This window comes from Streptomyces sp. NPDC021019 (genome assembly GCF_044333295.1).
In the GTDB taxonomy this organism is placed as follows: domain Bacteria; phylum Actinomycetota; class Actinomycetes; order Streptomycetales; family Streptomycetaceae; genus Streptomyces.
On sequence record NZ_JBIRQR010000001.1, the window covers coordinates 512,572 to 566,968 of the forward strand.

59 protein-coding genes (2 of these 59 running past the window's edge) are annotated in these 54,397 nt (G+C 71.6%); 33 read left to right on the forward strand and 26 right to left on the reverse strand.

Features of this window, described 5'->3' with window-relative positions:
- Positions 1-8: the 3' portion of a hypothetical protein gene (locus tag ACH4RG_RS02335; protein WP_003967571.1), read on the forward strand. It extends 313 nt beyond the left edge of the window; the window shows 8 of its 321 coding nt (coding positions 314-321); its start codon lies off the left edge, out of view; the stop codon is at positions 6-8.
- Positions 9-131: 123 nt separating this feature from the next.
- Here ACH4RG_RS02335 and ACH4RG_RS02340 read toward each other — a convergent pair whose 3' ends face one another.
- On the reverse strand, positions 132-533 hold the full coding sequence (locus ACH4RG_RS02340; RefSeq protein WP_397918433.1) for a TIGR03618 family F420-dependent PPOX class oxidoreductase: 402 nt from the start codon (positions 531-533) through the stop codon (positions 132-134).
- A gap of 143 nt (positions 534-676) precedes the next feature.
- Here ACH4RG_RS02340 and clpB point away from each other — a divergent pair, with 143 nt between their 5' ends.
- On the forward strand, positions 677-3,262 hold the full coding sequence (clpB, locus tag ACH4RG_RS02345; protein WP_397927458.1) for an ATP-dependent chaperone ClpB: 2,586 nt from the start codon (positions 677-679) through the stop codon (positions 3,260-3,262).
- Positions 3,263-3,453: 191 nt separating this feature from the next.
- Positions 3,454-3,999 carry a YbjN domain-containing protein gene (locus ACH4RG_RS02350; RefSeq protein WP_352239794.1) on the forward strand — a complete coding sequence of 182 codons (546 nt, stop codon included), beginning with the start codon at positions 3,454-3,456 and terminating at the stop codon, positions 3,997-3,999.
- Between the two features lie 66 nt (positions 4,000-4,065).
- Here ACH4RG_RS02350 and ACH4RG_RS02355 read toward each other — a convergent pair whose 3' ends face one another.
- Positions 4,066-5,262, reverse strand: coding sequence for a pyridoxal phosphate-dependent aminotransferase (locus tag ACH4RG_RS02355; protein WP_398538984.1), 1,197 nt, complete (start codon positions 5,260-5,262; stop codon positions 4,066-4,068).
- A 137-nt stretch (positions 5,263-5,399) separates the two neighbouring features.
- Between ACH4RG_RS02355 and ACH4RG_RS02360 the strand changes: the two genes are divergently transcribed.
- From ACH4RG_RS02360 to ACH4RG_RS02440, 17 genes are all read left to right on the forward strand, one after another.
- Positions 5,400-5,666, forward strand: a complete 267-nt coding sequence (locus ACH4RG_RS02360; RefSeq protein WP_397918430.1) for a hypothetical protein — start codon at positions 5,400-5,402, stop codon at positions 5,664-5,666.
- A gap of 318 nt (positions 5,667-5,984) precedes the next feature.
- Positions 5,985-6,506 carry a DUF2617 family protein gene (locus ACH4RG_RS02365; protein ID WP_397918429.1) on the forward strand — a complete coding sequence of 174 codons (522 nt, stop codon included), beginning with the start codon at positions 5,985-5,987 and terminating at the stop codon, positions 6,504-6,506.
- Between the two features lie 104 nt (positions 6,507-6,610).
- Positions 6,611-8,242 carry a polyamine aminopropyltransferase gene (locus ACH4RG_RS02370; protein ID WP_398538985.1) on the forward strand — a complete coding sequence of 544 codons (1,632 nt, stop codon included), beginning with the start codon at positions 6,611-6,613 and terminating at the stop codon, positions 8,240-8,242.
- 33 nt (positions 8,243-8,275) lie between these two features.
- Entirely contained in the window at positions 8,276-9,241 is a 966-nt protein-coding gene (locus ACH4RG_RS02375) for an SRPBCC domain-containing protein (RefSeq protein WP_398538986.1), read from the forward strand.
- A 103-nt stretch (positions 9,242-9,344) separates the two neighbouring features.
- Complete coding sequence (locus ACH4RG_RS02380) at positions 9,345-10,151, forward strand: aldose 1-epimerase (protein ID WP_397927462.1); 807 nt, start codon at positions 9,345-9,347, stop codon at positions 10,149-10,151.
- A gap of 48 nt (positions 10,152-10,199) precedes the next feature.
- A complete protein-coding gene (gene pyrE / locus ACH4RG_RS02385) occupies positions 10,200-10,739 on the forward strand; it encodes an orotate phosphoribosyltransferase (RefSeq protein WP_003967561.1) in 540 nt (179 codons plus the stop codon).
- Positions 10,740-10,904: 165 nt separating this feature from the next.
- Entirely contained in the window at positions 10,905-11,936 is a 1,032-nt protein-coding gene (fbaA, locus tag ACH4RG_RS02390) for a class II fructose-bisphosphate aldolase (protein ID WP_397918424.1), read from the forward strand.
- A 92-nt stretch (positions 11,937-12,028) separates the two neighbouring features.
- Positions 12,029-13,192 carry a MalY/PatB family protein gene (locus ACH4RG_RS02395; protein WP_397918423.1) on the forward strand — a complete coding sequence of 388 codons (1,164 nt, stop codon included), beginning with the start codon at positions 12,029-12,031 and terminating at the stop codon, positions 13,190-13,192.
- Between the two features lie 142 nt (positions 13,193-13,334).
- Positions 13,335-14,834, forward strand: a complete 1,500-nt coding sequence (locus ACH4RG_RS02400) for a DHA2 family efflux MFS transporter permease subunit (RefSeq protein WP_398538987.1) — start codon at positions 13,335-13,337, stop codon at positions 14,832-14,834.
- 86 nt (positions 14,835-14,920) lie between these two features.
- Positions 14,921-15,334, forward strand: coding sequence for a DUF3151 domain-containing protein (locus ACH4RG_RS02405; RefSeq protein ID WP_007452918.1), 414 nt, complete (start codon positions 14,921-14,923; stop codon positions 15,332-15,334).
- A gap of 137 nt (positions 15,335-15,471) precedes the next feature.
- On the forward strand, positions 15,472-16,320 hold the full coding sequence (locus tag ACH4RG_RS02410; protein WP_397918421.1) for a tryptophan 2,3-dioxygenase family protein: 849 nt from the start codon (positions 15,472-15,474) through the stop codon (positions 16,318-16,320).
- A complete protein-coding gene (kynU, locus tag ACH4RG_RS02415; protein WP_398538988.1) occupies positions 16,313-17,578 on the forward strand; it encodes a kynureninase in 1,266 nt (421 codons plus the stop codon). The genes ACH4RG_RS02410 and kynU overlap by 8 nt, the downstream gene beginning before the upstream one ends.
- Positions 17,579-17,700: 122 nt before the next feature.
- The gene (locus ACH4RG_RS02420) at positions 17,701-18,609 is read left to right on the forward strand and encodes an alpha/beta hydrolase (RefSeq protein ID WP_397918419.1); all 909 of its coding nucleotides are present in this window, start codon (positions 17,701-17,703) and stop codon (positions 18,607-18,609) included.
- A gap of 106 nt (positions 18,610-18,715) precedes the next feature.
- On the forward strand, positions 18,716-19,543 hold the full coding sequence (locus ACH4RG_RS02425) for an NAD(P)H-binding protein (RefSeq protein ID WP_397918418.1): 828 nt from the start codon (positions 18,716-18,718) through the stop codon (positions 19,541-19,543).
- 129 nt (positions 19,544-19,672) lie between these two features.
- Positions 19,673-21,019 carry a sensor histidine kinase gene (locus tag ACH4RG_RS02430; protein ID WP_397918417.1) on the forward strand — a complete coding sequence of 449 codons (1,347 nt, stop codon included), beginning with the start codon at positions 19,673-19,675 and terminating at the stop codon, positions 21,017-21,019.
- Positions 21,016-21,684: a response regulator transcription factor gene (locus ACH4RG_RS02435; protein WP_018961803.1), complete on the forward strand. Its 669-nt coding sequence runs from the start codon at positions 21,016-21,018 to the stop codon at positions 21,682-21,684. The genes ACH4RG_RS02430 and ACH4RG_RS02435 overlap by 4 nt, the downstream gene beginning before the upstream one ends.
- A gap of 187 nt (positions 21,685-21,871) precedes the next feature.
- A complete protein-coding gene (locus ACH4RG_RS02440) occupies positions 21,872-23,077 on the forward strand; it encodes a cytochrome P450 (protein ID WP_397927470.1) in 1,206 nt (401 codons plus the stop codon).
- A gap of 76 nt (positions 23,078-23,153) precedes the next feature.
- On the opposite strand, the gene ACH4RG_RS02445 is transcribed toward ACH4RG_RS02440, so the two are convergent.
- The 3 genes from ACH4RG_RS02445 to ACH4RG_RS02455 form a co-directional block, all read right to left on the reverse strand.
- On the reverse strand, positions 23,154-23,495 hold the full coding sequence (locus ACH4RG_RS02445; protein WP_398538989.1) for a hypothetical protein: 342 nt from the start codon (positions 23,493-23,495) through the stop codon (positions 23,154-23,156).
- A gap of 92 nt (positions 23,496-23,587) precedes the next feature.
- Positions 23,588-23,860, reverse strand: a complete 273-nt coding sequence (locus tag ACH4RG_RS02450) for a DUF1876 domain-containing protein (RefSeq protein WP_397918414.1) — start codon at positions 23,858-23,860, stop codon at positions 23,588-23,590.
- A 33-nt stretch (positions 23,861-23,893) separates the two neighbouring features.
- Positions 23,894-24,775: a diacylglycerol kinase gene (locus tag ACH4RG_RS02455; RefSeq protein ID WP_398538990.1), complete on the reverse strand. Its 882-nt coding sequence runs from the start codon at positions 24,773-24,775 to the stop codon at positions 23,894-23,896.
- A 186-nt stretch (positions 24,776-24,961) separates the two neighbouring features.
- Between ACH4RG_RS02455 and ACH4RG_RS02460 the strand changes: the two genes are divergently transcribed.
- The gene (locus ACH4RG_RS02460) at positions 24,962-26,245 is read left to right on the forward strand and encodes an adenylosuccinate synthase (protein ID WP_384329106.1); all 1,284 of its coding nucleotides are present in this window, start codon (positions 24,962-24,964) and stop codon (positions 26,243-26,245) included.
- Between the two features lie 78 nt (positions 26,246-26,323).
- Here ACH4RG_RS02460 and ACH4RG_RS02465 read toward each other — a convergent pair whose 3' ends face one another.
- The gene (locus tag ACH4RG_RS02465; RefSeq protein WP_398538991.1) at positions 26,324-27,775 is read right to left on the reverse strand and encodes an MFS transporter; all 1,452 of its coding nucleotides are present in this window, start codon (positions 27,773-27,775) and stop codon (positions 26,324-26,326) included.
- A gap of 230 nt (positions 27,776-28,005) precedes the next feature.
- Here ACH4RG_RS02465 and ACH4RG_RS02470 point away from each other — a divergent pair, with 230 nt between their 5' ends.
- Positions 28,006-28,890: a glycoside hydrolase family 19 protein gene (locus tag ACH4RG_RS02470; RefSeq protein WP_398539383.1), complete on the forward strand. Its 885-nt coding sequence runs from the start codon at positions 28,006-28,008 to the stop codon at positions 28,888-28,890.
- 292 nt (positions 28,891-29,182) lie between these two features.
- Complete coding sequence (locus ACH4RG_RS02475; RefSeq protein WP_397918411.1) at positions 29,183-30,064, forward strand: glycoside hydrolase family 19 protein; 882 nt, start codon at positions 29,183-29,185, stop codon at positions 30,062-30,064.
- A 117-nt stretch (positions 30,065-30,181) separates the two neighbouring features.
- Here ACH4RG_RS02475 and ACH4RG_RS02480 read toward each other — a convergent pair whose 3' ends face one another.
- Both ACH4RG_RS02480 and dnaN read right to left on the reverse strand, forming a co-directional pair.
- Complete coding sequence (locus ACH4RG_RS02480; protein WP_398538992.1) at positions 30,182-30,919, reverse strand: hypothetical protein; 738 nt, start codon at positions 30,917-30,919, stop codon at positions 30,182-30,184.
- Positions 30,920-31,000: 81 nt separating this feature from the next.
- Positions 31,001-32,140, reverse strand: a complete 1,140-nt coding sequence (gene dnaN / locus ACH4RG_RS02485; RefSeq protein ID WP_398538993.1) for a DNA polymerase III subunit beta — start codon at positions 32,138-32,140, stop codon at positions 31,001-31,003.
- Between the two features lie 393 nt (positions 32,141-32,533).
- Between dnaN and ACH4RG_RS02490 the strand changes: the two genes are divergently transcribed.
- On the forward strand, positions 32,534-33,994 hold the full coding sequence (locus tag ACH4RG_RS02490; RefSeq protein ID WP_398162362.1) for a helix-turn-helix domain-containing protein: 1,461 nt from the start codon (positions 32,534-32,536) through the stop codon (positions 33,992-33,994).
- A 30-nt stretch (positions 33,995-34,024) separates the two neighbouring features.
- Here ACH4RG_RS02490 and ACH4RG_RS02495 read toward each other — a convergent pair whose 3' ends face one another.
- On the reverse strand, positions 34,025-34,543 hold the full coding sequence (locus ACH4RG_RS02495) for a DUF1203 domain-containing protein (RefSeq protein WP_398538994.1): 519 nt from the start codon (positions 34,541-34,543) through the stop codon (positions 34,025-34,027).
- Between the two features lie 87 nt (positions 34,544-34,630).
- Complete coding sequence (locus tag ACH4RG_RS02500; RefSeq protein WP_397918407.1) at positions 34,631-35,629, reverse strand: transcriptional regulator; 999 nt, start codon at positions 35,627-35,629, stop codon at positions 34,631-34,633.
- A 140-nt stretch (positions 35,630-35,769) separates the two neighbouring features.
- Between ACH4RG_RS02500 and ACH4RG_RS02505 the strand changes: the two genes are divergently transcribed.
- Positions 35,770-36,150, forward strand: a complete 381-nt coding sequence (locus ACH4RG_RS02505; protein WP_398161925.1) for a hypothetical protein — start codon at positions 35,770-35,772, stop codon at positions 36,148-36,150.
- Positions 36,151-36,240: 90 nt separating this feature from the next.
- Here ACH4RG_RS02505 and ACH4RG_RS02510 read toward each other — a convergent pair whose 3' ends face one another.
- Together ACH4RG_RS02510 and ACH4RG_RS02515 are read right to left on the reverse strand one after the other, a co-directional pair.
- Positions 36,241-36,477, reverse strand: coding sequence for a DUF397 domain-containing protein (locus tag ACH4RG_RS02510; RefSeq protein WP_398538995.1), 237 nt, complete (start codon positions 36,475-36,477; stop codon positions 36,241-36,243).
- Positions 36,474-37,310, reverse strand: coding sequence for a helix-turn-helix domain-containing protein (locus tag ACH4RG_RS02515; RefSeq protein ID WP_398538996.1), 837 nt, complete (start codon positions 37,308-37,310; stop codon positions 36,474-36,476). Before ACH4RG_RS02515 ends, ACH4RG_RS02510 begins: the two co-directional genes overlap by 4 nt.
- A gap of 156 nt (positions 37,311-37,466) precedes the next feature.
- Here ACH4RG_RS02515 and ACH4RG_RS02520 point away from each other — a divergent pair, with 156 nt between their 5' ends.
- Positions 37,467-37,874 carry a hypothetical protein gene (locus ACH4RG_RS02520; protein ID WP_397918403.1) on the forward strand — a complete coding sequence of 136 codons (408 nt, stop codon included), beginning with the start codon at positions 37,467-37,469 and terminating at the stop codon, positions 37,872-37,874.
- Here ACH4RG_RS02520 and ACH4RG_RS02525 read toward each other — a convergent pair.
- Entirely contained in the window at positions 37,863-38,480 is a 618-nt protein-coding gene (locus ACH4RG_RS02525) for a GNAT family N-acetyltransferase (protein WP_397927476.1), read from the reverse strand. The two genes, ACH4RG_RS02520 and ACH4RG_RS02525, sit on opposite strands and share 12 nt — an antisense overlap.
- 246 nt (positions 38,481-38,726) lie before the next feature.
- Here ACH4RG_RS02525 and ACH4RG_RS02530 point away from each other — a divergent pair, with 246 nt between their 5' ends.
- From ACH4RG_RS02530 to ACH4RG_RS02550, 5 genes are all read left to right on the forward strand, one after another.
- Positions 38,727-39,383, forward strand: a complete 657-nt coding sequence (locus ACH4RG_RS02530; protein ID WP_398538997.1) for a DsbA family protein — start codon at positions 38,727-38,729, stop codon at positions 39,381-39,383.
- A gap of 1 nt (position 39,384) precedes the next feature.
- Positions 39,385-40,503 (forward strand): tRNA-dihydrouridine synthase, encoded by a 1,119-nt coding sequence (locus tag ACH4RG_RS02535; protein ID WP_398538998.1) that lies wholly within the window; start codon positions 39,385-39,387, stop codon positions 40,501-40,503.
- 140 nt (positions 40,504-40,643) lie between these two features.
- On the forward strand, positions 40,644-41,123 hold the full coding sequence (locus ACH4RG_RS02540; protein WP_397918399.1) for a nucleoside deaminase: 480 nt from the start codon (positions 40,644-40,646) through the stop codon (positions 41,121-41,123).
- A gap of 135 nt (positions 41,124-41,258) precedes the next feature.
- On the forward strand, positions 41,259-41,579 hold the full coding sequence (locus ACH4RG_RS02545; protein WP_397918398.1) for a DMT family transporter: 321 nt from the start codon (positions 41,259-41,261) through the stop codon (positions 41,577-41,579).
- 122 nt (positions 41,580-41,701) lie between these two features.
- Complete coding sequence (locus ACH4RG_RS02550; protein WP_397918397.1) at positions 41,702-42,115, forward strand: DMT family transporter; 414 nt, start codon at positions 41,702-41,704, stop codon at positions 42,113-42,115.
- A 70-nt stretch (positions 42,116-42,185) separates the two neighbouring features.
- Here the strand turns inward: ACH4RG_RS02550 and ACH4RG_RS02555 are convergent, their stop codons facing one another.
- The 3 genes from ACH4RG_RS02555 to ACH4RG_RS02565 form a co-directional block, all read right to left on the reverse strand.
- Positions 42,186-42,956 (reverse strand): SDR family NAD(P)-dependent oxidoreductase, encoded by a 771-nt coding sequence (locus ACH4RG_RS02555; protein WP_397918396.1) that lies wholly within the window; start codon positions 42,954-42,956, stop codon positions 42,186-42,188.
- Positions 42,953-43,672, reverse strand: coding sequence for an HAD family phosphatase (locus ACH4RG_RS02560; RefSeq protein WP_397918395.1), 720 nt, complete (start codon positions 43,670-43,672; stop codon positions 42,953-42,955). The genes ACH4RG_RS02555 and ACH4RG_RS02560 overlap by 4 nt, the downstream gene beginning before the upstream one ends.
- A 125-nt stretch (positions 43,673-43,797) precedes the next feature.
- Positions 43,798-44,427 (reverse strand): ScbR family autoregulator-binding transcription factor, encoded by a 630-nt coding sequence (locus ACH4RG_RS02565; protein WP_397918394.1) that lies wholly within the window; start codon positions 44,425-44,427, stop codon positions 43,798-43,800.
- Positions 44,428-44,721: 294 nt separating this feature from the next.
- Between ACH4RG_RS02565 and ACH4RG_RS02570 the strand changes: the two genes are divergently transcribed.
- Positions 44,722-45,612, forward strand: a complete 891-nt coding sequence (locus ACH4RG_RS02570; RefSeq protein ID WP_397918393.1) for a ScbA/BarX family gamma-butyrolactone biosynthesis protein — start codon at positions 44,722-44,724, stop codon at positions 45,610-45,612.
- A gap of 105 nt (positions 45,613-45,717) precedes the next feature.
- On the opposite strand, the gene ACH4RG_RS02575 is transcribed toward ACH4RG_RS02570, so the two are convergent.
- From ACH4RG_RS02575 to ACH4RG_RS02620, 10 genes are all read right to left on the reverse strand, one after another.
- Positions 45,718-46,482, reverse strand: coding sequence for a 4'-phosphopantetheinyl transferase family protein (locus ACH4RG_RS02575; RefSeq protein ID WP_397918392.1), 765 nt, complete (start codon positions 46,480-46,482; stop codon positions 45,718-45,720).
- Between the two features lie 55 nt (positions 46,483-46,537).
- Positions 46,538-46,780 carry a DUF6253 family protein gene (locus tag ACH4RG_RS02580; RefSeq protein ID WP_050362454.1) on the reverse strand — a complete coding sequence of 81 codons (243 nt, stop codon included), beginning with the start codon at positions 46,778-46,780 and terminating at the stop codon, positions 46,538-46,540.
- Positions 46,777-47,634: a maleate cis-trans isomerase gene (locus tag ACH4RG_RS02585; RefSeq protein ID WP_397918391.1), complete on the reverse strand. Its 858-nt coding sequence runs from the start codon at positions 47,632-47,634 to the stop codon at positions 46,777-46,779. Before ACH4RG_RS02585 ends, ACH4RG_RS02580 begins: the two co-directional genes overlap by 4 nt.
- A gap of 106 nt (positions 47,635-47,740) precedes the next feature.
- On the reverse strand, positions 47,741-48,487 hold the full coding sequence (locus tag ACH4RG_RS02590; protein ID WP_397918390.1) for a transglutaminase family protein: 747 nt from the start codon (positions 48,485-48,487) through the stop codon (positions 47,741-47,743).
- Between the two features lie 14 nt (positions 48,488-48,501).
- Positions 48,502-49,632, reverse strand: coding sequence for an acyl-CoA dehydrogenase family protein (locus tag ACH4RG_RS02595; protein WP_397918389.1), 1,131 nt, complete (start codon positions 49,630-49,632; stop codon positions 48,502-48,504).
- 83 nt (positions 49,633-49,715) lie between these two features.
- Positions 49,716-50,090 (reverse strand): ectoine synthase, encoded by a 375-nt coding sequence (locus ACH4RG_RS02600; RefSeq protein WP_265600325.1) that lies wholly within the window; start codon positions 50,088-50,090, stop codon positions 49,716-49,718.
- A 146-nt stretch (positions 50,091-50,236) separates the two neighbouring features.
- Complete coding sequence (locus ACH4RG_RS02605) at positions 50,237-50,497, reverse strand: acyl carrier protein (RefSeq protein WP_397918388.1); 261 nt, start codon at positions 50,495-50,497, stop codon at positions 50,237-50,239.
- Entirely contained in the window at positions 50,497-51,942 is a 1,446-nt protein-coding gene (locus ACH4RG_RS02610) for an AMP-binding protein (protein ID WP_397918387.1), read from the reverse strand. The genes ACH4RG_RS02605 and ACH4RG_RS02610 overlap by 1 nt, the downstream gene beginning before the upstream one ends.
- A gap of 235 nt (positions 51,943-52,177) precedes the next feature.
- Positions 52,178-52,621, reverse strand: coding sequence for a MarR family winged helix-turn-helix transcriptional regulator (locus tag ACH4RG_RS02615; RefSeq protein ID WP_007452970.1), 444 nt, complete (start codon positions 52,619-52,621; stop codon positions 52,178-52,180).
- A 122-nt stretch (positions 52,622-52,743) separates the two neighbouring features.
- Complete coding sequence (locus ACH4RG_RS02620) at positions 52,744-53,862, reverse strand: IS701 family transposase (protein WP_397918386.1); 1,119 nt, start codon at positions 53,860-53,862, stop codon at positions 52,744-52,746.
- Between the two features lie 112 nt (positions 53,863-53,974).
- Between ACH4RG_RS02620 and ACH4RG_RS02625 the strand changes: the two genes are divergently transcribed.
- Positions 53,975-54,397: the 5' portion of a TetR family transcriptional regulator gene (locus tag ACH4RG_RS02625; protein ID WP_397918385.1), read on the forward strand. It continues 219 nt past the right edge of the window; 423 of the gene's 642 nt are visible here — the first part of the coding sequence; the start codon lies at positions 53,975-53,977; the stop codon falls past the right edge of the window.

Here is a 54,397-nt window from a genome sequence, read left to right on the forward strand (position 1 = left end):
GTGCCTGAGCGATTCCCCCGTCGTCACCTATCGCTCCGGCGCTTCCCCCACACAGCGGCGCCACCGTGACCTGAACACGGTGGCGCCGTTGTGCTGTTCCCGTACGGGGGCGGCGTCAGGGAAGCCGTGGGTCAGGCCTTGCCGAGCGCCCGGTCGAGGGTGATCTCGATGACGACCCGGGTCGGGTTGACCCGCGGGGCGCGGCCGTAGCGCGCCTCGTGACGGGCTTCCGCGTCCGCGACGGCCTCCGGCTCCGTGCGGATGACCGCGAGGCCCTCCAGGGTCGCCCAGCGGGCCCTGTCGATCTGACAGACGGCCACGCGTGCCCCGCCGGGGCCGGCGGCCCGGATGTTGGCGACCTTGCGGCTGCCCCCGTCGGTGATCACGCGCGCCACCCCGGCCTCCGGGTCGTACGTCACGCACACCGGCACCACGTGCGGCGTGCCGTCCGGGCGGGGAGTCGTCAGGGTGGAGAGGTGGCTCTCGCGCCAGAAGGCGACATATGAGGGAGTGGGGTGGTGTACGTCTGCCATGGGGGCAGCGTACGAGGGTCACCGCCGAGGGCCCGCAGCGCGTGCGCACAACGCCTTGAGTGGAATAGACTCAACTTTGTGCAGGTTGACTAAGTCAAGACAGAAGCAATGCAGGAACCGGGCGCGAGGAGGAGTGACCACACGTGGACGCCGAGCTGACGAACAAGAGCCGGGACGCCATCAACGCGGCCACCAGCAGGGCCGTGAAGGACGGGCACGCCGATCTGACCCCGGGGCACCTGCTCCTCGCGCTGCTGGAGGGCCAGGACAACGAGAACGTCATCGACCTGCTCGCCGCCGTCGAGGCCGACCAGGCCGCGGTGCGGGGCGGGACCGAGCGGCTGCTCGGGGGCCTGCCCAGCGTCACCGGCTCCACCGTCGCCCCGCCGTCGCCCAACCGCGAGCTGCTGGCCGTCATCCAGGACGCGGCCCAGCGGGCCGAGGAGCTGGGCGACGACTACATCTCCACCGAGCACCTGCTGATCGGCATCGCGGCGAAGGGCGGCCGTGCCGGTGAGATCCTCGACGGGCAGGGCGCCAGTGCGAAGAAGCTGCTGGCCGCATTCGAGACGAGCAGGGGAGGGCGCCGGGTGACCACACCCGACCCGGAGGGCCAGTACAAGGCCCTGGAGAAGTTCGGCACCGACTTCACGGCCGCCGCGCGCGAGGGCAAGCTGGATCCGGTCATCGGCCGTGACCAGGAGATCCGCCGCGTCGTGCAGGTGCTGTCGCGCCGGACGAAGAACAACCCCGTGCTGATCGGCGAGCCCGGCGTCGGAAAGACCGCCGTCGTCGAGGGTCTCGCCCAGCGCATCGTCAAGGGCGACGTTCCCGAGAGCCTGAAGAACAAGCGGCTCGTCTCGCTCGACCTCGGCGCGATGGTCGCCGGCGCGAAGTACCGCGGCGAGTTCGAGGAGCGCCTGAAGACCGTCCTCTCCGAGATCAAGGAGAGCGACGGCCGGATCATCACGTTCATCGACGAACTGCACACCGTCGTCGGCGCGGGCGCCGGCGGCGACTCCGCCATGGACGCGGGCAACATGCTCAAGCCGATGCTGGCCCGCGGCGAGCTGCGCATGGTCGGCGCGACGACGCTCGACGAGTACCGCGAGCGCATCGAGAAGGACCCCGCCCTGGAGCGGCGCTTCCAGCAGGTGCTGGTCGCCGAGCCCTCCGTCGAGGACACCATCGCGATCCTGCGCGGGCTCAAGGGCCGCTACGAGGCCCACCACAAGGTGCAGATCGCGGACTCGGCACTGGTGGCCGCCGCCACCCTCTCCGACCGTTACATCACCTCGCGCTTCCTCCCCGACAAGGCCATCGACCTGGTCGACGAGGCAGCCTCCCGGCTCCGTATGGAGATCGACTCCTCACCGCTGGAGATCGACGAACTCCAGCGATCCGTCGACCGGTTGCGCATGGAGGAACTGGCCCTCAAGAACGAGTCCGACCCCGCCTCCAAGCAGCGGCTGGAGAAGCTGCGCCGTGACCTCGCCGACAAGGAGGAGGAGCTGCGCGGCCTGAACGCCCGCTGGGAGAAGGAGAAGCAGGGCCTCAACCGGGTCGGTGAGCTGAAGGAGCGCCTCGACGAGCTGCGGGGCCAGGCGGAACGCGCCCAGCGCGACGGTGACTTCGACGCCGCCTCCAAGCTGCTGTACGGGGAGATCCCGGGCCTGGAGCGGGAGCTGGAGGAGGCCGCCGAGGCGGAGCAGGAGGCATCCAAGGACACCATGGTCAAGGAGGAGGTCGGCCCGGACGACATCGCGGACGTCGTCGGCGCCTGGACCGGCATTCCGGCCGGACGGCTGCTGGAGGGCGAGACGCGGAAGCTGCTGCGGATGGAGTCCGAGCTGGGCAAGCGGCTGATCGGGCAGAGCGAGGCCGTGCAGGCCGTCTCCGACGCCGTACGTCGTACGCGCGCGGGGATCGCGGATCCCGACCGGCCCACCGGGTCGTTCCTCTTCCTCGGGCCCACCGGCGTCGGCAAGACCGAGCTGGCCAAGGCGCTGGCGGACTTCCTGTTCGACGACGAGCGGGCCATGATCCGCATCGACATGAGCGAGTACGGCGAGAAGCACAGCGTCGCCCGCCTCGTCGGGGCCCCGCCCGGTTACGTCGGTTACGAGGAGGGCGGCCAGCTCACCGAGGCCGTCCGCCGCCGCCCGTACAGCGTCGTGCTGCTGGACGAGGTCGAGAAGGCCCACCCGGAGGTCTTCGACGTCCTGCTCCAGGTCCTCGACGACGGCCGGCTCACCGACGGCCAGGGCCGCACGGTCGACTTCCGCAACACCATCCTCGTCCTCACCTCCAACCTCGGCTCCCAGTTCCTGATGGACCCCCTGGTCAAGCCCGAGGTCAAGAAGCAGCAGGTGCTGGAGGTGGTGCGGGCCTCCTTCAAGCCGGAGTTCATCAACCGGCTCGACGACCTGGTGGTCTTCTCCGCCCTGTCCGGCGACGAGCTCGCGCACATCGCCGGGCTCCAGATCGACCGGCTGGCGAAGCGCCTGGCCGACCGCAGGCTCACCCTGGAGGTATCGCCGGAGGCGCTGGCCTGGCTCGCCGAGGAGGGCAACGACCCGGCGTACGGGGCGCGGCCGCTGCGCCGGCTCATCCAGACGGCGATCGGCGACCGGCTCGCCAAGGAGATCCTGTCCGGCGAGGTCCGCGACGGCGACACCGTACGGGTGGAGCGGGCCGAGGACGGGCTGATCGTCGGCCCCGCCGCGTAACGCCCCGCCCGAGACCGTGACCGCCGGTCACCGGGCGTCGCAGTCCGTCGGCGCGTGCCCGGCCGACGCCGGGCGGACCCCGCCCACCACGCGCTGTCTGTCAGCTCGTGGCGGATCGGGGCCGCCCGGGCTTGCCATGCCCCGCCCGCCATGGGAGAGGATGGCCGTACTCGTCACGAAGGGAAATAACGGTGAGCATCGATCCGTCCTCGATTCCTAATTTCGGGGGCCAGCCCGAACCGCAGGCGGCAGGACCGGAGGGCCCCGTCGTCCCTGACCAGGACCTCGTCAAGCAGCTCCTCGACCAGATGGAGCTGAAGTACGTCGTCGACGACGAGGGCGACCTCGCGGCGCCGTGGGAAGAGTTCCGGACGTACTTCATGTTCCGGGGCGAGGACGAGCAGCAGGTCTTCTCGGTCCGCACGTTCTACGACCGCCCCCACGACCTCGACCAGCGTCCCGTCCTGCTGGACGCCATCGACGACTGGAACCGCCGCACCCTGTGGCCCAAGGTCTACACCCACGCCCACGAGGGCGAGGAGGGCGAGGCGGGTTCCGTCCGGCTGATCGGTGAGGCGCAGATGCTCATCGGCACCGGCGTCAGCCTGGAGCACTTCGTCTCCTCGACGGTGAGCTGGGTCCGCGCCTCGATCGAGTTCGACAAGTGGCTCGTCGAGCGTCTCGGCATCCAGCCCGCCGAGGGCAAGCCGGAGGGCGAGGAGCCCGCGGGCGCCTGAACCACGGCCCGCGGCAGCGGCCCGGGCGGGCGGTCACCATGACCGCCGCCCGGGCCGTCTCCGTGCTCAGCCCAGCCGGGCCAGGCGCTCCACCGCCTCCTCCAGGACCTCGTCCTTCTTGCAGAAGGTGAAGCGGACCTGGCTGCGGCCCGCCTCCGGATCGTCGTAGAAGACCGAGACCGGCACGGCCGCCACCCCGCAGCGCTCCGGGAGCGCGCGGCAGAAGGCGCCCGCGTCCTCGTCGCCGAACGGGGAGATGTCGGTGGTGATGAAGTACGTCCCCTCCGGTTCGTACACCCGGAAGCCCGCGGCGCGCAGCCCCTTCGCCAGCAGATCCCGCTTGCGGCGCATGCCCTCCCGGAAGTCGGTGAAGAAGGCGTCGGGCAGGGCGAGCGCCTCGGCGATCGCGTACTGGAACGGGCCGCCGCTGACGAAGGTCAGATACTGCTTCGCCGCGCGGACGGCGGCCACCAGCGGCGCGTCCCCGGTGACCCAGCCGATCTTCCAGCCGGTGTACGAGAACGTCTTGCCCGAGGAGGAGATCGACACCGTGCGCCCGCGCATCCCGGGGAGCGCGGCGATCGGGTGGTGCGCCCCCGCGAAGACCAGGTGCTCGTACACCTCGTCGGTGACCACCAGCAGATCGTGCTCCACCGCGAGGGCCGCGATCCCTGCCAGCTCGTCGGGGGTGAGCACCGCGCCGGTCGGGTTGTGCGGGGTGTTCAGGAGCAGGAGACGGGTGCGCGGGGTGATCAGGGTCCGCAGTTCGTCGAGGTCCGGGCGGAACTCCGGGGCGCGCAGGGTGAGCGGTACGCGCTTCGCGCCCGCCATGGCGACGCAGGCGGCGTACGAGTCGTAGTACGGCTCGAACGCGATGACCTCGTCGCCCGGTTCGAGGAGGGCGAGCAGCGAGGCCGCGATCGCCTCGGTGGCGCCGGTCGTCACCAGGACCTCCGTCTCCGGGGACCAGGTCAGGCCGTAGAAGCGTTCCTGGTGGGCGGCGACGGCGGTGCGCAGCTCCGGGACGCCGGGGCCCGGCGGGTACTGGTTGCCGTGCCCGGCGCGCAGCGCCCGGACCGCCGCCTCCCGGATCTCCTCGGGTCCGTCGGTGTCGGGGAAGCCCTGGCCGAGGTTGATGGAGCCGGTCCGTACGGCCAGCGCGGACATCTCCGCGAAGATCGTCGTGCCGAACGCGGCGAGGCGGCGGTTGAGCAGTGGCCGCCCCTCCGCCAGGGTTCCCTGGGTCGCTCGTCCCTGTGTCATGGGCGCCATCCTGGGCCGAAGCTCTGGAGTTGCTCAAGTCCGCTTTGGCGCGTGGGGGGCCGGGGAATCCCCCTGTCACAACAACGGGGAAGCGGTGGGGGACCTCGCTTCGGGGGAAGGAAAGGCGGGTGGGGCGCATGAGCGTCTTCATCGCTGTGCTGGTTTCCGTGGTCGTCATCGGAGCACTGCTGGCCGGTCTGCGGGTCACCGGCGGGCGCGGGCCGTCGAAGCCACGCGCCGGGCGCCGGCGCTCCGCGAGCGGAGCCTCCGCCGACGGCGGAGGCGGCTCCGGCGGCTGGTGGTCGGGGGGCGACTCCGGCGGCGACGGCTCCGGCGGGCACTCCTGCGGCGGCGGTTCGTCGTGCGGGGGCGGCGGTGGCGGCTGCGGTGGGGGCGGCAGCTGACCGGCCGCCGGTGGACGGTCACCGAAGGTGACATGACGTCGGGCGTCCGGAGGGTGAACTCCCTCCGGACGCTCTTTTGTTGAGCGACGCGGACGTTTGGGGTTGAACAAGTGAACCGGTGGGCCCCCGGGGGGATGGAAACCACGGCAAGTTGGGCGAAAGCGCTGTGAGTGGGCGTACTTCGTGATTCCCTCGTTGAAGAGAACAATCAGCCCTCGGACCCCAGTCGGACCAGATCGGGCGCCCCCCACCTCCCACGTGCTGCAACCCGGGGCGTCCTGCTGTCCATGTGTCCATGTGTGTTTGCGGAGCCCACCCATGCTCACCACCCTCCAGACGGCCTATTCCGATACCCGCGCCGCCGACCTGGCCTGGATGCTGGGGCGGGAGCCGCTGCCAGCCCTGGCGGTCCTCGATCTCCAGCTCGGCGGCGCCGAACTCCAGTTGAGGCTGCTCGGCGCCTCCCACCAGGTCCTCCTCCAGGAGGACCGCGGCGTCTGCTCCGAGACCGTGGCCTGTATGCCCGGCAGCAGCACCCCCCTGCCCCTCGGCGTCGCGAAGCGGCTCGGGGACTGGGAGTACGCCTTCGCGGCGCGTGTCGAGACCCTGACGCAGGGTCAGTTCGCCGGACGGGCGCAGGAGTTGCTCGCCCTGGTGAGCGACCACCCGCACGGCCTGGCGGGCACCTTCCCCGGCAGTCCGCACGCCTTCACCGCGATGCTCGCCCAGCGCACCGAGGGCCAGGTGCGGTGGCGCACCTGGCACGCGTACCCACAGGAAGGGCAGTTGGTGGTCACCCGGACCAGGGTGGGGGTGAGGATTCCCGCGCCCGCGGGCTGACCGGCGGGGGCGCGGGGCTCCGGCGCCCGCGGCCGGACCGGCAGCGGCACTTACACCCGTGTGGGTGACAGGCTGCGCCGGTGCGGTGACGTAGCGTTCGCAGCATGATCCACCAGCGGATATCGCCGCGAGGGGGCGCGGCGCGGCTTCCCGTGCGGCCGAGGACCGGCCGGTTCCTCGTGCTGGCCGCGGTCTTCGTCTGCGCCGCCTGCGGTCTCGTCTACGAGCTCGAACTGGTCGCCCTCGCCTCCTACTTGATCGGCGATTCGGTCACCCAGGCCTCCGTCGTGCTCTCCGTGATGGTGTTCGCGATGGGCATCGGCTCCCTTCTCGCGAAACGTTTGCGCTGCCGCGCCGCCGTCGGTTTCGGGATGGTCGAGGCGGCCCTCGCGCTGATCGGCGGCTCCTCCGCGCTGGTGCTCTACGCCTCGTTCGCCTGGCTCGGCGACTCGCAGTACGCGCTGGTCGGGTTCTCGCTGGCGATCGGGGTGCTGATCGGCGCGGAGATCCCGCTGCTGATGACGTTGATCCAGCGCGTCGACCGGCAGGACGCGGGCGGTGCTGTCGCCGATCTCTTCGCCGCCGACTACGTGGGCGCGCTGGTCGGCGGGCTCGCGTTCCCCTTCCTGCTGCTGCCGGTGCTGGGGCAGTTGACCGGTGCGCTGTTCACCGGCGCGGTCAACGCGGCGGCGGGCGGCGCGCTGGTCCTGTGGGTGTTCCGGCGCGATCTCACCTCCCGTTCCCGGTGGCTCCTCGTCCTGGTCAACGGCGCGGTGATCGCGGTGCTGGCCACGGCCACGGTCCTGGTCGACGACTTCGAGCGGGCGGCGCGGCGCGCGGTGTACGGGGATGAGGTGCGCGTCGCCGTGCGGACCGGGGTGCAGGAGGTCGTCCTGACCGGAACCGACCGCGACTCCCTCGGCCTCTACCTGGACGGCCGGCTGCGGGTCAGCGCCCGCGACGAGTACCGCTACCACGAGGCGCTGGTGCACCCCGCGATGAACGGGCCCCGTGCCCGCGTGCTCATCCTGGGCGGCGGCGACGGTCTGGCCGCCCGCGAGACGCTGCGTTACGAGGATGTCCGCTCGGTCACCGTCGTCGAGCTGGACCCGGCCGTCACCCGACTGGCCCGTACGGACCCCGCACTCTCCGAGCTGAACGACCACGCCTTCCGCGATCCCCGCGTCTCGGTGGTCGGGGCGGACGCGTTCACCTGGCTCCGGGCCGACCGGGGACGCTACGACGTGGTGGTCTCCGACCTTCCGGACCCGGGCATCACCGCCAGTACGAAGCTGTACTCCGCCGAGTTCTACGGGCTGGTCGCGGAGGCCCTGGCCCCGGACGGGCGGTTCGTGGTGCACGCCGGGCCGCTGGGCGCCCGGCCGGGGACCTTCTGGACGGTGGAGGCCTCGATGCGCGCGGGCGGCCTCGCGACCCGCCCGTACCGCGTCACCGGCCGGTACACGGGCCTCGCCGCGAGCCCGGACCGGGGCGGCGGCGAGGCCCGGAAGCGGGAGGCCTGGGGGTTCCTCCTCGCCGGACCGGGCGTGGCTCCGCGGCTGGCCATGCCCGTCGGGGGGCCCGTACCGCGGTCGCTGGGCGTCCGGGAGCTGCGCGAGGGGGCGCGGGCGGCGGACGACACCCGGCTTCCCGGGCTGCTTCCGTCGACGCTGGTCCATCCGCGGTACTGGGAAGACGTGCGAGCGCGCCCGGCTTCCGGCGGGCGGAAGCGCTGACGTCCGGGCCGGGGCCGATTAGGCTCGGTTTCCATGGAGCATGAGGTGTTCGTTCCGGTCCCCGTCCCGACCCTGCTGCGCACGCTGAGCGATCCCGCCCGGGTCGCCCGCTGCGTCCCCGGCCTCCAGCAGGACGCCGACGCGTCGGCGTCGCCCCTGGCGGGCCGGCTGAAGCTGCGGGCCGGTGGCCACACCATCACCTACCGGGGTGAGCTGCGGCTCACCGGCCCGGAGGAGCCCGGCGGTTCGGGCGGGCAGCGTTTCTCGGTGACCGGGCGGGGTGTCGAGGCCCGGGGTACCGGCGCGGTCGAGCTGGCCCTGACCATCGGCCTCACGGAGGCGGACGGCGGGACGGCGCTCGCCTACAGCGGCACCGCGAGCGGGGACGGCCGGCTGGTGGAGCTGGCGGAGGGTGCCGCGCTCGCGGCCGCCCACCGGCTCCTGGACCGTTTCACCCAGCAGCTGGTGACGGAGTCGCTGGCGGCGCGGGACGCGGACGTGGCTGAGGCCGGAGGTGCGGGCCTGGACGGCGACGGCGGCGCCGGGGACGGCGCGGTGGCCGCGGAGGGGCTCTCGGGCGATGAGGACGCGGCCGAGGGCGTCGGGAACGAAGGCGTCGGGAGCGAAGCCGGTTCTCCTCGGGCAGGGGCAGGGGCAGGGGCAGGGGCAGGGGCGGAGGTCGAGGTCGGTGAGCCCGGGGCGGAGGAGTCCGGGTCCGTGTTCGACTCGCCCGTGCCGCCGCCCTCGCTCGACCCCGTCGCCGGCGTGGAGTTCACCGTGCCGGACGAACCGCCCGCCGAGGCCGCACACGCCCGGCGCACCATGATCGGGCGCAGCGCCGAGGAGGTCGACCACGCGCCCCCGCGGGGCCGTTACGCCCCCGTGCCCTCCCCGGAGGCGGGCGGTGCGAGCACCACCCTGCGGTGGGTAGCCCCCGCCGCCGCCCTCGCGCTCGCCTCCGCCGTGGTGCTGAGCCGGGCGCTGCGACGCCGGAGGTAGCGGGAGCTGGAGGCGGTGGTCACCGGAGGCGGTGTGCGACGGAGGCGAGAGTCACCGGTGGCAAGGTGTGCCCGAGGCGGGGACGGGCCAGTAGGGTCGTCGGGTGAGCAGGAGCGAAGAGAACGTCAGGCTGACCGTCGGCGAAGCCGAGTTGACCGTCGACCCCCGGCACGGCTGCCGGATCAGCAGCCTGCGGATCGGGGGCGCCGAACTGCTCCGCCAGGGCGAGCGGTACGGCTGCTTCCCGATGGTGCCCTGGTGCGGGCGGACCGGGAACGGGGAGTTCCGCAACGGTGACGAGCTCCACCGGCTGCCGCTGAACTCCCCGCCGCACGCCATCCACGGCACCGGCCGCGACACCTCCTGGGAGCCGGCGTTCACGGCCGCCGACCTGGAGGAGGGGCGGGCCGCGTTCTACTACGACCTCGCCGAGCCCTGGCCGTACCGGGGCCGGGTGACGCAGACCTTCGAGCTGACCGAGGAGGCGCTGACGCTGGGCCTCGCCACCGAGACGTACGGCGACTCCTTCCCGGCCCAGGCCGGCTGGCACCCCTGGTTCCGCCGCACCCTCGACGGCGTGGCCGCCGAGCTCTCCTTCGACGCCGCCTGGCAGGAGGAACGCGGCGCGGACCATCTGCCCACCGGCCGTCGCATCGACCCCCTGCCCGGGCCGTGGGACGACTGCTTCGGCATGCCCGACGGCGTGGACGTGAAGCTCACCTGGCCGGAGCGGCTGGAGCTGACGGTGAAGAGCCGCAGCGAGTGGGTGGTCGTCTATGACGAGCAGGACGAGGCCGTCTGCGTCGAGCCGCAGTCCGGGCCGCCGAACGGGCTGAACACCGCGCCCCGGCTGGTGACCCCGATCGACCCGCTGGAGATGACGACGACCTGGAGCTGGAGGCGGCTCTGAGCCGGTGCCCGGCGGTGGGCCGGTGCGGTACCGCTTACCCTCGTGGTCATGACTGACGTACGCGCTGACCTGCTCCAGCAGATCAAGGACAAGGCCGTGGTGCACGGCAAGGTGACCCTCTCCTCGGGGCTGGAAGCCGACTGGTACATCGACCTGCGCCGGATCACGCTGGACGGCAGGGCCGCGCCGCTGGTCGGCCAGGTCATGCTCGACGCCACCGCCGAGCTGGACTACGACTGCGTCGGCGGGCTGACCCTGGGCGCCGACCCGGTCGCCACCTCGATGCTGCACGCCTCCGCCGCCCGCGGCGAGAGCCTGGACGCCTTCGTCGTCCGCAAGGCGCAGAAGGCGCACGGGATGCAGCGCCGCATCGAGGGCACCGACGTGAAGGGCCGCCGCTGCCTGGTCGTCGAGGACACCTCGACGACGGGCGGCTCACCGCTGACCGCCGTCGAGGCGGTGCGCGAGGCGGGCGGCGAGGTCGTCGCCGTCGCCGTGATCGTCGAGCGCGGTGCCGCCCCGGCCATCGCCGAGGCCGGCCTGCCGTACGTCCACGTCTACTCGGTGGCCGACCTCGACCTGGGCTGAGCGGCCACCCGGCAGCCTCTGAGCCCGTGGCGGACGGTTTCACGTGAAACAGGGTCCGCCGAGTGGAGCCGGATGAGGAGTCTGGGAAGATGGGGGCGACGATGACGTCGCCCCCAGGTCAGGGACTCACAGCCTGCACACCCGCACATCCCAAGGAGCGGTCAGATGCCCATCGCAACCCCCGAGGCGTACGCCGAGATGCTCGACCGGGCAAAGGCGGGCAAGTTCGCCTACCCGGCCATCAACGTCACCTCGACCCAGACCCTGCACGCCGCCCTGCGCGGTTTCGCGGAGGCCGAGAGCGACGGCATCGTCCAGATCTCCACCGGCGGTGCGGAGTTCCTGGGCGGCCAGTACAACAAGGACATGGTCACGGGCGCGGTCGCGCTGGCGGAGTTCGCGCACATCGTCGCCGCGAAGTACGACGTCACCATCGCGCTGCACACCGACCACTGCCCCAAGGACAAGCTGGACGGTTACGTACGTCCGCTGCTCGACGTCTCCGCGGAGCGCGTCGCCAAGGGTCTGAACCCGCTGTTCCAGTCCCACATGTGGGACGGTTCGGCCGAGACCCTCGCCGACAACCTGGCCATCGGCCAGGAGCTGCTGGCCAAGGCCGCCGCCGCCAAGATCATCCTTGAGGTCGAGATCACCCCGACCGGCGGTGAGGAGGACGGCGTCACGCACGAGATCAACGACGAGCTGTACACGACCGTCGACGACGCGCTGCGCACCGCCGAGGCGCTCGGGCTGGGCGAGAAGGGCCGCTACCTGCTGGCCGCCTCCTTCGGCAACGTCCACGGCGTCTACAAGCCGGGCAACGTCGTGCTCCGTCCCGAGCTGCTGAAGGACCTTCAGGCGGGCGTCTCCGAGAAGTACGGCAAGCCGGCCGGCAGCCAGCCGTTCGACTTCGTCTTCCACGGCGGCTCGGGCTCCACCGCCGAGGAGATCGCCACCGCGCTGGAGAACGGCGTCGTGAAGATGAACCTCGACACCGACACCCAGTACGCCTTCACCCGACCGGTCGTGGACCACGTGTTCCGCAACTACGACGGTGTCCTGAAGGTCGACGGCGAGGTCGGCAACAAGAAGACCTACGACCCCCGTACCTGGGGCAAGGCCGCCGAGGCGGGCATGGCCAAGCGCGTCACCGAGGCGTGCGGCCACCTGCGCTCCACGGGTACGAAGCTGAAGTAATCACCCGTCCGCACGGACGTACGGTGTCGGGCCCGGTCCTCCTTCAGGGGACCGGGCCCGTTGCCGTACCAGGAGAGAGAAGAGGCCCCGCTGTGGGTGCGACTTACGATTTCGACACCGTCGTCGACCGCCGGGGCACCTGGTGCGTCCAGTGGGACGGGGTCGCTGACCGGTTCGGGGTCGACGGGCTGCTGCCGTTCACCATCTCCGACATGGACTTCGCCACGGCACCCGAGGTCCTGGCCGCGCTCCGGGACCGCCTGGAACACGGGGTGTTCGGCTACACCACCTGGCAGCAGGACGACTTCCGCTCGGCGATAGCCCACTGGTACGCGACCCGGTACGACACCACGATCGACACCGGACAGCTGGTCTACGGCCCGTCCGTGCTCAACCAGCTCTCCCAGCTGCTCCGCATGTGGACGGGAGAAGGGGACGGCGTCGTCGTCCACACCCCCACGTACGACGGCTTCCGCAAGGCGATCACCGGGCTCGGGCGCGAGCTGCGGGGGGTGCCGGTGGGGGACGAGGAGGCGCTGGAGCGCGAGCTGGCGCGGGCGGACGCGAAGGTGCTGGTCCTGTGCTCGCCGCACAACCCGACGGGGCGGGTGTGGACGGCCGACGAGCTGGCCCGGACGGCCGCGCTGGCCGAGCGGTACGGGGTCGCGGTGATCAGCGACGAGATCCACGCGGACTTCGTGCACGAGGGGGACGTGGGGCGCGTCCATGTGCCGTGGACGCGGGTGGCGGGCGCCGGGCGCTGGGCGATCGTCTCCTCCGGGTCGAAGGCGTTCAACTTTCCGGCGCTGACCGGTTCGTACGGGCTGATCGGCGATCCGGCGGACCGGGCGGAGTACGTGCGCCGGATGGAGACGGGGGAGGGGCTGGCGTCGCCGGCCGTTCTGTCGTTGACCGCGCACATCGCGGCGTACCGGAAGGGGGCGGCGTGGCTGGACGCGGTACGGGCGTATGTGGCGGGAAACCTCGGGTACGTCGCGGAGCGGCTGGGAGAGGCCTTCCCCGAGCTGGGGTGGGAGCCGCCGCAGGCGGGGTACCTGGCCTGGATCGACCTGCGGCCGCTGGGAGTGGACGACGAGGCGTTGCAGCGGGTGCTGGTGGAGCGGGAGGGGGTGGCGATCATGGGGGGTGCCGTTTACGGGGCGCCCGGGTTCGTCCGGCTGAACGTGGGGTGTCCTCGGGAGAAGGTGGTGCGGGGAGTTTCGGCATTGGTGCGGGCGGTGGGGGCCGTGCGGTAGGGGTGGTTTCGGGGGCGCTGCCCCCGGGCCCCGGTTGCGAGGGCTCCGCCCCCGCGCCCCCGCTCCTCAATCGCCGGAGGGGCTGAGCGCACCCGGAGGGGCTGGACGTGCCCGTAGGGGCGAGTCGGGGCAAGCTGCTTCCATGGCTGATGCCCCCGCGCCCGGAGAGATTCGGGTCGCCTCGTCCGTCGGGCGGTGGGTCGTCCTGACCACCGTGCTCGGCTCCAGCATGGCGATGCTGGACTCCACAGTCATCAACGTGGCCCTGCCCCGTATCGGCGAGGACCTCGGCACCGACATGGCCGCGCTTCAGTGGACCGTCAACGCGTACATGCTCACGCTCGCCGGGCTGATCCTCCTCGGCGGGGCGCTCGGGGACCGGTACGGGCGGCGGCGGGTGTTCGTGGTGGGGGTGGTGTGGTTCGCTGCGGCCTCCCTGCTCTGCGGGATCGCGCCGAACGCGGGGGTGCTCGTCGCCGCGCGGGCCCTGCAAGGGGTTGGCGGGGCGTTGCTCACGCCGGGGTCCCTCGCGATCATCCAGGCGAGTTTCCATCCGGACGACCGGGCCCGGGCCGTGGGGCTCTGGTCCGGGTTCGGCGGGGTCGGGGCGGCTGTCGGGCCGTTCGTGGGCGGGTGGCTCGTCGACGGGCCCGGGTGGCGGTGGGTGTTCCTGCTCAATCTGCCGCTCGCCGCGCTCTGCGTGCCCGTCGCGCTCCGGCACGTACCGGAGTCGCGGGATCCGGCGGCGCACGGCCGGTTCGACGTGCTGGGGGCCGTCCTCGGGGCGCTGGCGCTCGCCGGGGTGACGTACGCCCTGATCGAGGCCCCGGGGCGGGGCGCGTCGCCGTCGGTGATCGGGTCGGCCCTCGGCGGGCTGGCCCTCGGAGCGGCGTTCGTCCTGGTCGAGCGGCGGCGGGCGGATCCCATGCTGCCGCCGTCGATCTTCCGCTCCCGGCTGTTCACCTCGGTCAACCTGGTGACCTTCTGCGTCTACGCGGCCCTCGGCGGCTTCTTCTTCCTCTCCGCGATCCAGCTCCAGGTGGTGGCCGGATATTCGGCGCTGGGGGCCGGTACAGCGCTGCTGCCGACCACGATCCTCATGCTGCTGTTCTCCGCCTGGTCGGGGGAGCTGGGACGGCGGATCGGACCCCGCATCCCCCTCACAGTGGGGCCGCTGCTGGCCGCCGCCGGGATGCTCCTGATGCTGCGGGTGGGGCCCGGCACCCCGTCCGTCGGCTCGTACGTCAGTGAGGTGCTGCCCGCCGTCCTGGTGCTCGGCGCCGGGCTCGTCGTGGTCGTCGCGCCGCTCACCGCGACCGTCCTGGCCGCCGTGGACGCCGGGCGGGCGGGGCTGGCCAGCGGCATCAACAACGCCGCCGCGCGGGCCGCTGGGCTCATCGCGGTGGCGGCCCTGCCGCTGCTCGCCGGCATGGGGCCCGAGGCGTACCGGGACGCGGGCGAGTTCGCCGCGACCTTCCGGCGGGCCATGCCGATGTGCGCCGGGCTGCTGGTGGCGGGCGCGGTCGTCGCCTGGTGGACGGTGCGCACCCCGGCCGCCGCCGTCCGCGGGGAGCGGCCCGAATGCGCGGTGCACTGCGGGGTCGTCGCCCCGCCGCTGGAGCCGGAGCGCCGCGAGGGATGACGTACGCCCGCGGGGCAGGCCCCCGGGCACGGGCGGCCGGTCGGGGCGCGGTGCCGCCGGACCGTCGCGGCAGGCACACTTGAGCCATGTCCATCCACGAGAACCTGCTCGGGGGCCCCGCCCCGACCCACCTCCCCGACGACCCGGAGCCGCGCGAGCTGCTCGCCGCCGGCACCCCGCCCGCCGAGGTCGCCGCGAAGTACCCCACCTCCTCGCTCGCCTGGGCGCAGCTCGCCGACGAGGCCTTCGAGGGCGGCCGGGTCGTCGAGTCGTACGCGTACGCCCGTACCGGCTACCACCGCGGCCTCGACTCCCTGCGCCGGGCCGGCTGGAAGGGCCACGGCCCCGTCCCGTTCGAGCACGAGCCGAACCGCGGCTTCCTGCGCGCCCTGCACGCCCTGGCGCGGGCCGCCGGGTCGATCGGGGAGACCGAGGAGCACGAGCGCTGCTCGACGTTCCTGCGGGACTCATCGCCGACCGCCGCCGACATCCTGAGCTGAGCAGTCTTCCCCCGAGCCGCTCCCTGCCCAAGCACCTCGGGCAGGGAGCGGCTTAGTATGCGAGCAGGGGACCGGAGCTCCATCACCTCACGGAAGGGGCGGACCGCTACCCGGAAGCTCGTGTCGAGGAGACAGAAATGTCGACGAATCACCCCGACCCCGAAGCCACCGGTGCGGACAACCCGCACCTGGACTTCGCGGGAACGACTCCGTACGAGGACTATGTCCAGGCGGATGTCCTGACCCACCTCCAGCAGCTGCGCTCGGACGATCCCGGCGAGATGGTCTTCCTGGTCACGACCCAGGTCATGGAGCTGTGGTTCACGGTCATCGTCCATGAGTGGGAGACCGCGACCCGCGCCCTGCGCGAGGACCGCATACCCGTCGCGCGCGACGCGCTGAAGCGTTCGCTGCGCGAGCTGGAGGCGCTCAACGAGTCCTGGCGGCCGCTGGCCGGACTCACCCCCGCCCAGTTCAACTCCTACCGGGGGTCCCTCGGAGAGGGCTCCGGGTTCCAGTCGGCGATGTACCGGCGGATGGAGTTCCTGCTCGGCGACAAGTCCGCTTCCATGCTGGTGCCGCACCGGGGCGCGCCCCGCGTGTACGCCGAGCTGGAGAAGGCGCTCGGGGAGCCCAGTCTGTACGACGAGACCCTCGCCCTGCTGGCCCGGCGCGGCTACGCGATCCCCGAGGCGGTGACCGGCCGGGACCTGACCCAGCGGTACGAGCCGTCGCCCGAGGTCGAGGCCGTGTGGGCGGAGATCTACGCATCCGACGACCAGAACGACGAGCTGGTGCGCCTCGGCGAGCTGCTCACCGACGTCGGCGAGCTCGTCTGGCGCTGGCGCAACGACCACCTCGTCGCCACCCGGCGCGCGATGGGCTCCAAGACCGGCACCGGCGGTTCCGCCGGAGTGGCCTGGCTGGAGAAGCGCGCCACGAAGAACGTGTTCCCCGAGCTGTGGACGGCGCGCAGCCATGTCTGAGGCCTCCCGCACCGCCCCGGGTACGGACCTCCGTGAGCGGGCGCTCGTCCTCGACGCCGCCGACCCGCTGGCCGCGCGGCGCAAGCTGTTCGCCCTCGACGACGACGGCGTCTACCTCGACGGCAACTCGCTGGGCGCGCTGCCCGTCCACGTTCCCGCCCGCGTCCAGGACGTTCTCACCCGCCAGTGGGGCGAGCTGCGCATCCGGTCCTGGGACGAGAGCGGCTGGTGGACCGCGCCCGAGCGGATCGGCGACCGGATCGCCCCGCTCGTCGGGGCCGCCGCCGGGCAGATCGTCGTCGGTGACTCGACCAGCGTGAACGTCTTCAAGGCCGTCGTCGCCGCGAGCCGGCTCGCGGGGGAGGGACGCGACGAGATCCTGGTTGACGCGACGACCTTTCCCACGGACGGGTACATCGCCTCGTCCGCCGCCCGGCTCACCGGCCACCGGATCGTGCCCGTCGCTCCCGCCGACGTCCCGGCCGCGCTCGGGCCGCGTACCGCCGCCGTGCTGCTCAACCACGTCGACTACCGTTCCGGCCGGCTGCACGACCTGCCGGGGCTGACCGCCGCCGTCCACGCGGCGGGGGCGGTCGTGGTGTGGGACCTCTGCCACAGCGCCGGCGCGCTGCCCGTCGGGCTGGACGAGCACGGGGTGGACCTCGCGGTCGGCTGCACCTACAAGTACCTGAACGGCGGCCCCGGTTCGCCCGCGTACCTGTATGTCGCCGAGCGCCACCAGGCCGCCTTCGACTCGCCGCTGCCGGGCTGGAACTCGCACGCCGACCCGTTCGGCATGACCCCGGGCTACGCCCCCGCGGACGGTTCCGTACGGGGCCGGGTCGGCACGCCCGACATCGTCTCCATGCTGACGCTGGAGGCGGCGCTGGACGTGTGGGACGGGGTCTCCGTCGACGTGGTGCGGGCCAAGTCCCTCGCCCTGACGGACTTCTTCCTGGAGTGCGTCGAGTCGTACGTCCCCGCGGGCCGGGTCACCTCCGTCACCCCGGCCGCGCACGCCGAACGCGGCAGCCAGGTCGCCCTGCGCTGCGACGGGGCCGAGCCCGTGATGCGCCGGCTGATCGAACGGGGCGTCGTCGGCGATCTGCGGCGGCCGGACGTGCTGCGGTTCGGCTTCACCCCGCTGTACGTGGGGTTCGCCGACGCGGAACGGGCGGCGCGGATTCTCGCCGAGGTGCTTGCCGAGGTGGACGCCGATGTGGTCGCCGATGTGCTCGTCGACGACACCGTCGGCTGACGGGCCGTCACTGTCTGTCCGACCGGGCGGGGACGGTGCCGAGTGCTGGTACCGTCCCCGCAGGTCAGCCCAGTTGGGCGAGAACACAGGCACGGGACACAGGCATAGGACGGTTGAGCAGCATGTCGGATTCTGCCGCGCGTGATCGGGACGTCGCCGAGACGGAGTCGGCGCTCGCGCATCCGGAGGTCGCGCCCGACCGGTCCGCCGCCTACGGGGACCACCCCGACCAGGTCGTCGACTTCTACGCGCCGCGCGACGGCCGCACCGGCGCCCCGCTCGTCGTCCTCCTGCACGGCGGCGCCTGGCGGGCCCCGTACGACCGGGCCCATGTCTCCCCGTTCGCGGACTTCCTGGCCCGCCGGGGCTTCGCCGTGGCGAGCGTCGAGTACCGGCGCGGCGGCGACGACATCCCGCAGCAGCGCGACGGCGGCGGGGGCGGCTTCCGGCCGGGCGGCGCCGACCCGGTCGCGGGGCGCTGGCCGGAGACCTTCGACGACGTGGCCGCCGCGATGGACGCGATGCCCGTGCTGGCCGCCCGCGAGCTGCCCGGGGCCGATGTGCGGCGGATCGTGGTCACCGGGCACTCGGCGGGCGGGCACCTCGCCCTGTGGGCGGCGGCGCGGCACGTCCTGCCTGAGGGGTCGCCGTGGCGGCTGCCCGCCCCGCCGCCGCTGCGCGGGGTCGTCGCCCTGGCCCCGATCGCGGACTTCACGGCGGCGGTCGAACTGGGGGTGTGCGGCGGTGCGGTCTCCCAATTCCTGGGCGGGGAGGCCGACTTCGAAGAGCGGGTGGCGCAGGCCGACCCCGGGGTGCTGCTGCCGACCGGGATCGCCACCGCGATCGTGCAGGGCGTCGAGGACATCGTCGTCCCGCAGGCCGTCTCCGAGGCGTACGTCGACGCGGCGGCCAGGTCCGGCGAGATGGTGGGGCTGACGCTGCTCGGCGGCGTCGGGCACTTCCCGCTGGTCGATCCGGCCGCCGACGCCTGCGCCGTCGTGGCCGAGGAGATCACCCAGCTCGCCTGGTGAGCCGGTCGGCCGGGGAACCGAGTTGCGGACCGAAGGTGTCCGCAAGGACCTCTACGTTGGTTCTGTTGCCGCTCGGACGGAGCCGGTACCGACGAAGGGGAACCTCATGACGATCCTGGTGACCGGAGCCACGGGAACGGTCGGCCGCCGCGTGGTCGAGCAGCTGCTGGAGCGCGGCGAGCACGTCCGGGCCCTGACCCGCGACCCGGCGCGGGCGGAGTTCCCGGACGGGGTCGACGTCGTCGCCGGCGACCTCACGGACCCGGCGTCGCTGGGCCCCGCACTGGACGGGGTGAGCGGGCTGCACCTCATCACCTTCGGCGGCGAGCTCTTCGCCCCGCTGGAGACCGGTGAGGAGATCCTCGCCCTGGCCCGGAAGGCCGGCGTGCGCCGGGTGACCGTGCTCCACGGTGGCGGGGAGACCCCGATGGAGGCGGCGGTGCGGGCGAGCGACTTCGCCTGGGCCGTCGTGATGCCGGTGGAGTTCATGGCGAACGCCCTGGAGTGGGCGCCCGGCATCAGGAGCGAGGGCGTGGTGCGCGAGCCCTTCGTGAGCCGGCTGAGCGCGATGGTCCACGAGGCGGACATCGGGGCGGTGGCGGCGGCGGCCCTCACGGAGGACGGCCACGGCGGCCAGGAGTACCTGATCACCGGGCCGCAGGCGCTGACCGTCGCCGACAAGACGGCGGCCGTCGCGGCGGCTCGGGGCGCGGACGTGGAGCTGGTCGAGCTGACCGAGGAGCAGGCGCTGGAGACCTGGCGGGGCCAGGGCATGGCGGAGGACGTGATCGCGTTCCTGATCGACGTCTACCGGGACACCCCGCCGGAGGGCCGGACGGTGACCGACACGGTGGAGAAGGTCACCGGTCGGCCGGCCCGGACCTTCGCGCAGTGGGCCGAGGAGCACGCGGACCACTTTCGCGCGGGGGTCTGACAAGGCTGCCACCAGGGGTTTTCCGGCCCTCGGTGCGGTACGGCGGAGGCGGGTAGTCCTTGAGACGGACGCCCCGGAATCCGTAGCGATGGTGACGACCCGCCGTCCGCCGCCGCCTACCGTGGAAGCGTGACCGAGACCCAGACGAAGACCAGTGGCCCGGAGTTCCGGGCGGCCGCAGGGGCCATCGACGGCCTGCGGAACGATCTGATGCGTGATGTGCTCGCCTACCGTCCGCTGCCGCCGCTGAACCCCGACGGCCGGCTGATACGGCGGCTGCCCGAGGGCCTGCGGAAGGCCACCGTCTGGACCCCGCACGCGCTGGTGCTGTTCGCCGCCTTCCTGGTGATGATGGCCGGGTTCGCGGAGTGGGACTACCGCTTCCTGATGGGCGTGGTGCCCGCGATCCCGGTCGCGATGACCCTTATCAGGCCGGTCGCCGCCTTCTGGGCCTCGATGCTGGCGACCGTCTTCTGCGGGATCCTGGGCAGCGAGCTGTGGGGGCCGAGCACCTTCGCGGCGCAAGTGGTGGTCCTGGTGGTCGTGGCCGCCCGGACCCGGCCCCGTACGGCCGCCTTGATGTGGCTGCTGACCCTGCTGTTCGGGGTACTGGTGGAGGGCGGCGACCCGTCGATCACCGCGCCCCTGGCGACGCTGTCCGCCTTCGCACTGCTCGTCGTCGCCGTGGTCCAGATCCGGCGCGACGCCGAGCGCGAGGTCACCGTGCAGCGCACCGTCACCGCCGTCGAGCGCGACCGGCGCACCCTGCTGGAGGAGCGCACCACCATCGCCCGGGAGCTGCACGACGTGGTGGCCCACCACATGTCGGTCGTCGCGATCCAGGCCGAGGCCGCCCCCTACCGGGTCGAGAACCCGCCGCCGGAGCTGGAGCAGGCCTTCGTCACCATCCGGGAGAACGCGGTGGCCGCCCTCACCGAGCTGCGCCGCGTCCTCGGGGTCGTCCGGGCGGAGGACTACGAGGCCCCCGACGCCCCGCAGCCCACCCTCGCCGCGCTCGACGGGCTCCTGGACAACGTCCGCGAGACGGGCCTGGAGACGGAGAAGGTGATCACCGGGGCCGTCCGCGAGCTGCCGCAGGGCGTCGAGCTGTCGGCGTACCGGATCGTCCAGGAGGCCCTGAGCAACAGCCTTCGGCACGCGCCGGGCGCCTCCGCCCGGGTCGAGCTCGGCTATGTCCTCGGCGGGCTCGGGCTGCGCGTGGTCAACGGGCCCCCGCGCGGCCTGGTCAAGCCCTCGCCGGGGGCCGGGCACGGGATCACCGGGATGCGGGAGCGGGTCGCGATGCTCAACGGCGAGATGACGGCCGGGGCGACGGAGGACGGCGGGTACGAGATCGCCGTGTTCCTCCCCGTACCGCTGTCGGACGGGCCGGAGCCACGGGAGACGGCCGGCTCCACGGCGGACGCGACGGGCGCCGGGGACACGGTCGTCGTCGAGAGGGACGGCGGCGCATGAGCGACACCGACATCCGGGTCCTGATCGTCGACGACCAGATGATGGTCCGCGAGGGTTTCTCGGTCCTGCTCAACGCGATGCCGGGGATCACCGTCGTCGGCGAGGCGGTCGACGGGCGCCAGGCCCTCGCCCAGGTCGCCGCCCTCCGCCCGGACGTGGTCCTGATGGACATCCGCATGCCGGAGATGAACGGCATCGAGGCGACCCGCGAGATCGTCGCGCGGGACGCCGACGCGAAGGTGCTGGTGCTGACGACCTTCGACCTCGACGAGTACGTCTACCAGGCGCTGCGGGCCGGGGCCTCGGGCTTCCTCCTCAAGGACGCGTCCGCCCGGCAGCTCGCCGACGGGGTACGGGTGGTGGCCTCGGGTGAGGCGCTGCTCGCCCCGACGGTGACCCGGCGGCTGATCACCGAGTTCTCCAAGCTCGCGGAGACCCCGCGCCCGCCCGCCCTGGCCCGGATCGGCGATCTCACCGAACGCGAGACGGAGGTGCTCGTCCTGATCGCGCAGGGGCTCTCCAACGCGGAGATCGCCTCGCATCTGATCGTCGCCGAGTCCACGATCAAGACGCACGTCAGCCGCATCCTGGTGAAGCTGGGGCTGCGCGACCGGACCCAGGCGGCGGTGTTCGCTTACGAGGCGCGGCTGGTGACGCCGGGTTAGCCCCCGCTCCCTGCTCCGGCCCGCTCCCTGCTCCGGCTCCCTGTCCGGGCGGACCCGGGGAGGCCCGGCCCGGCGCGCCTGTCGCGACGGCGGCGGGCGGTGCGGGGGAGGCCCGGGGAGTCCTGGGGAGGGCGGCCGGGCAGGGATCACCCCTTGCGGTGGCGGCGGGCGCGGGTAGCGTCGGGTCATGCACGTGTCCTTCGATCCCTGGTCGCCCGCGTTCGTCGCCGATCCCTACCCCGCCTACACCGCGCTGCGCGCCGCCGGCCGGGCGCACTGGTTCGAGCCGACGGGGCAGTGGCTGATCCCGCACCACTCCGACGTGTCGGCCCTGCTGCGCGACCGCCGCCTCGGCCGGACGTATCTGCACCGCTTCAGCCACGAGGAGTTCGGCCGGACCCCGCCGCCCGCCGCGCACGAGCCGTTCACCACGCTCAACGGGCAGGGCATCCTCGATCTGGAGGCCCCCGACCATCCCCGGATCCGGCGGCTGATCTCCAAGGCGTTCACCCCGCGTACGGTCGAGAACCTCGCCCCGACCGTACGGCGGCTGGCGGCCGAGCTGGTCGACGCCTTCGTGGCCAAGGGCGGCGGGGACCTTCTCGCGGAGGTCGCGGAGCCGCTGCCGGTCGCCGTGATCGCGGAGATGCTGGGCGTTCCGGAGGCGGACCGGGGGCTGCTGCGGCCGTGGTCGGCGGCGATCTGCGGGATGTTCGAGCTGCATCCGTCCGAGGAGACGGCCGAGGCCGCCGTCCGGGCCTCCGTCGACTTCTCCGCGTATCTGCGCGGGCTCATCGCCGAGCGGCGCGCCGACCCCGGGGAGGACCTGATCTCGGCGCTCATCGCCGCCCACGACGAGGGCGAGCGGCTGACCGAGCAGGAGATGATCTCGACCTGCGTGCTCCTGCTGAACGCGGGCCACGAGGCGACGGTGAACTCCACCGTCAACGGCTGGCGCACGCTCTTCCACCACCCGGAGCAGCTGGCCGCCCTGCGCGCCGACCCCACGCTGCTGCCCACCGCTGTCGAGGAACTGCTGCGCTACGACACCCCGTTGCAGATGTTCGAGCGCTGGGTGCTCGACGACATCGAGATCGACGGCCAGGTGATCGGGCGGGGCGCGGAGGTTGCGCTGCTGTTCGGCTCGGCCAACCGGGACCCGGAGCGGTTCGCGCGCCCGGACACGCTGGACCTGTCCCGGGAGGACAACCCGCACATCACCTTCGGCGCGGGCATCCACTTCTGCCTGGGCGCCCCGCTGGCCCGAATTGAGCTGGCCGCCTCCTTCGGGGAGCTGCTCCGCAAGGCACCGGCCCTGCGGATGACGGCCGAGCCCGAATGGCAGCCGGGGTATGTGATCCGGGGGCTGAAGGAGCTGCGGGCGGAGGTGTAGCGCGTTTCTGCGGCTCCTGCGGCTCCTGCGGCTCCTGCGGCTCCTGCGGCTCCTGCGGCTCCTGCGGCTCCCGCCCTCAGCAGGGGTCGTAGCACTCCGGCCTCGGCGCTCCGGCCAGCGCGTCCACGCCGACGCCGACCGCGAAGAGGGCGGCGATGGCCGCGACGAGGCCGATCGCCCGCTTCCAGTCACCCCGGACCAGGAAGAACACGGCCAGGGCCGCCGCGATCCCGCCGAGGATCATGAGGGGCAGCCCGACCCAGAGCACGTTCCAGTTGGAGGTGCCCTCGAAGCCGTCGAGGAGGCCGCCCTTGCCGTGCGGGGCCCAGAGCACGATGCCCACGAGCGCTCCGGCGAAGGCGGTCAGACAGCCGGCGGTTCCGACGAGGGCTTCCCGCCGCGAGTTCTGGATCTCCATGCCCGGGGGGACGCGCCGGGGCGCGGGCGCGGTTCCGGCGGCCTCAGCCGCTCCGGCGATCGAGGAGCGGGGGCCCGGGCGGAGCCCCGGTATCAGGTCAGCGGGTACGACGACCTGCCCGACGCCTCGTCGATCTCGTCGTGCGCCTTGGTCAGCAGTTTCATCGCCAGTTCGTTGAGCGCTCTGGCCCCCGCGATCTCCTCGCCGACCCGCTGCTGGTCGGCGTCCGAGGGATGGCGGCTGGCGTAGCCGTGGGCGCGTACCTCTGTTCCGTCGGAGAGGCGGACGAGCGCCGCCGCGCGGGTGCGGTGGGTGTCCTCCTCGAATGCGAGGTCGATGTGCCATCCGACAGCGATCCTGGTCATGACGGTCACCTCCGGGACGTCTCGGGCCGTCTTCTACCAGCGTGCGCCCGCTGCCCCGGCCGCGCTCGCCGGGCCCGGCAGCATCAGCCCCCAGGCGCCCGCCCGGACCGTCCAGGTCCGGGTGCGCACCGGCCCCCCGGTCCGTATGTCCGCCCGGTAGCGGAAGTCCGCGCCGGAGACCGTGACCGCCTTGGCCTCCGCCGCGACGTCCTCGCCCGAGGCTGCGCGGACGACGACGTCGGCCAGGCCCCCGCCGCCCTGGGAGGTCACCTGGACGCCCCGTACCGGCGTGTCCAGGTCGCTCAGCAGCACCCCGTCCGCCTCGACGCGCAGCCGGTGCGTGCCCGGGTGCGTGCCGGCGGCGACCGGGGCCGGGCGGACCAGGGACGTCATCAGCGAGCGGCAGGTGTCCCAGACGGCCGTGACGCCCGTGTGCGGGCCCGTCGGGCCGGGCGGCGGCGCCGGGGCGGGGATGCGGAGGCGGCCGAGGACGACGCCGTCGCTGTCGTCGACCAGGAGGTCCAGGCGTCGCACCGCGCCGTCCAGCGCGGTCCGTGCGGCCGCCACGGCGCCCCGGGGGACGCCGAGGGCGTGGGCCACCTCCAGGGCGTGCGCCGCGCCGACGGGGATCAGGGAGAGGACGCCGTCGGCCAGCTCCCGTTCGCGGTGGAGCTGGGCCACCGCGCGCAGCAGCGCGTGATCGTCGCCGACCACCACGGGCCTGCGCGAACCCCGCCGGGACAGGGCCCGCGCGAACTCCTCCGGGGTGTCCGGAAGGCAGATCTTGGCGTGCGATCCGGCGCTCAGCACGTCCTTGGCGATACGGACGGACTCGCCGTCGGTCCGGCGGGCGACCGGGTCGATGACCACCAGGAGCTGGTCGTCGCCGTCGCCGGGGGGCTCTGCAGCCGACACCTCGGTCCTTCCTCGGGTAGCATCTTGGTGCAAGAGCCCCTTGCGCTATTGCGCCAGGGGCTTCGTCTATTCCGGGGCACCCGGTTCGACGGCTCAGGCTTTGCCGCACATCGTCGTGCGGCAGGTACGACCTTTACGTACGCCCCCTGACCTTGGACATGCCCCGCCCGGAAGGGGTGTACGCCTGTGCCCGCACTTGTGCTGCTCGGTGCTCAGTGGGGTGACGAGGGCAAGGGGAAGGCCACCGACCTCCTCGGTGGATCCGTGGACTATGTCGTGCGATACCAAGGCGGTAACAACGCCGGTCACACGGTCGTCGTGGGCGACCAGAAGTACGCACTGCATCTCCTCCCCTCCGGAATCCTGTCGCCGGGGTGTACCCCGGTCATCGGGAACGGTGTCGTGGTCGACCCGGCGGTCCTGCTCTCCGAGCTGAGCGGTCTGAACGAGCGAGGCGTCGACACGTCCAAGCTTCTGATCAGCGGCAACGCTCATTTGATCACTCCGTACAACGTCACGCTCGACAAGGTGACCGAGCGCTTCCTGGGGAAGCGCAAGATCGGCACCACGGGCCGGGGGATCGGTCCGACGTACGCCGACAAGATCAACCGGGTGGGGATCCGCGTCCAGGACCTCTACGACGAGTCGATCCTGGAGCAGAAGGTGGAGGCGGCCCTGGAGCAGAAGAACCAGCTCCTGGCCAAGGTCTTCAACCGCCGGGCCATCGAGGCCGGCAAGGTCGTCGAGGACATGCTCCAGTACGCGGAGCAGATCAAGCCGTTCGTCGCCGACACGACCCTGATCCTGAACGACGCCATCGACGAGGGCAAGGTCGTCCTCTTCGAGGGCGGCCAGGGCACCCTGCTCGACGTCGACCACGGCACGTACCCCTTCGTCACCTCGTCGAACCCGACGGCGGGCGGTGCCTGCACCGGCGCCGGCGTGGGCCCGACGAAGATCAGCCGCGTCATCGGCATCCTCAAGGCCTATACGACGCGGGTCGGGGCCGGTCCGTTCCCGACGGAGCTGCACGACGAGGACGGCGAGGCGCTGCGGCGCATCGGCGGCGAGCGCGGTGTCACCACCGGCCGTGACCGCCGCTGCGGCTGGTTCGACGCCCCGATCGCGCGGTATGCGACCCGGGTCAACGGCCTGACCGACTTCTTCCTCACCAAGCTGGACGTCCTCACCGGCTGGGAGCAGATCCCGGTCTGCGTGGCGTACGAGATCGACGGCAAGCGCGTCGAGGAACTCCCGTACAACCAGACCGACTTCCACCACGCGAAGCCGATCTACGAGAACCTGCCGGGTTGGTCCGAGGACATCACGAAGGCCAAGACCTTCGCCGACCTGCCGAAGAACGCGCAGGGTTACGTGAAGGCCCTGGAGGAGATGTCGGGCGCTCCGATCTCCGCGATCGGCGTCGGTCCCGGCCGGACCGAGACCATCGAGATCAACTCGTTCCTGTAGGGAACGGGCGAGTAACACCGCGGCGGGGGGGGGGGGGGGGGCCCCCCCCCCCCCCCCCCCGCCGTTCGCGTTCACGCGCTACCCCGCTCTGTGCTGCCCCGGTTCCGGTGCCGGCTCCCGCGCGGCGGACTCCGGCTGTGCCGCGCGGTCCTTGGCGAGCAGTACGGCGATGAGCGCGGCGCCGAGAACGAGCAGCCCGGCGGCGATGGTGAGCGTCAGGGAGAACCCCTCCGTCGCCGCGCGCAGCGGACCGACGGAACCGGTCAGCTCCTCGCTGCGCCGGGTGGCGACGGAGACCAGGACGGCCAGTCCCACGGCGCCGCCGATCTGCTGCACCGAGCTGAGGACCGCCGAGCCGAGGCCGGCGTTCTCCTCGTCGGTGCCGGAGACCCCGGCGATGGCGAGGGCGGGGAACCCGAGGCCGGAGCCGAAGCTCACGACCAGCATGCCGGGCAGTACGCCGATCGCGTAGCTGTCGTTCGGCGACACCCCGGAGAGCAGCAGGAGTCCGCCCGCGCTGATCAGGAACGCCAGCGCCAGCGCCCACCGCAGGCCGAGCCCGACCACCACCCGGGAGGAACACCAGACGCCGGTGAGGATGCCCGCGCCGTAGGGCAGAAAGCCGAAGCCGGCCTTGAGCGGTCCGTATCCCAGCACCGTCTGCAGATGCAGCATCAGCAGGAAGGAGAGGGAGAAGAAGGCGGCGGCGAAGAGCAGGCCCGCGGCGTTGGAGACCGCGCGGATCCGGACGGAGAGGAAGGACAGCGGGATGAGCGGATCCGTCGTGCGCGCCTCGACCAGGAGGAAGAGGGCTCCCAGGGCGATGCCGAGCAGCAGCGGCGACACGACCGTCGGGTCGCTCCAGCCCCCCTGCTCGGTCTGGAGCAGGGCGTAGACCAGGGAGACGACGGCGCCGGTGCCCAGCAGCGCGCCCGGGACGTCCAGCCGGGTGGGGCGGTCGGTGCGGCTCTCGCCGACCAGGCGGGGCAGGAGCGCCAGGGCCAGGGCGGCGACGGGCAGATTGATCAGGAAGATCCAGCGCCAGGACGCCAGCCCGGTGAGCGCCCCGGAGATCACCACCCCGGTGGTGCCGCCCAGACCGGCGATGGCACCCCAGATGCCGAGAGCCTTGGCGCGCTCCTCGCGGCCGGGGAAGAGCAGGGTGATCAGCGCCAGGGCCGCCGGGCTGGCCATGGCCGCGCCCGCCCCCTGGGCGAACCGTCCGGCCACGAGCTGCCAGGGTTCCTGGGCGAGTCCGCAGAGCAGGCTCGCGGCGCCGAACAGGGTCACGCCCCAGAGGAAGACCCGGCGGCGGCCGATCAGGTCGCCGAGGCGGCCGAAGAGCAGCAGCAGTCCGCCGAAGGCGAGGAAGTACGCGTTGGCGACCCAGGTCAGGTCCGTGGTGCTGAAGCCGAGGTCGCTCCTGATGCTGGGGAGGGCGACGTTCACGACGGTGTCGTCCAGCACCAGCATGAACTGGACGAAGCAGAGAACGACGAGTGCGGCCTGTCGGCGGGGGTGTGCGGTCATCACCCTGTGACGCTACGGAGGGGGCTTCAGTCGCCGCAATGGGTCGACCGGCCATATACCCGGGGCGGGTATTCAGCCCGCGCCGGGGCGGGCGCGGTCCCCGCCCGCCTGGTCCAGACCTTGACAGGTCCAGACCAGGCGGGCTTGGGTGGTGGCCCGTCATGTCGGCCTGCCGGGGCGCTCGGTGTGCCGCGCCGAAGGAGTGAGCAGTCCTGAACCGCATCGATCGCATCGTTCGTGCCAAGAGGCTCCTGACCGTCCCGGCGGCCCTGGTCGCCCTCGCCGCCGCTCTCGTGACGGCGGCCCCCGCCGCGTCGGCCGCCACCCCCGCCGACGGTTCCTGCGCGCCGCTCCACAGCGCCTCGGCCGACTACCGTGCCGGGGACACCGTCTCCCATCACGGGCGCAACTGGAGCGCCAAGTGGTGGACGCGGGGCGAGAACCCGGGGGCCGGGTCCGCCTGGTCGGACCGGGGCGCCTGTACGGGAGGGGTGTCCGACTTCGTCATCAGCGAGCAGCGGTTCGACGCGATCTTCCCGGACCGCGACCCCTTCTACACGTACCAGGGCCTGATCGACGCGCTGCACGCCTATCCGCGCTTCGCCAACGTCGGTACGCCGCAGACGCGGGCCCGGGAGGCGGCGGCGTTCCTGACGCACGCGGACTTCGAGTCGGTGGGGCTGAAGTACGTCAAGGAGATCAACGAGGCCAACTACTGGCGCAAGTGCGACGACACCCAGCCCTTCGGCTGCCCGGCGGGGCGCGAGGCGTACTACGGGCGCGGGCCGATCATGTTCAGCTGGAACTTCAACTACAAGGCCGCCGGGGACGCCCTCGGGCTCGACCTGCTGAACGATCCCTGGCTGGTCGAGCGGGACCCGTCCGTCGCCTGGGCCACCGCCCTCTGGTACTGGAACACCCAGAACGGCCCCGGCACCATGACGTCCCACGACGCGATGGTCGGCGGCGCCGGCTTCGGTGAGACGATCCGCTCGCTCAACGGGGCCCTGGAGTGCGACGGCGGCAACCCGGGGTCGGTGGCCGCACGGGTGGAGCGGTACGAGCGCGTCACCGGCATCGTCGGAGTGGCCCCGGGGGCCGGGCTCACCTGCTGAGCCCCTCGGGACTGTCGTCCGGAACCGTCCGCATGCTGGGCGGGCCGGAAGATTTTACCTTCGGTTCCGTTCCCGTTCGCGGGGGCTCCGGACGGACTCCTCCCGCAATAGCGGCTGTTGAGGGCACTCTTGACGCGATCGCCGCGTGCTGCGGCGGCCGAAACCGGTGGGACCGGCACCTTCTTCGAGGATGGTCTAGACCTTGACAGGTCCAGACCATCCTCGCTTGAGTGTCGGCACCCCCACTGCGGCGCAGGCCGGACGTCGCGCCGCGTCCAAGGAGTGTGATCACGTGATCCGACGTGTCATGAGTCTGCTGGTCGCGCTCGCCGCGATCGTCGCGGCGCTCGTCGTTCTTCCCGCCACCACCGCGCAGGCCGCCACCTGCGCCACGGCCTGGAGCTCCTCCTCCGTCTACACGAACGGCGGCGCGGTCTCGTACAACGGCCGCAACTACACCGCGAAGTGGTGGACCCAGAACGAGCGTCCGGGCACGTCGGACGTCTGGGCCGACAAGGGCGCCTGCGGCACCGGCGGCGAGAACCCGGGCGAGAACGGCTTCGTCGTCAGCGAGGCCCAGTTCAACCAGATGTTCCCGAACCGGAACGCCTTCTACACGTACAAGGGCCTCACCGACGCCCTGAGCGCCTTCCCGGCCTTCGCCAACACCGGCAGCGACGAGGTGAAGAAGCGCGAGGCCGCGGCCTTCCTCGCCAACGTCAGCCACGAGACCGGCGGGCTGTTCTACATCAAGGAAGTCAACGAGGCGAACTACCCGCACTACTGCGACACCACGCAGTCGTACGGCTGCCCGGCCGGCCAGGCCGCCTACTACGGCCGCGGCCCGATCCAGCTGAGCTGGAACTTCAACTACAAGGCCGCCGGTGACGCCCTGGGCATCAACCTGCTGGCCAACCCGTACCTGGTGGAGCAGGACCCGGCCGTGGCGTGGAAGACCGGCCTCTGGTACTGGAACACCCAGAACGGCCCCGGCACCATGACCCCGCACAACGCCATCGTCAACAACGCCGGCTTCGGCGAGACGATCCGCTCGATCAACGGCGCCCTGGAGTGCAACGGCGGCAACCCGGCGCAGGTCCAGAGCCGCATCAACAAGTTCACGCAGTTCACCCAGATCCTCGGCACCACCACCGGTCCGAACCTGAGCTGCTGACCGCTCCCACCGCCCCTCACCCGCCCGTGCGGGCTGCGGAGGGACCCCTGAGGACCCCACCCGGAACGGGGGTGCGTCCGGCTCACGCCGGGTGCACCCCCGTTCCGGCGTCCGGATTCAGGTGCGGTTCAGCGCCGTCCGGAGCGTGACCCCGTGGTGCAGGCGCAGTTGGCGCAGCTCCGCGTAGGACAGTGCGGTGACGGAGAGCGGCGGGCCGACGAGGAAGAGGATGCGGAGCAGCACCGGGATGCCGGACATCGGCGGATCGGCGAGCTGGATGACGAAGAGCGTCCACACCAGGAACGGCGAGACCAGCGGGGGCAGTGTCTCGTGGACGTCGGAGAGGCGGAAGACGGTCACGACCGCGAACGCCGTGCCGATGATCAGGAACAGGGCGGCCACGCCGTAGGACGGCAGGAGCACCAGCATGGTCAGCAGCATCGGCACGATGTCGAAGTCCTCGACGGCGGTGCGCCCGATGGCGGGGCTGACCACGAAGGCCAGGTAGTAGACGCCCGCCAGGGTGCCCACGGCCATGAGCGGGCCCGCGATCCGGCTCAGGTAGAGGCCCCGGTGAGCGCCTTCGGCGGCCAGTATGAAGACGAACAGGATCACCGGCACGGCGAAGACCAGGATCGTGGCGGCCAGGGCCAGTTCTTCGAACTTCGCCCGCAGCGGGTCGTCCGCCGTTCCCCAGTAGGCGATGGTGATCCAGATGACGGCGACCGCGCCGACGAGGGAACGGGCCACCTGGAGTGCGGTGATCGTCTCGTCGACGATCCGGTCGGCCCGCTTCGGCTGGAACACCATCAACGCCGCCCGGAGAACCCGCGCGAACAGCTCCTGCCCGTTCATGTATGCCCCCGTGACTCCGTGCGACTCCGCGTGTCTCTCAACGGCCTTTGAACATAGCGAGGTTGATGACCTCTCGCGCACTCACGCCAACTGCGGTTTCACCGACATCAGCAGGTGCCGGTGGACGTCCGTGCCCGCCTGGTCCGTGATCATCGCGCGCTGCCCGGCCCCCATCAGCAGGAGCCGCAGGGACGGCTCCGTGAAGGAGGCCAGGGCGTCCGCCAGATAGCCGGGGTTGAAGGCCACGGTCAGCTCCTCGGCCCCCTCCAGGGTGGCCGGCAGCCGCTGGGACGCCACGTCGTCCTCGTAGCCCGCGCGGAGAGTCACGGAGGCGTCGGAGCGGGCGAAGGCCATCTGCACCGGGCTGTCGCCGTCGGCGACGACGGAGACCCGCTTGACGGCCTCCGTCAGCCGGACCCGGTCCACCACCGCGACCGCCGGGTCCGCCATCGCGAACAGCTTCTCGTGGCGCGGCAGCCGGCCTTCCAGCAGCCGCACCGTGGTCCGCATCCCGGAGTGCTCGAAGCCCGCCGAACCGGCGTCCAGAGCGACCCTCACGAGCCCGGACCGGCCCAGTGAGCGGGCGATCTCGGTGAGGCGGCGGGCGGAGACGATGACGTCGGCGGTCTCGCCGGGCGTGGTCGCCTTCCACGGGAGGGTCCGCACGGCGAAGCGGTACCGGTCGGTCGCGGCGAGCGTCATCGTGTCGCCGTCGAGCCCCACCCGGATCCCGGTGAGCGCGGGCAGCGTGTCGTCGCGCCCCGCGGCCACCGCCACATCGCCCACGGCCGCCGCGAACAGCCCCGCGTCCACCGCGCCCCGGACCTGCGGGAGCGGGGGCAGAGCGGGGTAGTCGTCCAGCGGCAGCACGGAGAGGCCGAACCGGGCCCCGTCGCCCGACACCGTGAACCGCGAGCCCTCCACCGAGCACTCCACGGGTCCTTCGGGCAGCACCTTGCAGATGTCCAGCAGCCGCCGCCCCATGACGAGCACCTTCCCGGGCCGCACGACCTCGGCGTCCACGTCGATGCGCGCGGACGCCTCGTAGTCGAGCCCGGAGATCCTCAGCGGCCCGCCACCTGCCCCGCCCCCGCCCTCGCCCCTGGCCTCCGTGTCCAGCAGCAGCCCGCCCAGCACGGGGACGGGCGAGCGCACGGGCAGCACACGAGCCGCCCAGGACACGGCGTCGGTCAGGGCACTGCGTTCGATACGGAACTCCATGGGAGCCTCTCCTGGCACGTCGAAAGCCGGAGCCGGAGGCCGGCTCCCATGACGACGACGATAGGAGGCACCACTGACAACACGACTGACGATCGGCTCGGGCGGGAGCCGGCGACAGCGACCACCCCCGTGAGCCGCTGCCGCCGAACTCCCCCGTGCCCCGTACGCCCGCGCCCCCTGTTCCGGGGCCGTCCCCCGACGGGCTGGAACACGTTCGGACCTTAGAACGCAGGGTAGGGAGACGGGAGATTCAATGCGCCCAGTGGGGCGGCCACCGGGGTATCGGTCCGCACAGTCAGTCGTGCGGGGCGGTCCACCGGCGCCATGGCCGTGTCGAGGGCGGGGACGGGGAAACAGGTGCGAGCACGGGAGCGTGCGGACGACCTTCTGCTGATGCACCGGCTGGCCCGCACCGGCGGAACCGCCGAGCTGCTGCGCTGGCTGGCTGGGCGGGCCGGCGGCTGGGCCGGGCTCGTCGGCCAGGACGGGACGGTGCTGCACGCGGCGGCCCGTACGGCACGGGCGGTGGTCCCCGACATCGCGGGGCTCGTCGCCGAGGGCGCGAGCGCCCTCACGGAGCGCGCGGCCCGGGCGTACTCCCTCGACACCGGCGCGCACACCGCCCTGCTGTTCCCCCTGAGCGCCGACGACCGCGAGGCCCCCGTGCTCGCCGTCGTCACCCCCCGGCCCGTGGCCGCCGGGCTCGCCACGCTGCTGGCCGACGTGGTCCTGCCGCTCTCCCTGTGCCGGCAGGCCGAGACCCTGGAGCGCAAGCGCCGCCGGGTCGGCCTCGCCGAGTCCCGGGGCCGCGAGGCGGTGTTGCACCTGCTGATGACGGGCCAGCTCTCCATCGCCCAGCAGGTCGCCGGTGCGCTGCGCCCCCGGCTGCCCGATCCGGTACGGGTGTGCGTCGTCGAGTGCTCGGGCGACGGCCGTGACGAGGTGGCCCGGGTCTGCGCGGACGCGGACGGCGCCCGGTCCTGGATCGTGCGATGCCCCGTCTACGCCCGCCACCTCATCCTGGTGATGCCCGCGGAGCAGCCGGAGGAGGGGGCCGTCCCGACCGACGAGGCCGTCGCCGCCCAGGTCGACGACTGCGTCGTGGGCGTCAGCGAACCCGTGCCGCTGGCCGACACCGCGACCGGTTACCGCCAGGCCTTCCACGCCCTGGCCGTCGCCCGCGAACTACCGTCCCGGCACGCCCGGTTCGGCCACTCGCCGGATCCCGCGCTCGTCGTCGGACCGGCGGGACGACAGTGGGCGCACGGCCTGCTGACCCCGCTCCTGACCCATGTGCCGCGCCGCGCGCAGGACCCGGGGGCCCAGGAGCTGGCAGCCACGGCCGGCTCCTGGCTGGCGTTCTCGTCGCACGCGACCGACCACCTCAAGGTCCACCGCAACACCCTGGCCGCCCGGCTGCGGCTCATCGGCGAGCTGCTCGGCCTCGACCTGCACCGGCTCGCCGACCAGGCCGCCCTCGACCTGGCGCTGCGCGTCCGCGCCACCCCCGCCCCGGCGTGCACCCCCGACCCCGCCGCGTACGCCCTCACCGGGTCCGGTACGCGAGAGGCGGCGCGGACGCTCGACGAGATCCTGCGCCGCCCCGCCGTACGGCACTGGGCCGACCAGCAACTGGCCCCCGTCGTCGGGGCCGAGGAGACCCTGCGCACCTGGCTGCGCTGCGAGGGCCGCCTGGGCCCGGCCGCCGCCGAGCTGGGCATCAGCGTGCCCGGCACCCGCAAACGCCTCACCCGGCTCGAAACGGTCCTCCAGCGCTCCCTGCTCCGGCCTCCGAGCGCCCGCTACGACCTGTGGCTGGCGCTCAGGGCCCGGGACCTGGGTGCGGCGGCCTGAGGGAGGTCCCGGCTTATGCCCGCGGCCGACTCACTGCTCTCCGGCGGCGGGCCGTCGCACCTCGAAGTGGAAACATCCGTACTCCAGTGCCCTGACGTGTACGAGCACCACGTCCGGATCGTTGAAGGCGTCGTCGAAGGCCGCGTCGAAGCCGGCCGTGGCGTCGGCCGGGATCTCCAGGAGGCGGCCGCCCGCGATGTGGCCCCGGGCGTCGTAGCGGCGCACGGTACGCAGGGCCCCCGGGCGGGCGAAGGGGTAGCCCTCGCCAGGGGTGAACCCGCCGCAGTCGTCGGCATGGATGAAGACCGGACCCTGTTCGTCGTAGGCACCCGGGTCTGCGCCGCTCAGGGCGGACCAGCGGCGCAGAGGGGCGTAAGAGACAAGGGCTATCCGCTCGCCGAGCGTGATGGGGCGCAGGCAGCAGCGCAGCGGGGAGCCCGCGTCGTCGCCGGTCGCGACGTACGGGGCGCAGGGGCGGCCCGCGTCGTCGAGGACCCGCAGTTCCTTCAGGACGGCCGGGTCGACAGGGAGCACGGTGTAGGTGGTCATGAGCCCATGCTGAAGCGGCGCACGGGCGGTCGCTGGCAGAAAACGGACGTCGCGTTGGTGCGCGCCCACGCGGAAGACCGGCGGTCGTCACTCGGCGCACCACGAGCCGCGCCGCCGCCCCTGCGCCACCTCACGCCCGAGCGGGGTCAGTGCGTGCACAACCTCGCAGCCCCTGCGCGTACTGGTGACGAGCCGCGCCTTGCGCAGCACCGACGCGTGCTTGCTCGCGCTCGCGATCGACACACCGATCCGCACGGCCAGCTCCCCCGTCGAGCACGGTGAGGACAGAGCGCACAGGGCCATGGCCCTGGTGCGGCCCAGAAGTTCGGGCAGGCCGTCGAGGCCGTCGAGGCTGCCCGCGCAGTCGGAGCGACGGCTCGCGGGGTAGACCAGAACCGGTGGGAGGCCGGGGTCGATGAGCGTGATGGGACGTCCCGTGCAGAAGAAGGACGGGATCAGCGCGATACCGCGGCCGCGCAGGTGGAGGTCGCCGTCGCGCGGATAGTCGGCGACCAGCGTCGGCGGCTCCCAGCGGATGCAGGGCGACAGTGTGCTCAGGAGCCGTTCGGCGCCCCCTTCCAGCAGATCCCGGCTGTGGTGCGCGCGGTGGTTGTGCACCGCGTCGTCGATCAGTTGCCGTTGTGGGGCGAGGAGTTCGCTGAAGTAGACGGTAAGGGCGGTGTCGAGCTCCTGCCGGGCAGCGCGGTCACCTTCCGCGAGCCGCCGGAGCCGGTCGGGCGGCTTCCGCTGCGTGCAGCATGCGGCCAGATCGGCGCGCACGCGTTCCGTCGGCGTGGCGATAATCAGGTCACGGGCTATCTCCATTCCGCCTCTGTGGGGTGGGGTCAGAAAGTCGGGGAATTTCCCCCGGGCCGGCACCAGCGTGGTGAGCAGGCGGATCGGCTCTCTCAGATCGCTTCTGGCCAGCCGTCCGCGGACGTGCTCCAGCCACGGCGCGTGGTCGGGGGCGGGGCGCGGGGCCTGGAGTGCGTGCAGGCTGGTGACCAGTTCCCACATGGGGTCGGGTCGGGGAGCCACCGTGATGCGTGTCAGGTCGTCTGCTGTGAAATGGATACGGAGTTCCATGGATCCCCCGAATGAATACATCCGTTTGCCGTGCGATGAAAACCCTTGGCCCCGTCTGCACGGGCTTCTTCATCATCGGTGGAGAAGCTCCTAAAGGAGCGATGCAGAACCCAAGACCGACCAGATGGGGGAAAACGCGCATGCGGCAGTTTCAGAGAACCATCAAGAGGACATCGATGGCCGCCACGGCGCTCGCCACCGGCGCCGTACTCACGTTGGGCGGATCGGCCACCGCGGTGGAGGCGGCAGCCTCGATCCACGGCTGCCCGTCCGGGGCGGTCTGTCTGTATCCCAACGCGAGCTGGAACGGCGACCGGCCGAGCCACGCGTTCTACTCGTACGGGACCCACAGGATCTACGACCAGATCGGCATGAAGCGCTGGTTCAACAACCAGACCGGCGGTGCCAAGGCGTACCGGTGCACGGGCTCCAACGGCACCGGCTGCGGGGGCAACCAGGCGGCCGGCACGTACTACGACTACGACTTCACGCCGATCAACTCCGTGAAGCTGGCTCCGTGACGGAGTCGCGCATTCCGTAAGCGGCCTGCCTCCTGGCGTGGGGGTGATGCACGCCAGGAGGCAGGCCGCCGGGGCGGTGGTGCCGGGCTGTCAACCCGTCCAGCTGAGGAACGCGGACCAGGCGTCCGGCGCGACGGCGAAGGCGGGACCTTCGGGCACCTTGGAGTCACGGATGTGGACGGCGTGGGGGCAGGTGGCCACCTCGATGCAGTCGCCGCGGCTGGAGCTGCTGTAGGAGGACTTGTGCCAGTCGTAGGCGACCTCGATGCAGTTGCCGCCGCTGCCGCTGCTGTAGCTCGACGTGAACCATCGGAGGGTGCTGCTCATTCCACTACTCCTGCCAACCGCTTGATGAGGTCCAGCGATTCACGAGGACCCAGGGCCTGTGACCGGATCTTCGCATAGCGCTGGGCATACGTGCTTACCTTTGTGGGGTCGCTGATGAGCAGGCTCTCGTCCTGTGGCTCCAGGTAGACGAGATGCTCATGCGTCGGCGTCTCCAGCAGGTTGATCTCGCCGCGATCACCGGCGTACTCCCCGTACTTACCGGAGTCCAGCGGCAGCACCAGCAGCGTGACATTGCGGCGGCGGGCACACTCCACGAGGTGGAGGAGCTGCTCCCGCATGATCTCCTCGCTGCCGATGACCCGGCGCAGGGCGGCCTCGTCGATGATGATCTCGATCATCGGGAGGGGCTCCCGGTCGAAGAGGGCCTTGCGTTCCATCCGCAGCTGGACCAGCTCCTCCACGCGCTGGTCGGAGAGCGGCGGATATGAGCCGCCGATCAGCGCACGCGCGTACGCCTCCGTCTGGAACAGCCCGTGGATGACGTTCGTCGCGAACAGCTGAAGGCTCAGCGCCGCTTGCTCCAGCAGCGCGTAGTCCTGGAACTGGAGCGGATACCTCTCCATCCGCATGTACCGCCGCGCGCTCTCGAACATGGCGGCCCCGTTGCCGAACACCCGTCCCAGCTCGACCAGCATCGCGTCGCTCGCGGGCTGCGCGCACGTCTCCATGGCGCTCACGGCCGCTGCCGAGTAGCCCAGCTCCAGGCCGAGCTGTTCCTGTGTCCACCCCCGCTGGATACGCATCGTCCGGGCCACTTCCGCCACCATGAGGGCCATCGGGCTCGCGGTCTGCTTGTTCTCAGCACTCGCCATTACGCGATCTCTTTTCGACTCAACCGAACTCAACCGGTCATTACTCGAAGTCGTTGAATTCCACCCCACTTCACAGAAGTTCGAGCAGGTCAACGGCTGTACGACGCACCTCGGCAGGTACGGAGAACGCTAGGTGATCGGGGTCACAATCGTCTCGTGAACGCACTCAATGGTGGGCTGAGGGACGAGTGGATTCCGGACTCCGGATTTCACCTGCGCAAGGCGGGCGTGCAATTCGACGCCGTCCGCGTGGACGGCGACGACGGGCGGCGGCTGGCCGACCTGATGGAGGAGTTGGTCGGTGGTGAACCGGGGCCCGTCGTCACCGAGTCGAACGGGCGGCGCGGGGTGTACTTCCTCGTGCCGGCGGGCTCGACGGCCGGGCGGCCGTGGCCGCGCGTGGTGACGACGTTCAACGGGGCCACGGGACGGATCAGTTACGTCCCCGTACCCGCTCTGGGGGGTGACACCTGGCCGCTGGCGTGGCGGTACCCGCCCACGCGCGCGGGAAGGTTCGTGCACACGTTGATTCTGTTCAACGCGGCTTACTCGTTACTGAGTTGAGCGACCCAGGTACGTCACGGGTCCCGCGTCCGGAACCGCGATCCCGTGGAAGCCGACGCGGTCGTAGAAGGCGCGGGCCCGGGCGTTGACGGTGAGCACCCCCAAGTGGACTGCCTTGACGCCCTGTTCGTGCAGGGCGCCCAGAAAGGCGCCCATGAGCCGTCGCCCGTGCCCGGACCTCTGATGGCCCGGGAGCAGGTCGATGTGCAGGTGGGCCGGATAGTCGGCCAGCTCCGGCACGATCATGCGCTCGGGGTCGTGCATCAGGGCGGTCATCCGCTCGGTGGGGGTCGCGGGTTCGTGTACGGGGGCCGGGTGGCGCTCGGCGAGGCCGGGGAGCCATTCGGCGCGATAGCGGTCGACGAAGGACGCGGTGTCCGCCGTACCGAGGATGTACCCGACCGCACGCCCGCCGTCCTCGACCACGAACGCCAACTCCGGCTCCAGGGCGGCGTAGGGCGCGGCGAAGATGTTCGGCAGCAGGTCCGGGTCCGGGTAGAGGTGGCGGGCGTCCCCGCCCTCGTGCCCCGTGCGTACGCAGATGTCGAAGAGGGCCTCGCGGTCCTCGGGGCGGTACGGGCGCAGCACGGGCGACGGAGAAGTCATGCGCGGGATCTTGCAGGTGCGGGAGCGCTCCCGCAAGTGGTTCCGCTCCCTCCACTCCCGGCGCCGATGCCGCTTGTGCCGCTTCTGGCCGGTTCCGGTCGGCTCTGCGGGTTCCCCATCTCACCGACGGCGGGGAGGCTTGACACAAAAGTGCATGATCGTGCAACCTTCTGGTCGTCCGTCAACTCCTGCCGCGCTGTCGGGGGATGTTGTTGCTTGCGCGATCAATGACCTGGAGGTCGGCGCATGGCTGAACCCGTGAAGATCAAGATCTGGTCCGACTACGTCTGCCCCTTCTGCATGCTGGCCGAAGGTCCGCTCGAAGAGGCCATCAAGGACGTCGGTGTCGAGGTGGACGTCGAGTGGATGCCCTTCGAGCTGCGCCCCCACCCCCAGCCCACCCTGCGTCCGGAGGACGAGTACCTGCCCAGCATCTGGGAACGGGCCGTCTACCCCATGGCCCGTCGGCTGGGCGTCGACATCACGCTCCCCGCCGTCTCTCCCCAGCCGTACACGGCTCTCGCCTTCGAGGGCTATCAGTACGCGGCCGAGCACGGCCTGGGGACCGCCTACAACCAGCGGATGTTCCGCGCCTTCTTCCAGGAGAACCAGGACCTGGGAGAGATCGACGTCCTCGTCGCCCTGGCCGGCGAGGTCGGCCTGGACGAGGCCGGTTTCCGGGCCGCACTGGCGGACGGCACCTATCGCGCGCGGCACCAGGAGGCCCTGCGGGAGGCGGCGGCCCACCGGGTGCAGTCCGTTCCCACCATGCTCGTCGGCGACACCCGGATCGAGGGAGTTCCACGCCCGGCCCAGTTGCGCAAGGCGATCCTGGACGCCCAGGCACAGCAGGCGGAGGGCGACGTGTACGGCGCCTCCTGCGGCATCGACGGGAGCTGCTGAGATGCCCGCCACGCGTCCCGCCCGGCACCCCGCCGTCCATCCCGCGCTCAAAGCCTGCCGGTTCGCGGGGCTGGAGCTGTGCAACAGATACGCCGTCGCCCCCATGACCCGGGTCTCCGCGACCGAGGACGGCCGGGCCACCCAGGATATGGCCGCGTACTACACGGCGTACGCCGAGGGCGGCTTCGGGCTCCTGATCACCGAAGGGACCTACACCGACCGGGCCTTCAGCCAGGGCTACCTGCACCAGCCGGGCATCACGGACGAGGCGCAGGCCGCCGCCTGGCGGCCTGTCGTCGAGAGGGCGCATGCCGCCGGCGCGCGGGTCGTCCTCCAGCTGATGCACGCCGGGGCCGTTTCGCAGGGCAACCGGTTCCGCGACCGGGCCGCCGGCCCCTCGGCGGTACGGCCGCTGGGCGGACAACTGGCCAAGTACCGGGGTGACGGCCCTTGGCCCGTGCCGATGGAGATGACCCGCCGACAGATCGCCGAAGCCGTCGACGGCTTCGCCGCCGCCGCGGTCCGCGCCCGCGGCGTCGGCTTCGACGGGGTGGAGATCCACGCCGCCAACGGCTATCTGCTCGACCAGTTCCTGACCCCGCACACCAATCTGCGCACCGACGAGTACGGCGGGGGAGTCGGGGAACGCCTCCGGCTCGTGCGGGAGGTGACGGCCGCGGTCAGAGCCGCGGCCGGGCCCGGGTTCCCGGTCGGCGTCCGGTTCTCACAGGGGAAGATCAACGATCCCGCCTGGCGGTGGCCGGGTGGGGACGCCGAAGCGGAAGCGGTCTTCACGGCGGCCGCCGCGGCCGGGGCCGACTATCTGCATCTCGCGGGAAGCGGCCGGGACTGGTTCCCGGAAGGGCGGACGCTGCCCGCGCTCGCCCGGTCGGTCACCGGACTTCCTGTGATCGCCAACGGCGGGCTGCACCAGGAGGCCGTGGCGCGGCGCGTGCTGGACGAGGGGCACGCCGACGTCCTGGCCGTCGGCACGGGCGCGCTGGCCAACCCCGACCTGCCGCGCAGGGTGGCCGCGGGGACGGTCCAGGCCGCGTTCGACCCCCGGCTGCTGGAGCCGCTGGCGACCCTGGACAACGCCCGTGCGCACGCGCACGCTTGACAGTGGTTACATGCACATGCAAGATTAGTTCCCGCAGGGCAAGTTACCGGCGGAGCATTATGGAAACCATTCGCTTGCATGTGCAGGCAAATGGGCGAACGTCATGATCGACGCAGGGCAACTCGGGAGACGAACTGCTGATGGGTACACACGAAAGCGAACTGCTGGGCTACGCCCACGAGGCGGTCCGGATCAGCCGCGAGCACGTCGCGCAGGGCGGTATCCCCTTCTCCGGCTTGGTCGTGGGCAGTGGGCGGATTCTGGGGACGGGCTTCAACCGGGTCCGCGAGGACAATGACCCGACCGCCCACGCCGAGGTCGTCGCCCTCAGGGAAGCCGCTGCCAAGTACGGGATCCACGCCGTGGCCGGCGCCACCCTGTTCGCCTCCGGAGAGCCCTGCGCCCTGTGCTATCTGGCGGCCCGGTTCGCCGGCATCGGTCACATCGTGCACGCCGCGGACCGCAGGACCGCCGCCCGGTACGGCTTCGACTACACGAGCTCGTACGCCGTCTTCGCCGAGGACCCGGAGAAGTGGCCCATCGAGGTCACCGCGCTGCAACTCCCCGAGGCCGAGCAGCCGTTCCAGGACTTCCTCACCAGAAGTCGCTCCCCGCGCTAGCCACCGGACCTCCACCGCGCGGCATCGCCGCCCGGCGCCGATGACTCCACTCACCCGCACTTCCCGCTCACCCGCACTTCCCGTTCATCCGCAAGGCCCGTCATCCCGTTCATTCACCGCACGGAAGGACCTCCCATGCACTGGCTCTACCTCGCCATCGCCGTCGCCTTCGAGATCTTGGTCGCCATCGCCGCCGGAAAGGCCGAGGGCTTCAAGAACCGCAAGTGGACCGGCATCACGCTGGCCAGCGGCGCCGCCGCGACCTTCTTCCTCAGCAAGGCGCTGCTGACCTTCGACGTCGGCGTGGGCTACGCCCTGTGGACGTCTGTCGCGGGCGTCGGTATCACCATCCTCGGAGCGCTGTTCTTCGGTCAGCGTCTGAACGCGAACAAGGCGATCGGCATTCTCCTCGTCATCGGTGGCGTCGTCGGCCTCCAGCTGAGCGGCTCTGCCTGAGGCCTGGGGCCTGAGCCCGGAGCCCGGAGCCAGACTCCCGGCCCTGTACGCGCCGTACGCATCGCGCGCCCCGCGCACCCCGCAACCATCTGACGCCTTCCCTGAGAGAGGACTCACCTCCCATGTCCAACGAAGCCAAGAGCTCCACCAACGCCTGGCTCTCGCTCCTGCTCGCCGGAGTCTTCGAGATCGGTTACGCGCTCGCCGTCGGCGGCAGCGAGGGCTTCACCGTTCTGACCTGGTCCCTGGTCGCGGTGGTGTTCTTCCTGCTGACGCTCTACGCACTGAGTCTCGCCCTCCGCACGATCGACGTGAGCATCGGCTACGCCGTCTGGGCGGGGATCGGCGCGGTCGGAGCCGCGGTTCTCGGCCCGCTCTTCTTCGACGAGACCCTCACCCTGGCCAAGGGCATCTGGCTGGCCGTCATCATCGTCGGGGTCATCTGGCTGAAGCTCGCCGACCGCACGAAGCCCGAGGCGGCCCCCGCGCCCCGCTCCGAGCAGATCGCGGACCGGCCCAGTGCGGTCCAGGTCTGACGTCCCCCCCCGCCGGTATGCCGCAGGCGCCCGCCGCCCCTTCACGAGGGGGCCGCGGGCGCCTGCGGCGTCACTTCGCCGTTCTGCCGCCGTCCACCGCGAGGGCGGATCCGGTGGTGAAGGACGAGGCGTCGGAGCAGAGCCAGGCTGCGGCGCGGGCGATCTCGGTCGGGTCGGCGAGGCGCTGCTGGATCGCCTTGCCGCCGAAGCCGGCGCTCGCGGAGGGGCCGGCCGCCAGGACGCCGTCCATCATCTCCGTGTCGGTGCTGCCCACCACGAGCGCGTTGACGCGGATGCCGTGCTCGCCGTACTCGGCGGCCGCCGCCCTGGTCAGCCCGATGACCGCGTGCTTCGCGGCCACGTAGGGCGCGGACGCGGAGGTGGCGCGCACGCCCGCGACGCTTGAGGTGTTGACGACGGAACCGGCCCCGCCCGGCAGCATGGCGGGTATCTGGGCGCGCAGACAGTTCCACACGCCGCGCACGTTCACGTCCATGGTGCGGTCGAAGACGTCGTCGGGGAGTTCGTGCAGGACGGTCCCGGCGCTGACGTAACCGGCGTTGTTGAACGCGCAGTCGAGCCTGCCGAACCGGGCGACCGCCAAGGCCACGGCCTCCTCCATGTCCGCCTGGAGAGTGACGTCGCCCGGCACGGCCACCGCCCGGCCGCCGTCCTTCCTTATGCGCTCGGCCACCTCCTCGACCAGCCGGGCCCTGCGGGCCACGAGTACGACGGCGGCCCCCTCGTCGGCGAAGTGCCGGGCCGCCGCGGCGCCGATGCCGCTGGAGGCGCCGGTGATCAGCGCCACCTTCCCTTGCAGCAGGTGCCCACCCGGCGTCACGCGCACCGGGCCGGGCCGGCCGCGGACAGAGGCGATCTCCAGAACGTCTCCGAGCTCATCTCCCGGTCGATCCGGTGCAGCAGCTCGTCGTCGAGCGCGTCGAGACCGCTGATCACGTGGCGTACGCCCGCCTCCCGCATCAGAGCGCGCTGGTGGCTGTGGACGAAGGAGGAGGGACGGCCGACGAAGGCGGTGCCGAGTTCGCGGGCCACCTCGGCGACCCGGGCGACGTCGTCCACGAAGAGGGACTCGCCGGGGCGGAGCCCGAACACGTCCTCGGATATCTCCTTGAGGCCGGGGCGGATGTCGTTCGTGCAGACGTAGCCGGGCCCGTCGAACAGGTCCGCGTAGCCTCCCAGATGGCGGTCGAAGTGGTCCTTGCCCAGACCCCCGTAGCAGACCGTGCGCAGGCCCGCGCGCCGCAGTCGCAGGAGCAGGTCACGCGCGCCCGGCGTGATCGTGACCGGGTGGCGGTCGAGGTGGGCGGCGCGGTCCTCGAAGTACGCGGCGAGCGCCTCCTCACCCGTCATGCCGCCGCCCACGGCGGCCGCCAGCAGCCGGCCGGCGATGTGCTGCGGCTGGGAGAAGATCGATCGCTCCAACTCGGCGGAGTACGTACCGCCTCTGCTGACGATGAAGTGGTGGATCACCGGGCTGAAGGTGTCGTTGAGCAGGACACCGTCGATGTTCAGGGCGGCCAGGCGCAGGGAGATCATGCGGCTCCGTAGATGATCGTCGTGGACGTTCGGTACAGGCAGAGCAGGCACAACAGCCAGGGCGGTCAGGTCAGGTCAGGGCAGAGCAGGGCGGGACTGGGCAGGGCGCGCGGGCGGTCCGGCGGTCAGGGCATCATCGCGGCGCCCCGGGCCGGGGCCGCTTCGGCGCGGGCGATCACGGCCGGGACCGCGATGCCCGGGAGTAGCAGGTTCCACATCTGCTGGGTGCGCTCGGGGAGGTCCCTGCGACCGCTGACGACGTTGGAGTACATCTGCATCCCGGTACAGGCGGAGATCACGAACTCCGCGACCACGATCGATTCGATCCCCGGCTGCAACTCGCCGCGCTCCCGGGCCTCGTCGAGACAAGAGCTCATGATCCCGCGGAACTTCTCGTACGGGTCGGAGTTGAGGGAGTCGCCGATGGAGGACTGCTCGTTCGTCAGTCGCACGCCGGCCCGGAGCAGCGGGTCGCGCTGCAACTGCCACGACCACACCAGGGTGAGGTCGATGAGCCGCTGCAGTCCGCTGGCGGCGATCAGCGGGACGAGGGTGTCCGGCTGGCTGTTCATCACCGCCCTGGCCAGGTCCTCCTTGGAGCCGAAGTGGAAGTAGAGCGCCCCCGCCGTCACTCCGGCGCGCTTGAGGATGCGCGTGATGCTGGCCCCCGCGTACCCGTACTCGTCGAAGACCTCCGCCGCTGCGAGCAGGAGTGCTCGACGGGTCTGTTCTGCCCGCTCTTGCTTCAGTGCCATGCCTCTCACCTTCCCAAAAAGAATGCTCCTTATGTTATCTGAGTGAACAGCGGTTCGGGCAAGTCCGTTTCGGTACGCTTGAGTTGCGTAAAGCAACAAATCGCCCCAAGTGAGTTTTCCTCGATCGCCCCCCTTGACGTGTCAAAAAAAAAGAAACATTATTTTTTGAGCCGGGCACACGGAGTTGGCGTCGGACGCCTCTGCGTAGTCGCTCGCTCAATCAACCGATCTTGGGGGGCCAAGTTGTCTGTTTCCGTTCGGAACCGTGAGGCGAGACCAGTCCAGCGGCGGCAGGTGCACCAGTGGCAGGTGCACAAACTTCGGAGAGAGGAAGTCCTGCTCACGTCGTGGGCCGAGCCGGAGCCGGGACGCTATGAAGTCACCGCGCGCTGGCCGCGGGGGCACGCCTTCTACCGTCCGTCGGGGGGCTCGTACGACCCGATGCTGATCGCCGAGAGCGTGCGCCAGACCGTCCCCCTGCTGTCCCACGCCGTGCACGACGTCCCGCGGGAGTACAAGCAGGCGTGGGAGGAGTTCAGCTTCACGGTGGAGCCGTCGGCGTCGCTGGTGACCACCGTCGAGGAAGAGGTGCGCCTCGCGGTGTCCTGCCCGGACGTGGTCCGCCGCGGCACCAGGTTCGCCGGTATGACGATGCGCGTCGACATCCACCTGGGGGAGCGGCTGATGGGCACCGCGCTCACCCGCTTCAACAACCAGCCCGCGGCCATATACCGGCGGCTGCGAGGGAGTTACGCGGACACCGAGCAGGCGATCGCCGCCTGCCTCCCGGCGGGCCCGCCCGTGGAGCCGCACCGGGTGGACCGGGACTCCCCGGCCGACGTGGTGCTCTCACCGGCTCCGGGCATGGGGCCGGGCCGCTGGATGTTACGGGTGGACCCCGGGCATCCGGTGCTGTTCGACCACGCCGTCGATCACGTGCCCGGGATGCTTCTCCTCGAAGCCGCCCGGCAGGCCGCGCACGCCGCCGGCGACGGCGCGTCGACCGTCACCGGGATGCGCACGGACTTCGCGCGGTACGTCGAACTCGACGCCCCCGCCGTCGTCGTGGTCGGCGATCCCGTTCCCGACGGCACCGGCCGCAGCCGCGTACACGTGTCGGTCGAGCAGCACGGCGTCCGCGTCTTCACCTCCGAGGTGACCGTCCAGGGGCCGACCGGCCTGTAGGGCATGTCCGGTCTGTGGGGCGTGGCGTGTGCGTCCGCACCACGCGACGCGGCGGGCTGCCGGTACCCCTTCCGTGAGGGGATACCGGCCGCCCGCCGGCGGTCGTCAGCCCGGCACCGGCACCGGCACCGGCTCCGGCACCGGCATCGGCTCCGGAAGCTCCTCGTGCACCGTGACCGCGACGTGCACCGAGGCCGGGACCGCGAAGCTGGCCTCGTACCCGGGAGGCGCGAGCAGCTGCCGCACCCGCCAGCCGAGCGGCTGGCCGGTGAGATCCAGCCGGTTCATGACGGCGGCCATGCCCTGCCCCGTCGCCTTGGCCATGGCCTCCTTGCGGGTCCACAGGCGGGCGAAGTCCCGGACGAGTTCGTCTTCCGGGCGACCGCCCAACCACTGCTGTTCCTTCGGATGGAGGAACGGCAGGTACCCGGCGACGGACTCCGGGGTCGGCCAGGACTCGATGTCGATGCCGATGGTGGCCTCGGCGACCGCGATGGCGACGTGGTCCCCGCTGTGCGACATCGAGAACTCCGGTGGCTCGCCGTAGGGGTCCGGGTCGCGGATGGCCGGTCTACCGTGCGCCCCGCCGCAGCCGGGGCACGGCTGCCGCAGGAAGCCGACGTTCCTGGGGGAGCACCCGAGCGAGGATCCGAGAACGCTCCGCAACGCCCAGTGGGCGAAGGCGTAGGCATCCCGGCCCGTCTGCTGCGGTATCGAGGCCAGTCGGCTCCGTTCCTTCTCGTCCAGCCAGTCGGGCGGGTCCTCGCCGGGCGTGAGGAGCTGTCCGGCCGGGGCCCGGACGATCCAGACGCCGACCGGATCGAGGACTTCTCCCGGAGGCGCGTCGGACCACTTGAGGTCGTGTGTCATGTCGATACGGCTCCTGATGCGGCGGGGACCCGGCCGGCCCCCGCCACGGGTCGGATCAGGCGGTTGCGGCGAGCAGCGGCCACGGGCCGGTCGTGGCGTACTGCTCCAGGTCCTCGGAGGCGAGATAGCGCCGGAACCCCGGCACCTGCTCCGCCGGGCGGAGCGCTCCGCGGTACAGCACCATGCCGCGCACACCCGTCCCGTCGTCGTGCCAGCACACGAGTGGGAGGTGGTACTCCGGCGTGTCGCAGGTCTCCTGCACGGCGGCTTGGTAGCCGTACGCGGGCAGCAGGCTCATCGGGCCGCCCCCATGGCCGCCCCCATGGCCGCGGTCGGGGCCGCGCTCCCGGCCGCACCCTCGGGGCGGACGCCGAACAGGGCTCCGTAGTCGGTGATCCGCGAGGCCGCCTCGCTTCCGCCCGCGGCGTGCAGCGCGTGCCAGAACAGCACCTGGTTCGCGGTGAGCACGGGGAACCCGAGCCGCTCCTCCAGGCCCGCGATGGTGCCGACGGCGCGGATGCCGTTGCCGGCGACGAGCACCGCCTGCGGCCGCTGCGGTGCGACGGTGGTCTCGATCCACTTCACCAGCGCCTCCGGGGTGATCAGCTTCTGGTTGCTGGGCAGGCCGCAGGGGGCGTGGTGGACCACGTCGAACCCCCGCTCGCCGAAGTACGACGCGCCCAGCGCCGACAACTCGTCGTCGAACCAGGGCGGGTTGACGAGGGCGATCCGCTCGGCGCCCAGGGCGTGGAAGCCGGCCGCGGCGGCGTGCGTCGTGCCGGTGAGCGGAATGCCGCGGGTCCGCTCGGCCAGCCGCTCGAACAGCTTCTGCTCGCCGTCGGCGCCCAGGACGTAGGCGGAGCTGGTGAATCCCAGGGCGATGGAGTCCAGCGGGGAGGCGGCGAGCAGCTCGACGGCGTCGTCGATGAAGGGCGGGTCGATGAAGGCGCGCACCGGGTCGTGCGGGATCTTCGGGTCCATCTCCCCACCGGGGCGCATCGCGCCGAAGTGGACGCGTGAACCGTGGATGAAGACATCGCTCGGCGCCATCGCCTGAAGCTCGGACTCCGGCCCGACGTCCGCGTGCGGAACGACGACGCCGACGCGGGCGACCGCGCCCCAGCCGTCCTCGCGGGCCTGGAACTGCGTCATGGGGTGCTTCTCCTCTTCTGCCGTTCTTCTGTTGTGGCTGCTGTGGCTGCTGTGGTGTCGGCTGTGCCTGTCGTGTGCGCTGTGCCGTTGCGGGCGGGGGCGCGGATCAGGCCGCTTCGTCGGCGAGTGAGCCGCCGCTGACGGTGCCGGTGCCGTCCTCGTCCAGGAACTTCGGGTGCTTGCGGCGCATCGTGGCCATCACGAACGCGTACGGGACGTCGTCGAAGTCGCCGTGGTCGGTGAGGAACTCCATGCTCTGCCGCCCCTGCGCGTCGAAAGGGTGGTAGAGGCTGTCGGAACGGCCGTCGAACTCCAGAGGGGTCATGCCGTACAGCCGGCACAGGAGCTTGTTGAAGACCGGGGTCACCTGGAGCCAGCGGCCTTCGAGATACACGGTGGCCAGGCCGTGGAAGAAGACGTCGCCGCCGATGTAGGAGCGCAGCCGGTCGGAGGCGAGGTGGTTGCGGACGTCGCTGTAGTGCAGCCGCGCGGGGATGCCCACGGCGCGGCAGCAGGCGGCGTACAGGACGGACTTGTGCAGGCAGAAGCCCTTGCCGCCGGCGATGATGCTGGACGCCCGGAGGCCCTCGGGCGACAGGTCGGCGCCGTAGACCTCGTAGTGGATGCCGTCGCGCACCGCGTAGTAGAGGGCGACGGCGAGGTCGACCTGGGAGGCGGTCTCGCGGTCGGTCCCGTCCAGGGCCTTGTCGACGAAGGCTCTGACGCTCGCGTGCTCGTGGTCGAGGAAGTCGGTGGCCGCCGTGAGGCGGGTGAGGTCGTCGGCGCCCGGCTGCGCGGCCGCGGCGTCGGCGGTCTGCTGCTCGGACTGGGTGGGTGCCAGGGTGTCGGTCATGCGGATGCCTCTCGTCACAGGCCCATCAGGGCGGCGATGCAGTTGCGCTGGATCTCGTTGGTGCCGGAGTAGATGGAGCCGGCGGTGGCGTTGCGCAGCTCGCGCTCGATGCCCGTGCCGGTCAGATAGCCGCGGGCGCCGAAGATCTGGATGGCGTGCTGGGCGGTGAGCTGGTTGGCCTCGCTGACCACGATCTTGGTGGCGGCCACGTCCAGTGAGGCGTCCTTGCCCTGCTCGACCTTCGAGCCGGTGTCGTACAGCCACTTGCGGGCCGTCTCGACGGCGATCCTCATGTCCGCGATCTTGTGGGCGACGGCCTGGTTCTTGCCGATGGCACTGCCGAACTGCTGCCGGGTCGTGGCGTGTTCGACCACGCGCTTGAGGCGGTGGGTCATCTCGCCGAGGTTCACGGCGAAGGAGAAGAGGACCTCCCGCTTCATCACGTGGTCCATGATCAGGAAGCCGGCGCCCTCGCTGCCCAGCCGGTTGCCGACGGGCAGCCGTACGTCCTCCAGCGTGACCTCGCTGATCGGGGAGGTGCGCAGCCCCATCGTCTCCAGCGGCTCGCCGACCGTGAGGCCCGGGGTGTCGCGCTCGGCGAGGAAGGTGCTCAGCCCGAAGGCGCCCGGCTTGCCGGTGCGGACGTAGAGCAGGAAGAGGTCGGCCACGGGGGCGTTGGTGATGAACATCTTGCCGCCGTTGAGGACGTATGCGTCGCCCTCGCGGACGGCGGTGGTCCGGATGTTCATCACGTCCGAGCCGTGGCTCGGTTCGGTGATGGCGTGCGCGGTGATGGCTTCGCCGGAGGTGACACGCGGCAGATAGCGCCCGCGCAGCTCCTCGGAGCCGAACGCCTGGAGCGGGATGCCTACGCTGACGATCTGCGTGGACGCCGAGAAGTTGAGGCCGGCGTCCCGGCTGGTGTGGCCGAGGCCCTCCAGCGCCGCCATGGTCTCGGTGAGGGTCCGGCCGGCGCCGCCGTACTCCGGGGCGAAGGGGAGGGTGAAGAGGCCGGACCGTTGCAGCGGCTTCCACTTGTCGTGCGGGAACTCGCCGATCCGGTCCCAGTGGGTGACGTCGTCGTTCAGCTCGTCGGCGTAGGGCGCTGTGATGCCGTACGTGTCCGGGGCCTTGCCTGCTGCCATGGGTGTTTCGCCTTGCCTTTCGCTGGGGGCCGGGGCCCGGGTGCGGGGCCGCGCCGTCGCGGCCCCGCACCCGGCTGTGCGGATCAGTAGCGGGAGAAGCCGTCCTCGGAGAGCGAGTGCTTCTCGTCGCCACGCAGCGCCGGGCTGAAGACGGAGACGAGGAGAAGGTCCTCGTCGTCGGAGGCGATCAGGTGGTGGGCGTCGTTCTTGTCCAGGGCGTAGATGGTCCCGGTCGTGATCTTGTGGTGGTCGCCGTCCACGGTGACGACCTCGCCCGAGCCGCCTATGCAGTAGCAGGCCTCCAGGTGGCCGAGGTACTGCAGCGCGCTCGACGTGCCCTGGCGGACCAGCGTTTCGCAGACGGTGAAGCCCATTCCGTCGGCCTCGGTGAGCAGGCGGTGGCTGGTGCCGCTGCCCCACTCGATCGCGGGGACGTCGGAGAGAGAACGGACGATCATGGAAGTACTCCTGTCATCGTTGTTTTCTGGACGTGTGTGCAGCTGGTGCGATGCGTGTGGGGGGTTCGAGGGGCACGCGCGGGCAGGCCTGGCGCGGTTCGTGGGGGGCGTGGAGGGTTTAGCGCGTGGGGAGGGGGGGAGGGCTGTCAGACCGCGGCCGGAGCGGCCTGGCTGACGAAGCCGCGGATGTCCGCGAGCGTGCGGTAGGCGGCCGGCTCCAGCGGGATGTCGTCGACGGGGATGCTGTACGTCTCGGATATCCAGGAGATGAGGCGGACGAGCCCGAGGCTGTTCACGACGGTGCTCTCGATGAGGTCGAAGTCGTCGGTCAGGTCCTCGGCGTCCTCACCGGCGAGGAACTCGTCGACGATGTAGGCGCGGATCGGGTCGTTGGTGACGGTGCTCATCAAACGTCTCCGTTCAGTTGGGTCTTCTTGATCGAGTTGCGGTCCGGTTTGCCGGTCGCGGTCTTCGGCAGCGGGGTGCAGGCGAGCCCCACCGAGCTGGGCACGGCGTGCCGCGGCAGGTGCTTCGCCGCGTACGCCCGCAGACCCAGTGAGCTGAGGGAAGTGCCGTCCCGGCGCACCACTTCGGCGTGCAGCCGGGTGCCGGCCTCGGGGCAGGGCAGGGCGACGACGGCGGCCTCGACGACGTCGGGATGCGCTCCGAGGACGGTCTCGACCTCCAGGGTGTTGGTGCGCACGCCGCGCACCTTGACCTGGAAGTCGGTACGGCCCTGGAGGAAGTAGCGGCCGTCGGCGTCGCGGTGGACGACGTCGCCGGTGCGGTAGAACATGGCGCCGCCGCCGCGCGGGTCGGGCATGAACGCGTGGGCGTTGCGGGCCTGTTCCAGATATCCGCAGGTCTGGAAGGGAGTGTGCACCAGCAGTTCGCCGGTGCCGGGCCCGCGCAGGACCTCGGTGCCTTCGGGCCCCTCGATCAGCAGCACGGCGTCGGTGCCGTCGATCGGGGCGCCGATGGGCAGCGGGTGCGCGTACGCGGCCGGATCGATGTCCTGGATGAAGCTGTCGTTGGTCTCCGTACAGCCGAAGACGTTGTGGAAGCGGGCGGCCGGGCAGGCGGCGAACGTGTCCCGCAGCCCCTGCTCGGAGACGGCCTCCCCGGTGAACACGACCGTGCGGACCGTCGGATAGCGGGCGTCGTCCGCGGCCAGGAGCCGGTGCAGCAGCGGAACCCCCTGGACCAGGGTCACCTCGTTGCTCAGGGTGAGTTCGCGCAGATATCCGGCGTCCCCGCTGGCTCCGGCGTCGGCCAGGACGACGGTGCCGCCGGCCCCCAGCACGGTCCAGACGTCGAGCAGGGCCAGGTCGAAGTTGAGCGGCGAGAAGCTCAGCGAGCGGGTGTCGGCGTCGATCCCGAACTTCGTCGTGGCCCAGTCGCCGAAGCGGTCGAAGGCCTCGGTGCGGACCGGGACGAGCTTGGGTACGCCGGTGGACCCGGAGGTGGTGAGGGTCAGCAGCGACTCCTCGGGGTCGGGGGCGCTGAAGCCGTCCGACAGTGTGGGGTCGGTCTCCTCCCGCGCCAGGGTCACACCGCCGCCGGGAACCGCGACGGCCGACAGCGGGCCGTGGGCCTGGGCGGTGAGCGTGGACAGGGCGGCGGCGCCCAGGGCGGGCGACGGGACCAGGGTGTTGACCCCCTGACGCCAGGCCGCCAGCAGCAGCGCGACGGTCTCCGGCGACTTGTGGGCCGGAACGCACAGGGCGCGGACGGATCCGAAGCCCGCGCCGTCGAGGTCCGCGGCGGCGAAGTGGGTCAGCCGGTCGAGTTCCGCGTAGGTGACCCGCCGGCCGGCGGAGACGAGCGCGGTGCTGTCGGGCTTTTCCTGCACGTGTCTGGTGAGTGCCTGCAACAGGCGAAGCGAAGGCAACGGTCCCCCTAGGTGGATGCGCAGTCTGGCTACGAGAGAGAACCTACGGCCTTCTACTTGCATGGTCAAGCAAGTAAATCAGTGGATAGAGTGATCCAGGTCACAGCCCCCCGGGTCCTGGAAAAGAACCCCGAACATGCAAAAACGGCGGGACGCCCGGTCGTCCGGACGTGTCCCGCCGTCTGTCGTGGTCTGGTCAGGCGGCGCTGCGCAGCGCCTGTACCGCGCGGGCGAGCTGGTCGTCGGCGCTCGCGGTGTTGAGGGCCGAGCTGAGGACGTCGGCGTAGGTGGCGCGGGCGTCCTGGTAGTGCTTGCGGCCCTCGTCGGTGATGACGGCGAAGACGCCGCGCTTGTCGTCGGCGCAGTTGTCCTTGTAGGCGTAGCCGGCGCTGTCCAGCCGTCCCACCAGCCGGGTTACGGAGCTCTGGCCCAGGCCGATGTGGTCCGCGAGCTCCTGCATGCGGCATTCGCCGTTCTCGGCCTGGGTGAGCGCCTCCAGGGCGCGGTACTCGGAGAGGCCGACGCCGTAGCGGCGCTGCAGGGTGTGCGCGAGCTGACGCTCCACGAAGGCGTGCAGGCCGAGGACGGCCTCCCACATGGTCTGGTCGGAGGCGGCGCGCGGCTGCTTGTGGATCGTCATGGAACGGCTCCCCTTCTCGACTGCGATGAACAACAAGATACATGCCCATGCAATCAAATGGGGAGTGGCTGTGCTCAGGAAAGGGCCCCGACCCCTGTATAGTTGTTGGAGCAAGTAAAAAGTCAGTCGCTCGTGCCCCCCAGGGTGCTGCACGCGTAAGCGGCCGAGACGAGCGTCATGTGCCGGTGCCAGCCGGGGTAGGAGCGGCCCTCGAAGTCGAGGAGTCCGAAGTCCTGGCCCATGCGCTCGATCGAACTCCGCGCCCCCTGGGGCGAACGGGCCAGCTCCAGCAGTTCGGCCGGATGGCGGTCGGTGATGTTCGTCAGCCAGATCCGGCCCGGACGCCCGCTGCTCGCGTCCCACTCGGCCATCAGCCGGCCCGCCCCGCGGCTGCGCTCGCCGTCCGGACGGAGTCCGTGTACGGGTGTGTCGTGCGAGATGACCTGCCGGCCCGCCCCCGCCGGGTGCCGTACGCCCCGGCGCAGCAGCAGGCCCCGGGCCGACTCCCTGTCTCCTGGAGGCAGTTCGGGGCCGTCGAGAGTGGTCTGGCCCGGGATGGCGAGGATGAAGGCGTGGTCGCCGCCCTGGAGTCGCCGCGCCAGTGGCGCGACGTCGCACAGGGCCGTCAGGTCGGCCACCACCGGCGCCGTCCGCCCGTTCGACCATGACGTCATCTCCTGGACCAGGCGCAGGGCGTGGTCCCACAGCGGCTGGGTCCCCGTCGTCGCGGGGATCTTCGCCCGGTCGCGTACAGCTTCGTCGTGGGTGAACCGGGGAGGCAGGAAGAGGCGCCAGTCGACGGGGACGTGCGTCTGCCCGGCGTCGAGGAAGAGGCCCAGTCCTAGCTGGCAGTTGACGGTGCGTCCCGACTCCGGCAGGAAGCGCTGGTGCACCCCGGCCGAGCAGTTGCCGCGCTTGGGCAGGACCGCCGGCGCCAGCGTCCAGGCCCGCACCGGCAGCGACCGGGCGGCCCAGCGGGCCAGCTCGCCGCGTGCCGGGGCCCATTCCCACGGGCTGGCGTTGACGAACTGGTGCAGCGAGGTCGACGCCGCCTCCGAGCCGGTCACGACGGCCGCCATCCGGCGCACCGTCTTCTTTCCGTCCGTCCGGAGCAGCCCCTGGAGGTACACCCGCCCCCAGCGCTGCTGGTCGGACCGGTGTAAGTGGCCGAACAGGAGCCGGGACAGATCGCCCGGCGGTCGGCCCGCCGCCATGTCGGGCGTCTCGTGCGTCGTCGTCACTGAAGGTCCCCTCCCAGGTGAGCGTCGCTGAGCAGACTAACAAACATAGAGAATGTTCGTTATATTTCTTACGCAGGGCACGACTACTTGCCGAGGTTCAAGGAGAAGGCGCATGCAGGAACGGGCGGCCAGGACGCGCCAGGCCGTGTTGGAAGCGGCCGCCGACGAGTTCGCCGAGCGCGGTTACGAGGGCGCCTCCCTCCAGCGGATGGGCCGGCGGGCCGCGACCTCGATCGGCGCTCTGACCTTTCACTTCGGGAACAAGACCACCCTGGCCGAGGAGGTCCGTGCGGCGGGCCGCGCCCGCTTCGAGCGCTGTCTGGAAGACCTCGCGGCCGCCCCCGACCCCTTGCGTGAACTCCGCACCCTGATCGGTGCGTTGGCCCGGCTGGCCCACGAGGACGCCTTCGTGCGCGCCACGCGCCGCCTGGAGCGCGACGGCCCGGGGGACGTGTCGCCGTTGACCGAGGTCTGGCTCCCCGAGCTCCGCGGCCTGCTCGACCGGGCCCACGAGGCGCGACGGCTGCGTCCCGGA

Coding starts and splice junctions, on each gene's coding strand:
- ACH4RG_RS02425 (WP_397918418.1), top strand. CDS start 18,716: ATGACGATCCTGGTGACCGGAGCCACGGGAACGGTCGGCCGCCGCGTG.
- ACH4RG_RS02530 (WP_398538997.1), top strand. CDS start 38,727: ATGGCTGAACCCGTGAAGATCAAGATCTGGTCCGACTACGTCTGCCCC.
- ACH4RG_RS02440 (WP_397927470.1), top strand. CDS start 21,872: ATGCACGTGTCCTTCGATCCCTGGTCGCCCGCGTTCGTCGCCGATCCC.
- ACH4RG_RS02450 (WP_397918414.1), bottom strand. CDS start 23,860: ATGACCAGGATCGCTGTCGGATGGCACATCGACCTCGCATTCGAGGAG.
- dnaN (WP_398538993.1), bottom strand. CDS start 32,140: ATGGAGTTCCGTATCGAACGCAGTGCCCTGACCGACGCCGTGTCCTGG.
- ACH4RG_RS02600 (WP_265600325.1), bottom strand. CDS start 50,090: ATGATCGTCCGTTCTCTCTCCGACGTCCCCGCGATCGAGTGGGGCAGC.
- ACH4RG_RS02595 (WP_397918389.1), bottom strand. CDS start 49,632: ATGGCAGCAGGCAAGGCCCCGGACACGTACGGCATCACAGCGCCCTAC.
- fbaA (WP_397918424.1), top strand. CDS start 10,905: ATGCCCATCGCAACCCCCGAGGCGTACGCCGAGATGCTCGACCGGGCA.
- kynU (WP_398538988.1), top strand. CDS start 16,313: ATGTCTGAGGCCTCCCGCACCGCCCCGGGTACGGACCTCCGTGAGCGG.
- ACH4RG_RS02465 (WP_398538991.1), bottom strand. CDS start 27,775: ATGACCGCACACCCCCGCCGACAGGCCGCACTCGTCGTTCTCTGCTTC.
- ACH4RG_RS02495 (WP_398538994.1), bottom strand. CDS start 34,543: ATGACCACCTACACCGTGCTCCCTGTCGACCCGGCCGTCCTGAAGGAA.
- ACH4RG_RS02510 (WP_398538995.1), bottom strand. CDS start 36,477: ATGAGCAGCACCCTCCGATGGTTCACGTCGAGCTACAGCAGCGGCAGC.
- ACH4RG_RS02515 (WP_398538996.1), bottom strand. CDS start 37,310: ATGGCGAGTGCTGAGAACAAGCAGACCGCGAGCCCGATGGCCCTCATG.
- ACH4RG_RS02355 (WP_398538984.1), bottom strand. CDS start 5,262: ATGACACAGGGACGAGCGACCCAGGGAACCCTGGCGGAGGGGCGGCCA.
- ACH4RG_RS02445 (WP_398538989.1), bottom strand. CDS start 23,495: ATGGAGATCCAGAACTCGCGGCGGGAAGCCCTCGTCGGAACCGCCGGC.
- pyrE (WP_003967561.1), top strand. CDS start 10,200: ATGACTGACGTACGCGCTGACCTGCTCCAGCAGATCAAGGACAAGGCC.
- ACH4RG_RS02480 (WP_398538992.1), bottom strand. CDS start 30,919: ATGAACGGGCAGGAGCTGTTCGCGCGGGTTCTCCGGGCGGCGTTGATG.
- ACH4RG_RS02400 (WP_398538987.1), top strand. CDS start 13,335: ATGGCTGATGCCCCCGCGCCCGGAGAGATTCGGGTCGCCTCGTCCGTC.
- ACH4RG_RS02615 (WP_007452970.1), bottom strand. CDS start 52,621: ATGACGATCCACAAGCAGCCGCGCGCCGCCTCCGACCAGACCATGTGG.
- ACH4RG_RS02420 (WP_397918419.1), top strand. CDS start 17,701: ATGTCGGATTCTGCCGCGCGTGATCGGGACGTCGCCGAGACGGAGTCG.
- ACH4RG_RS02505 (WP_398161925.1), top strand. CDS start 35,770: ATGCGGCAGTTTCAGAGAACCATCAAGAGGACATCGATGGCCGCCACG.
- ACH4RG_RS02405 (WP_007452918.1), top strand. CDS start 14,921: ATGTCCATCCACGAGAACCTGCTCGGGGGCCCCGCCCCGACCCACCTC.
- ACH4RG_RS02340 (WP_397918433.1), bottom strand. CDS start 533: ATGGCAGACGTACACCACCCCACTCCCTCATATGTCGCCTTCTGGCGC.
- ACH4RG_RS02605 (WP_397918388.1), bottom strand. CDS start 50,497: ATGAGCACCGTCACCAACGACCCGATCCGCGCCTACATCGTCGACGAG.
- ACH4RG_RS02410 (WP_397918421.1), top strand. CDS start 15,472: ATGTCGACGAATCACCCCGACCCCGAAGCCACCGGTGCGGACAACCCG.
- ACH4RG_RS02560 (WP_397918395.1), bottom strand. CDS start 43,672: ATGATCTCCCTGCGCCTGGCCGCCCTGAACATCGACGGTGTCCTGCTC.
- ACH4RG_RS02365 (WP_397918429.1), top strand. CDS start 5,985: ATGCTCACCACCCTCCAGACGGCCTATTCCGATACCCGCGCCGCCGAC.
- ACH4RG_RS02375 (WP_398538986.1), top strand. CDS start 8,276: ATGGAGCATGAGGTGTTCGTTCCGGTCCCCGTCCCGACCCTGCTGCGC.
- ACH4RG_RS02545 (WP_397918398.1), top strand. CDS start 41,259: ATGCACTGGCTCTACCTCGCCATCGCCGTCGCCTTCGAGATCTTGGTC.
- ACH4RG_RS02550 (WP_397918397.1), top strand. CDS start 41,702: ATGTCCAACGAAGCCAAGAGCTCCACCAACGCCTGGCTCTCGCTCCTG.
- ACH4RG_RS02535 (WP_398538998.1), top strand. CDS start 39,385: ATGCCCGCCACGCGTCCCGCCCGGCACCCCGCCGTCCATCCCGCGCTC.
- ACH4RG_RS02370 (WP_398538985.1), top strand. CDS start 6,611: ATGATCCACCAGCGGATATCGCCGCGAGGGGGCGCGGCGCGGCTTCCC.
- ACH4RG_RS02525 (WP_397927476.1), bottom strand. CDS start 38,480: ATGACTTCTCCGTCGCCCGTGCTGCGCCCGTACCGCCCCGAGGACCGC.
- ACH4RG_RS02580 (WP_050362454.1), bottom strand. CDS start 46,780: ATGAGCCTGCTGCCCGCGTACGGCTACCAAGCCGCCGTGCAGGAGACC.
- ACH4RG_RS02590 (WP_397918390.1), bottom strand. CDS start 48,487: ATGACCGACACCCTGGCACCCACCCAGTCCGAGCAGCAGACCGCCGAC.
- ACH4RG_RS02575 (WP_397918392.1), bottom strand. CDS start 46,482: ATGACACACGACCTCAAGTGGTCCGACGCGCCTCCGGGAGAAGTCCTC.
- ACH4RG_RS02500 (WP_397918407.1), bottom strand. CDS start 35,629: ATGGAACTCCGTATCCATTTCACAGCAGACGACCTGACACGCATCACG.
- ACH4RG_RS02360 (WP_397918430.1), top strand. CDS start 5,400: ATGAGCGTCTTCATCGCTGTGCTGGTTTCCGTGGTCGTCATCGGAGCA.
- ACH4RG_RS02540 (WP_397918399.1), top strand. CDS start 40,644: ATGGGTACACACGAAAGCGAACTGCTGGGCTACGCCCACGAGGCGGTC.
- ACH4RG_RS02565 (WP_397918394.1), bottom strand. CDS start 44,427: ATGGCACTGAAGCAAGAGCGGGCAGAACAGACCCGTCGAGCACTCCTG.
- ACH4RG_RS02585 (WP_397918391.1), bottom strand. CDS start 47,634: ATGACGCAGTTCCAGGCCCGCGAGGACGGCTGGGGCGCGGTCGCCCGC.
- ACH4RG_RS02490 (WP_398162362.1), top strand. CDS start 32,534: ATGCACCGGCTGGCCCGCACCGGCGGAACCGCCGAGCTGCTGCGCTGG.
- ACH4RG_RS02435 (WP_018961803.1), top strand. CDS start 21,016: ATGAGCGACACCGACATCCGGGTCCTGATCGTCGACGACCAGATGATG.